The organism is Limnochorda sp., from assembly GCF_047459355.1.
GTDB lineage: Bacteria > Bacillota > Limnochordia > Limnochordales > Limnochordaceae > Limnochorda.
Genome location: NZ_VSCV01000002.1, coordinates 1 through 56,542, shown reverse-complemented (window position 1 = coordinate 56,542; position 56,542 = coordinate 1). Strand labels below are relative to the sequence as shown.

Genomic DNA, 56,542 nt, shown 5'->3' with positions numbered 1-56,542 from the left:
AACAGCTGGCGGCCTTTTTCGCGGTGACCGCTGCAGGGGGGGCCGGCGGGCTCCTCTTTGATCTCTACCGCTTCCTCCGCCGGGAGGTTCCCCGGTGGGGCGGGCTGGTGGACGGTCTCTTCTGGCTGGTTGCGGGGCCCACCATGCTCTTGCTCATCACCCTGGCCAACTGGGCCAGCCTCCGATTCTACCTGGTGGTGGCCCTCGGCTTGGGCTTCTTTCTCTATGCCCAGCTCCTCAGCCCCCTGGTCACCTGGGTGCTCCTGGAGGGTTCCCGCCTGTTCGGCCTAGGCGTTCGGGGGCTTACCTCCGTCGGGCTGGCCGCGGCCCGCTGGCCGGCCACCCGCCTCGCCCGACGGGCCACCGTCCGGCCGGCCCGGGGATGGCGGCGGGCCCCCCTGCTGTGGCAGACGGGCTGGGTGGGCCGGGGACGCCGCTGATCCCGGGAGGATCCCCCCGCCCGGCCGCCGAACAGCCGGACCGAGGTGGTCCTGTGGCGACGCGCCGGCGGTTCCGGGTAACACCACGGTTTTACGCGCTCCTTCTCGTTCTCGTCCTGGTCATGCTGGGTGCCCGCCTGGTCCAGGGCTGGGTGGCCGAACACCGCCTGACGCGGGAGCTGGAGGTGCTCCAGGAGCAGATCGAAGCCCGCCGGGCCGAGATCCAGCGGCTGGAGGCAGAGGTGGCCGAGATGCAGACGGAGGCCTACGTGGAGCGCCGGGCCCGGGAGGCTCTGGGGCTCGTTCTGCCCGGGGAGGAGCGTTACCAGGTGATTCCGGCCGATTAGCGCGGGCTTCGGGGCCCAATCGCGTTGACACTCCTTTCGGGCCCGGGGTATAATGCGTAAGCCGAGCAGGGCTCGGACTACGCACAGGGAGGACCCTGGTTCCTGTATGTCGATTGAAGTCGGAAGTATCGTGGAGGGCCGGGTGACGGGGATCACCAACTTTGGTGCCTTCGTTGACCTGGGCAACGGCCAGACCGGTCTGGTGCACATCTCCGAAGTGGCCGATCAGTACGTCGAAGATATCCACCAGTTCGTCAAGATGAACGAGGTCATCAAGGTTCGGGTGATCAACGTCAGCGACGGCAAGATCGGCCTCTCCATTCGCCGCGTCACCAATGACCGGCCGCGTCGGTTTGGCGGTGGTCGGGGGAACAAGTCTTTTGAGTCCAAGCTGAAGCGCTTCCTGCGGGACAGCGAGGAGCGCCAGGCCTCCCTCAGACGCAGCCTCGACTCCAAGCGCGGCGGACGTGGCTCCCGGCACGCTTTCTGATCAGGCTTCCGGACACCCCCACCCAGCCTTGCCTCGCGGGGCGTCCCGCCGGACCCTGGGGAGGGTGTTTCTTTGATTTGGTTCGGGTCGTGGGCGCAGGACCCCGTTTGTGAGGAGGACCGCGCTTTCGTCGAGCGCGTCCTCCAGCGCCGCCCTAGCCCCATGGCCGGGGTGGCGGCCCGGTGCCGGTTCGGCTTCCCGCAAGTGGTGGTCAACAGGCCCCTGGGGGACGACGGCACGCCGATGCCCACCCTCTTCTGGCTCGTTTGTCCCCTGCTGATCCAAGAAGTGTCCCGTCTCGAAGCCCAGGGCTGGATCCGAGCCCTGGGCCAGGAAGTCGCCTCCCAGCCCGAGGCGGCCGCGGCGGAGGCCCGGGCCGACAGGATCCACGCGCTCCTGCGGCGCCGCCTCCTGCCCGTGGCCGAGCGCCGGCGCCTGCGTGCGGAAGCGCCCCGCCTCTGGGAGCGGCTGGCGCGCAGCGGCATTGGCGGGCGGCAGCAGCGGGGCGTCAAGTGCCTCCATGCCCACCTGGCCAACTACTTGGCCCTGGGTGAGGGGTATGTGGGCCGGCGGGTGGTGGAACTCCTCCGCCAGGAGGCGGTCCCCCTGGCCGGGAGCCGGGTCTGCGGGTGCCTTGGCCCATCCCGCCCACCCTCGGCCGGCCGGGCGGCGGTGGTGGAGCTGGGGAGCCACTCCATCCGAGCGCTGGTGGCCGATCGAGCCCCCCAAGGATTGGAGCTGGTGGAGGAGCACCTCCAGGTGACCCGCCTGGGCGAAGGGTTCCAGGACGGCCGCCTCCAGGGGCCGGCCCTGGAGCGGGCGCTGGCCATGGCGGGCCGCCTGGCCGCCCGGGCCCGGCGGGTGGGGGCGGATCACCTGCTGGTGGTGGGAACCAGCGCCGTCCGGGAGGCGGCCAACCGGGAGGAGCTGGCCCGGCGGGTTCAGGAGGCGACGGGCGGGGCCCTCCGGGTGCTGACCGGGGAAGAGGAGGCCCAAGCCACCTTCCGGGGCGCCCGGGTGGGGCTGAAGGTGACGGGCCCGGCCCTGGTGGTGGACCTGGGGGGCGGGAGTGTGGAGCTGGCTCAAGGGGCGGGAGCCACCCCCCGCCGGCTCCTCAGCCTGCCTTGGGGAGCCCTCCGCCTGGCCCAGCGCTTCGGGACCGGGAGGGATCCCGCCCAGGTGGTGCGTCTCCAGGCTTGGCTCAAGGAGCAGGCCCCCCTGGTCCTGGCCGGCTGGCGGGGGGCGGCCCGGGAGGCGGCGTGGATCGGCGTCGGCGGAACGGCCACCTCGCTGGCGGCGATGGACCAGGAACTCTGCCGGTACCAGCCTGACCGGGTGCACGGCTACCGGCTCCCGCGGGAGGCGCTGAACCGTTGGGTGGCCAAGCTGGCCGCGCTCCCCCCCGAGGCCCTGGGCCGCCTGCCCGGTCTCGACCCGGAGCGGGCGCCGGTGATCCTGGCCGGCGCGGCGATCCTCGCCTTTCTCACCGAGTGGGTGGGCGCCCAGGCGCTGCTGGTGAGCACCTGGGATCTGATGGCGGGGCTCTTGGTGGCGGACGGGGCGGCGGGGGCGTAATCGGGACGGCTGGAGCGGTTGAGCCTCAGCGCGAGGGAGGCCGGGGCGAACCCCGGCCTCCGTTGGTCTTTTAGGCCAACTCCGCGAGGAGGGCCTCCCGCTCGGCCTCGGTCAGTAGCCGGGGCGGGGTTTGGGCGGGGCCTCCCCCCTGCAAGACGGAGACCTGCTCCTCGTAGGTGGGCACGCCGGTCTCCCGGTAGATGACGCCGATGGGGATCCGCTCGCCCCACTCGTGGGCCCGCTCCCACGCCTGCTCGGGGTTGGTGGGATCGTGGTCCGTCTCCTCCAGCTTGTAGACCCGCTGCTCGTAGAACTCGTAGGTGTTCACCCGGTTGTAGATGACGCAGGGCTGGAGAACGTCCACCAGCGCGTACCCCGGGTGCTGGATGGCCTGGGCGATAATCTCCGCCAGGTGCTTGGGATCCCCGGAGAAGCCCCGGGCAACGAAGGTGCCCCCGTTGGCCAGGGCCAGGGCCAGGGGGTTGACCGCCCGTTCGATGGCTCCCTCGGGGGTGGTGCTGGAGATGAAGCCCTTGGCCGACGTGGGCGAGTACTGGCCCTTGGTCAGCCCGTAGACCATGTTGTTCTCCACGATGTGGGTGATGTTGATGTTCCGGCGGATGGCGTGGAGGAAGTGGTTCCCCCCGATGCCGTAGCCATCGCCGTCGCCCGTCACCGCGATGACGTGGAGGCCCGGGTTGGCCAGCTTGGCCCCCTGGGCGATGGGAAGGGCCCGGCCGTGCAGGGTGGTGAAGCCGTTGGCGTTGATGTAGTCGGGCAGCTTGCTCCCGCACCCGATCCCCGACACGAAGAGCACCTCGTGGGGCCAGATCTCCAGTTGGGCCAAGGCCTGCTTGATGGCGTTCAGGATGCCGAAGTCCCCGCACCCGGGGCACCAGGTGGGTCGGTTCTCGCTCTTATACAGCTTGAGATCCAGCATGGACGGCCGCCTCCTTCAGGTTCTGCAGGACGTAATCCGGGGTGATGGCGCGCCCGTCGAAGCGGGTGATGAGGTGATCGGCCTTCCGCCCCGTCTCGCTGGCGAGCAGCCGGGCGAACTGGCCGGTGTAGTTCTCCTCCACCACCACCAGACGGCGGGTGCGGGCCAAGGCTTCCTCCGCGGCCGGCGGGAAGGGCCAGAGGTCCGTAAAGTGGAGCAGGTTGGCCGTCCCGGGCCGCTCCTCGTTGAGGATCTCGACGGCCTCGAAGAGCGCGCCCAGGGTGGAGCCCCACCCCACCAGGGTGATCTCCGCGTCGGCAGGCCCGTAGAGGGTGGGGCCTTGCATCTCGGCCCGGGCCGTCTCCAGCTTCCGCATCCGCTTGGGATGCTGCTGGAGGCGGTTGGCCGCATCCTCGCTCTCGAAGGCGCCGTACTCGGTGTGCTCGTCGCTCGGCGTGGTGTAGACCGCCTTGGGATGACCGGGCAGCGCCCGGGGCGAGATGCCGCTCTCAGTCACCCGGAAGCGGGCGTACCGCTCCTCCAGCTGGTCCAGGGCCGCCCCATCCAAAAGCTCGCCCCGATCAATGGTCACCTCGTCGAAGGGGAGGTCCTCCAGGTCGACGGTCTCCAGGCTGCTGGCCAGGAAGCCGTCGGTCAGGATGATCACCGGCGTCTGGTACTTGTCCGCCAGGTTGAAGGCCCGGTAGCCCGCCTCGAAGCACTGGCGGACGTTGCCCGGCGCCAGGATCAGCCGGGGGAACTCGCCGTGGGCCAGGTGGGTGACGAAGAGCAGGTCCCCCTGGTCCGTCCGGGTAGGCATCCCCGTCGATGGTCCGGGCCGCATGGCGTTGACCACCACCAGCGGCACCTCGGCCATGCCCGCGAGCCCCAAGGCCTCCACCATCAAGGAGAGGCCGCCCCCGGAGGTGGCGGTCATGGCCCGGGCCCCGACGTAGGAGGCGCCGATGGCCATGGTGATGGCCGCGATCTCGTCTTCCATCTGCTTGCTGACCACGCCGTACTTGGGCCCCTGGGCCGTCAGCCACTCGAAGATGGACGACGCGGGGGTCATGGGGTAGGCCGAGATGAACCGGCACCCCCCGGCGAGGGCTCCCATGGCGATGGCCTGGTTGCCGTTGAGCAGGTACCGGCGCGGCGCGTTGGCGACCTTGGGCAGCTTCCAGGGGAAGCGGTCGGCGTACCGCTCGCCGGCCGTCTCATAGGCGGCCCGGGCCACCTTCAGGTTGGCCTCGGCCACGGCCGCCCCCTTCTTGCTGCCGAAGTTGTCCAAGATCACGCTTTCCACGTGGCTCAGATCCAGCCCCATGACCGCGGTGGCCGCCCCGAGGGCGGCGGTGTTGACCATGATCCGGCTGCCGCCCACCTTCTCCGCCAGCTCCCGCAAGGGGAGGGGGAAGAGCTGGACCCCTGCCGCCGCCACCTGGGCCTCGGGCACCTTCATCCCTTCGTCGTAGATGATGGCGCCTTCGGGAACCAGCTCACCCAAGTGGGTGGTGACCGCCTGCGGGTTGAAGGCCAGGAGCAGGTGAAGGTGGTCCCGATGGACGCGCACCTTCTCCGCGCTGGCACGGATGAGATACGAGTTGTGCCCGCCGCGGATCCGGGACATGTAATCGCTGGCCGTGTAGACGTACAGGCCGGCGCGGGTCAGGGCCCTGGCAAAACCGGCGCCGTTGGACTCCACGCCCTGACCGGCCTCACCGGCGAGCTTCAGACTCAGGTCTTGGACCGGCATCGGTCGATCCTCCTAGCTAGCGGCAGAGAGGACAGCCCCCGGGGCCCGGCCCCGGCAGGCGTCGGGACCGCGTCTCTGATACGAACCGTAACCATTATAGCGTGAAACGCGGGAAAGAAGAGGCCGGGGAAGGCCTTGGGAGCGCCCTTCCCCGCTGGTGGGACAAGAATCCAGTATACTCGCCAGAGCTGAAGCCGGGTGCGCCCCTATTCGGAAAGGGAAGCCGGTCCGGCAGGCCTTCCGGGTGACTGGGGCCGGACGGGCCCAGAGGAACCTTGGGCGGCCTGTCTGGCCTTCCGGCAGGTGCCAACAAGAGCATGGCCGGCCCTAGGGCCGGCCCGACGATTTCAGGCGCCACGGAGGCACCCGGGGGCTTGGTGCCGGGAGCGGGATTCGAACCCGCACGCCTTGCGGCAGAGGATTTTAAGTCCCCGGCGTCTACCTGTTCCGCCATCCCGGCTCAGGGCGTGCCGACCGGATGCTCGACGCCTCACCCGTCATCCTACCCCAGAAGGCTTCTGCCGTGCAAGAGGTTCGGTGGCTCCAGGTCCGGCCGCGAGGGAGCAGGGATCGGCCCCCGGACCGGGAACCAGAGAGGGGATCTCTTGTCAACACCATGTACACACCTTGTCCACATGTTGTCCACAGTTTGTGGATAAGTTTGGCGAAGGGTTCAAGGCCTGGGACGGGCCCGGGGCCGGGCCCAGGGATGAGCGGCGTGGCGGGGAGGCACGGCGGTGCAGATCGAGATCCGGGGGGCTGAACGCCTCAGTTTCCGAGAACGGCAGGTGGTGGCCCTCAAGGAGATGGGGCTGACCAACCAGGAGGTGGCCCGACGGCTGGGCCTCAGCCCCTCCAGCGTCGCGACCCTCTACCACCGGGCGAAGACCAAGGGGTACCAAGTCGTCATTGTCCTGTCGGGGGATCCGCTCAACCTCTTTGCCCCCGATGAGGGCCCGGGCCATGGGGACGGCGGAGACGGGGACGAAGGTTCGGACGACGAGGTGGTGGAGGACAGCTAGGACGGAGGAGGTTTCGGGGGGCTTCGCGGCTCCTGATCGGGAACGCCAACGCGAAAAGGGGAGGGCTCAGCCCTCCCCTCGTCGCGTCTGGTAGCGGCGGCTGGACTCGAACCAGCGACCCTGCGGGTATGAACCGCATGCTCTAACCAACTGAGCTACGCCGCCGTGCGCTTGCCATTATACCGGCTTGGGGCCCCGGGGTCAAGAGCTTGACAGGTTCGAAGCGGCTCTTCAGGGTTCCCCGAAGGTTCGGGTGGCCCCGGCGGGGCTGGGGCCGCGGGGTGGTCCGGGTGAAGGAGGTGGGGGTGACAAAGCACCCGGGTGGTCGTCCGGTCGGATCGGGCAATCTGCCCTATCCAAGTTGGGACATTCGGCCATTTCCTCTCGGGTGTGCACCGGATCACAATGAGGGTGCGATCCCACCCGTGATCGGTGCAGGCGCCGGTCCGGAGTAAGGAGGTCCCACGATGCAGGCGATCGGGCGCCTTCTCCTCACCCTGTTGCGGGTCTATGTCGGGTACATCTGGCTCCAGTCGGGTCTCCACAAGCTGACCAATCCGGCCTGGTTCGGCGAGGGGGCCGGGACGGCCATCAGCGGTTTCTTCAACGGTGTTCTCGCCAAGGCCAGCGGCGAGAATCCTGTGGTCCAGGGCTGGTATGCGTCCTTCATCGAGAACGTGGCGATGCCCAACGCCACCCTCTTCAGCTACCTGATTGTCTTGGGCGAGGTGCTGGTGGGTCTCGCCCTGATCGTGGGGGTCTTCACCACCTTTGCCGCCCTCATGGGAGCCTTCATGAACCTGAACTTCCTCCTGGCGGGGACCTTGAGCAGCAATCCCATGATGCTGGCCATGCAGGCGGTCATTGTCTGGGCCGGGATGGCTGCCGGGTACTACGGGCTTGACTACTTTGTCCGTCCCTGGCTTCAGGCCACATGGCAGCGGCTCAAGGCACGGGTCGCGGCCCAAGCGGCCTGAACCCGGGGAGGGCTGGGTATCCTGGCCAGCTCGACGCGCCTGGATCGGGATCCCGTGAGGGGAGCGGGAGTGCGGGCCGGTGTCTCTGAGGCGCCGGCCCGCGAGGTTTGACGGCTGAACCGCTTGACGAGAGGCCGCCGGCTGGGTATACTCATAGCTGCGGTTTGGAGATCGCCGCAGGACGTGGGCCGTTAGCTCAATTGGTAGAGCAGGAGACTCTTAATCTCAAGGTTCTGGGTTCGAGTCCCAGGCGGCCCACCAAGGAAACAGGGAGAGCGGGGCATGCCCCGCTCTTTTTCGTTGTCCCGGCAGGCAAGCGCCGCCGCGCGAGGGTTGCCGGGTCCGCCTGCCCCCGGGCGGGAGCCTGAGGCCGCCTGGCCCCAGGCTCAGTCCATGAGCGTCCCACCGTTGATGTCCAAGGTGGCGCCGGTAATGAAGCCCGCCTCGTCGGAGGCGAGGAACGCGACCGCCGCCGCCACCTCCTCGGGCTTGCCCAGGCGCCCCATGGGCACTCCGGCGATGACCCGCTGCCGCATCTCGTCGCTCCATTGGGCGCTCATCTCCGTCTCGATGGCATGGGGCGCGACCGCGTTGACGGTGATGCCCTTGGGGGCCAGCTCCCGGGCCAAGGTCTTGGTGAGGGCGACCTGGCCGGCCTTGGAGGGGCCGTACCCGGGGGCGGAGGTGATGTCGCCCAGCTTGGCCGCGATGGAGGCGACGTTGATGATGCGGCCCCAGCCCCGCTCCAGCATGATGGGGACCACGTGCTTGCAGCAGTTGAAGGTTCCCTTCAGGTTGACGGTGATGACCGCATCCCAATCCTCTTCGGTCACCGTCTCCAGGGTGCCCCGCCGGATGATGCCGGCGTTGTTCACCAGGATATCGATCCGTCCGTACCGCTCCCGAATCTGCTGGACCGCCTGGGCCACCTCGTCATAGTTGGAGACATCCATCTTGATGCCCATCGAATCCCCGCTGGGATCGATGGAGGCCGCCGCCTGTTGGGCCTGCTCCTGATCCAGGTCGGCGATGACCACGGCACACCCCTCGGCCACCAGGCGCCGGGCGATGGCCAGGCCGATCCCCCGGGAAGCGCCGGTGACCACAGCTACCCGCTTCTCCGACACCTGCCTACCCCCCCGTTTCGGCAAAGGTCCACGCTGCCTATGGTTCCACTTGGCGAGACAGCGTCTCTTCCTGCGAATCCCACCGTTCGCCCCGGGCGTGCCCGGATCCTGCCCGCTGCCAGGGGCTGCCACGCCTTCCTGGAAGTGTTCCCCGCGGGTCACGTTGGGAGGGAAACAAGCCGCGGCGACGAAGCCAATCAACAGAAGCGGAACGGCGTCTCGTAAAACGAGACACCACGCCCCTGGAGGGGGATCGGCGGATGGCGCACTCCGGCCCGGCCGGTGGGCTGGCAAGCAAGGAGGCACCACAGCCGTTGGAACCTGCCCGGGAGCAGGCTCCCCAGGCGACCGGCCTGCGGAGCGGCGGGGATCGGGTCCAGGCCGTGGAGCGGGCGTTTCTCCTCTTGGATGTCCTCAGCCACCGGGAGGCCGGTGTCTCCCAGCTGGCCCGGGCTACGGGCCTCCACAAGGCGACGGTGCACCGCCTGCTCCAGACCCTCCTCCACGTGGGGGCGGTGGAGGTCGGCGCCGAGAAAGGCCGCTACCGCCTGGGGCTTCGGCTCCTAGAGCTGGGCGGCCGGGTGCTGGCCCGCTTCGAGTTGCGCGAGGTGGCCGGGCCTTATCTGGCCCGCTTCCGCGACGAGACCTTGCTGACCGTCCACATGGCGGTTCTCGACGGCACTGACATCGTCTACATCGAAAAGCTGGACGCACCCACGAGCATCCACATGGCCTCGACGGTCGGAAGCCGCTTTCCGGCGTACTGCACCGCTTTGGGGAAGGCGATCCTCGCCCATCTCCCCGAAGCCGAGCTGGAGGCGGTCCTGAGCCAGACGGAGTTCGAGGCGCGCACGCCCCGGACCATCACCAGCGCGGACGCGCTTCGGGAGCATCTGGCCATGGTCCGATCCCGAGGCTACGCCGTCGATGACAGCGAGAACGAGGAGGGCATCCGCTGCGTGGGCGCCCCTATCTTCGGCTACACCGGCCGGGTGATGGCGGCTCTCAGCGCGTCGGGTCCCATCTTCTCGGTCACCCCTGAGCGGGTGCCCGGATTGGGCCGGATGGTGGCCCGAGTCGCCCGGGAGATCTCACGGGCCATGGGCTACCCCCTGGGCTCGTAAGCGCGACGGACGGGAGGTCCCGCCGCAGGCTGGCTTGACACCCCCTCGGGGCGTGTGGGCTGGCCGCCTGAAAGCGGGTCGGGGGAGATCCCCTGGCAGGGCCTGGCATCAGCGCTGACCCATGTTCGGGGGAGAAGTCCAATGCCTACCTTTCGTACGGGGAGGTTTGCAGAGATGGCCAAGAGAGCGATCACCGCGCTCCTCGCAGTCGTGATGGTTGCCGCGTTCACAATCTCGGCGTCGGCGGCTCCCACCTACACGCTGCGCTTCAACCACGTCTTGGGGCCCAACCACCCCTACCATAAGTGGTTGCAAGTCTGGGCCGACCGGGTCTACGAGCGGACCAACGGCGACCTGCAGATTCTGGTCTTCCACAGCTCCCAGCTGGGCGTTGAGGAGGACATCATCGAGCAGATCCGGATGGGTGTGCCCGTCGGCCAGAACACCGACTCGGCCCGTATGGGGAACTACGTGCCCGAGATTGCGGTGATGAACGGCCCCTACTTCGTTGAGAGCCTGGAGGAGGTCTGGGCCCTCAACGACCTGCCCATGGTTCAGGAATGGATCGACAAGCTGGCCAACGAGTACGGCATCCGGGTCCTTTCCTTCAACTGGGTGCAGGGCTTCCGGCACTTCATGACCAACAAGCCCATCAGCAAGCCCGCTGATCTGGCTGGGCTGAAGATCCGGACGCCTCCCGCGCCCATCTGGCAGGAGTCGGTCCGGGCCCTGGGTGCGGTGCCCACCGCCATGAACTTCGGCGAGATGTACACGGGCATCCAGCAGGGCGTGGTGGACGGCGCTGAGCTGGTCTACGACAACATCGAAGACCACGCCCTCCATGAGGTCCTCGACTACGTCAACGAGACCAAGCACTTCCTGCTGATCAACTTTGAGGTGATCAGCGAGCGCTGGTTCCAGAGCCTGCCCAAGGAGTACCAGGAGATCCTGGTCGAGGAGTGCAACAAGGCCGGCATGGAGGCCTCCTACGAGATCGAGCGGGACACCGCCGCCAAGCGGGCCCGGGCTCAGGAGCTGGGCATGACCATCCACACCGACATCGACTATGACGCCTTCCGGAAGGCTGGTCTGGCTGCCTACGAGCGCCTCGGCCTGACCAAGGTCCGGGAGGAGATCTACCGGCAGCTCGGCAAGATCTGAGCCCGCCGTAACGGCTGGATGGGGTTGGGGTCTCGCCCCGGCGCGTCTTGCGCCGGGGCGAGACCGGCCCTTGCATGAGGGGGGAAACCCACGATCATGTTGCGCAGAGTCTACGCCGTCATCTGCGAGTGGGAGGAGCGGCTGGCCCGGTTCCTGCTGACCGCGACCCTGGCCGTCATCCTCTTCGCCGCCTTCACCCGGTACATCGGGCACCCCATCGCGTGGGGGATGGAGTTCGCCACCTTCCTCTTCGCTTGGGCTGTCTTCCTGGCGGCTGACGCCGCCTTCCGCCACGACCGGCACCCGTCGGTGGACTTGTTCGTGAACCTCCTGCCGGAGAAGGTCCGGCTGGGCGTCAAGCTTTTCAACTATGCTCTGATCCTGATCTTCCTGGCGGTTCTTGCTTACCACGGCTCCACCCTGACCTGGACCACCCGGTTCCGGACCTACTCGGGGATTCCAGGCTTCAGCTATGCGTGGCCCACCTTGAGCGTGCCCGTGGGGTGCGTCCTCTTGAGCATCACCACCATCCTCAAGGCGCGGGAGACCTGGCAGGCATTCCGGGGGGCTGGCAACGGCGAGGCCCAAGGTGAGGGGGTTGACCAGGCATGACCCTCGTTCTGGTGGCCTTCTTGGTCCTCCTGCTCTTGGGGATGCCCGTTGCCTTCGCCATCGGCATCGCCGGCTTCCTCTTCTTCCTCCAGCAGCCCCACCTGCCGCTCACCATGCCGGTGCAGCTGGTCCTCTCCGAGACCCAAAGCTTCAGCCTGCTGGCGATCCCCATGTTCGTCTTCGCCGGCAACCTGATGAACGCCACCGGCGTCACCAAGAGGCTCGTTGAGTTTGCGCGGGTTGTGGCCGGCCACATGTGGGGTTGGCTGGGGCAGGTGAGCGTCATCTTGAGCACCCTGATGGGCGGGGTGACGGGTTCGGCCATCGCGGACTCGGCGATGCAGGCCCGCATCATGGGTCCGGAGATGATTCGTCGCGGCTACAGCCGGGGTTGGGCGGCGGCCAACTTTGCCTTCACCGCCTTGATCACCATCGCCATCCCGCCGGGCATTGGGCTGGTCCTGTACGGGAGCATCGGCCAGGTCTCCATCGGCCGCCTCTTCGCCGGCGGACTGGTGCCTGGTCTCCTCATGGCCCTGGCCTATGGCATCGTCGTCTCCATCACGGCCCGGCGGCGGGGGTACCGCCCCGAGCGGGAGCGGCCGGCGCCGGTCCGAGATATCGCCCGGACGGGCGTGGCCACCATCTGGGCCATCATGTTCCCCATCCTGCTCATCGTCACCCTGCGGAGCGGGCTCCTGGTTCCCTCAGAAGCGGGGGCGGCGGCCTGCCTCTACGCCGTCCTGGTGGGGCTCCTCGCCTACCGGGAGCTGGATTGGGAACGCTTTAAGCAGGCCGCCCAAAGCAGCATCCTGGACACGGGCATGATCATGCTCCTCATCGCCATGTCGGGGCTGGTCAGCTACGCCATGAAGTGGGAGATGATCCCCCAGACCCTGACCCAGACCCTCATCGGCCTGAGCTCCAACCCGCTGGTGATCCTGTTCATCATCCTCGTCTTCCTCCTGCTTCTGGGGACGGTGCTCGATTCGACGGTGATCATCCTGTTGCTCTCGGCCATCCTGGTCCCGGTCATGAAGGGGATCGGCGTCGACCTGGTCCACTTCGGGGTGCTCTTCGTCATCACCTGCGCGGTGGGTTTGAACACGCCGCCCGTGGGATTGTCCATGTACGGGGTCTGCTCCATCCTGGACTGCTCGGTGGGGGACTTTGTCCGGGAAGGCTGGCCCTTCTTCGTGGCGGCGCTGTGCGTCATCGCGCTCATGTTCCTCTTCCCGCAGGTCGTCCTCTGGCTGCCGAACCTCATCTTCGGCTAGCTCCGGGAAAGGCATGAGGCAGGGGAGGGATGCCCGGCCCCGGATGAGGCCGGGCCCTTCCTTTCAGACTGAGGATGGAGGAGGTTGGTGCATGTCCAAGGAGCTTCTCAAGATGTTTGACCTCACGGGACGGGTGGCGGTGGTGACGGGTGGGGGTGGCGCTCTGGGCGGCTCCATGGCCCAGGCCCTCGCGGAGGCCGGGGCGAGTGTGGTCATCTTGGATTACATGGCCGAGGCGGCCCAGCGGGCGGCGGAGAGCCTGCCGGGTGACGCGCTGGCTCTGCAGGTCGACGTGACCAACGCCGAGCAGGTCCGCCAGGTGATGCGCCAGGCGGCGGAGTGGAAGGGGCGCCTGGACATCCTGGTCAACGCGGCGGGCACCCACAAGATCATCGAGACGGACAAGCTCGCCCCCGAGGACTGGAACCGGGTGATCGGGGTCAACCTGACGGGGAGCTTCTTCTGCGCCCAGGCGGCCGCGCCCATCATGCGGGACCAGGGGGGCGGCAAGATCATCAACATCGGCTCGGTTATGAGCCGGGTTGGCATGCCCAAGCGGGTCGCCTACGCCTCGAGCAAGGGCGGTGTCGTCCTGTTGACCCGCTCCCTGGCTCAGGATTGGGGCCCCTGGAAGATCAACGTCAACGCCATCGCGCCCGGCTTCTTCCGCACCGCCATGAACGAGCAGCTCTTCCAGGACCAGGCCTGGGTCGACCACCTGGTGGGGCGGATCGCGCTGGGTCGGGTGGGCCAGCCCCAGGACCTCCACGGCGCTCTGATCTTCCTGGCCTCCCCGGCCTCCGACTACGTCACCGGACACGTGCTCTTCGTCGACGGCGGCTTCACCTCCGGTGAGCCGTTCTAAGGGAAGGCGTGAGCCCCCGCCCCGGGGGCTCTCGTCTGGAAAGGGAGTGGAAGGGCGATGGCAGTGAAGCAAGGTGTGGGACCCATTCCAGAAGCGGAGCTGCGGAACCGCTGCATCACCATTCTCGAGACGGTGGGCATGCCCCGGGAGGCGGCGGAGCATGTGGCGGCCTGCCTGGTCTTGGCCGATCTGCGGGGCGTCTCCTCCCACGGTGTGACCCGTCTCCCCATCTACGTGGAGCGGATCCAGCGGGGTTCCATTGATCCCAAGGCGACGCCTGCCGTTCTCCGGGAGGCGCCGGCCGCGGCCGCCCTCGACGGCCGGAAGGGCCATGGCATCCCCACGGGGGTGTTCGCCATGGACCTGGCCATCGAGAAGGCCCGGACAGCCGGTGTGGGCGTGGTCACCGTCCGCAACTCCAACCACTTCGGGATGGCCTGGTACTTCGTCAAGCGCGCGGTGGAGCAGGACATGATCGGGGTGGCTCTCTCCAACGCCGACTCCTTCGTCGCCCCCTGGGGGGCGGGCCGGCGGTACCTGGGCACCAACCCCTTGGCCATCGGGCTGCCCGCGGGTGAGGAGGTGCCCGTTGGCCTCGACATGGCCACCAGCGTGGTCGCCCACGGGAAGATCAAGCTGGCCCACGATGCCGGCCAGAGCATCCCCCTGGGGTGGGCGCTGGACAAGGACGGCAACCCCACCACCGACCCGGCGGCCGCCCTGGAAGGGGCGCTCCTCCCCTTTGGCGAGGCGAAGGGTTCGGCCATCTCCCTCATCATCGACCTGCTCTGCGGCCCGCTGGCCGGCGCCTTGACCGGGCCCTTCATCGCGCCGCTCTTCAGCGAGACGGACCGGCCCCAGGGTCTGGGCCATGTCTTCATGGCCATCAACGTGGCCGCCTTCACCGATCTGGAGACCTACAAGCGGGAGATGGATGAGGCCATCCGGCGGGTCCACGCGCTGCCGCCCGCGGCCGGTTTCGACCGGGTGCTGGTGCCGGGCGAGCTGGAGCTGGAGCGGGAGCGGGAGGCCCGGGAGAAGGGCGTCTACCTCCCGGAGCCCACGGCCCGGGAGCTGGAGGAGCTGGAGAAGCGCCTCAACCTGGCCTGACCCGACCAGGAGCCAGCCCGGTCAGGGGGCGTACTCCACCACCTCCGGCCGGGGATGGTAGAGGGTGATGCCCAGATCGGTCTGGTGCCGCCGGCCGTCGGGCTCGACCGCGGTCAGCCAGGAGCGGATGCGGAGGCCGTCCAGACCCTGGATGGCGACCCGCTCCTGGCCTGTGGCCAGGTTGGCTTGGGGCCGACGGATGCGGCCGTGGGGCACCCGTTCCAAGATCTGGTGATGCCACTCCACCAGAGGGGGTTCGTAGCCGCCGTAGAGGGCGACCGTCAACGTTCGGTCCTGGACCTCCGCCCAGAGGATGACCGGGCTTTCCCGGTCGTTCCGCAGGCGGAGGTCTTTGCTTGGGTAGGCGATGGCCGCATCCTGCCCCGGTGGCACGTAGGGGACCTGCATGCTGTGGGGGTGCCGTTCCTCGATGGTGAGCCCGGCCAGGACCGCGGCGTTGAAGAGGGCGGAGGCGACCTTGCAGATGCCTCCGCCAGGGGCGGCCACCACCTGGCCGCCCCGGTACTCGGGCCCGTCCCGGAAGCCCCGCTCGTAGGTGTAGGGACCCACCCGCTCGTTGAAGGAGAAGCGTTCCCCAGGCCGGAGGATCTGGCCTTGGAGGAGGGCCGCCCCCAGGCGGACGTTGGCCGCCTCCTCAAAGAGGAGCTCCCGCAGGTGGATCTGGTAGGCGCCCACCACCACCGGTGCCGCCAGCTCAGCCTGGAGCTGGAGCAAAGCCGGCGGAGGGGCCACCGACCAGGCCAGCCCGTCGGCCGTAGGCACGGAGTACAGGGTGGGATCGGGGAGCCCGGGGAGGCCGCAGGCCGCGGGGCCGTGGGTGAGGGATGCGGAGGGCTCGCCCCGCCAGGCCCGCACCGCCGCGAGGAGGCCGAGGGTGGCCACCAGGAGCAGCGCGGCCAGGATCCCCAGGAGCGTCCGGCGCCGGATCACCCAGACGGCCCGCACAGCCCCGCCTCCTCCGCCTCTCGGCCCGAGGGTTCGCTCCATCCTATGCGGGGGCGAGCTTGGCCACGCTGGGCTTGAGGCCGGGCGCGGGCTCTGTCAGAATGGAGCTGCAAGCCGTCGGGGCTGCCATCCGCCGGAGGCGGAAGGCGCCAAGGAGGGGTCTGCTATGGATGCCGCTAAGGTGTGTACCCAGCTGATCCGCTGGCTGGAGGCCCAGCTCCAGCAGAGTGGGGCCCGGGGCTTTGTGGTGGGGCTTTCGGGCGGGCTCGACTCGGCCGTCACCGCCGCCCTGGCCCAGAGGGCCGCGCCCGGCCATGTGTTGGGGCTGGTGATGCCCTGCCACAGCGACCCAGCCGACCAGGCCCATGCGGTCCAGGTGGCCCACCAGTTGGGAATCGAGTACCAGGTAATCGACCTGGGCCCTGTCTACGACGCCCTGGTGGAGCGCTTCCAGGCGACCCTTCCCCCTGGGGTGGATCCTGACCGGCTGCGGGTGGTCCAGGCCAACATCAAGCCCCGGCTCCGCATGCTCACCCTCTACCATGCGGCGGGGCTCCGGGGGTACTTGGTCTTGGGGACGGACAACCGGGCCGAGGTCTACACCGGCTACTTCACCAAGTACGGGGACGGCGGGGCGGACCTGTTGCCTCTGGCTGACCTGGTGAAGGGCGAGGTGCGGGCCCTGGGCCGCTACCTGGGGCTGCCGGAGGCGATCCTCCAGCGGACGCCCTCCGCAGGCCTCTGGGCTGACCAGAGCGACGAGGCGGAGATGGGGCTCAGCTACGAGGCGCTGGACCGGTACCTCCTCACCGGCGAAGGGGACCCCGAGGTGGTGGCCCGCATCGAGGCCCTCCACCGGGCGACGGAGCACAAGCGCCGCCTGCCCCCCTGGCCTGTCGTCGCCCGCTGAGGGGCTGGCGCCCGCCTCGCGCCGTCCCACCCCATCGGCTCCAAGGCGCCCAGGAGGGCGCCTTCTCTTCTTTCGGAGGCAACTCCCCATGATGTATGATGAAGACGGATCCTTCTTTTATGACAGGCCGCCGTTCTTCCACAGAAGCTGCGGTTGGACAGGGGGCATCGTGGCGTGCAACCGATCGATCTCGTCTTCCGGTTCGGCGGCGAATCGGGTGAGGGTGTCATCAGCTGCGGTGAGATCTTCGCCCAGGCCGCGGCTCGGGCCGGGCGGGAGATCTACACCGTTCGCACCTTTCCGGCAGAGATTCGGGGAGGCCATGCCGTCTACCAGGTCCGGGTCGGCGACGACCTCCTTCTCTCCCAGGGCGATCGGGTGGATGTGCTGGTCGCCTTCAACGGGGAAGGGTACGAGAAGGGCCTGCCCGACCTCCGACCCGGGGGGATCCTGGTCTGCGACGGGGACCAGGTGACCCCCGATCCGTCCTTCGACGGGACGGCCTATCCCATCCCCTTCACCACCCTGGCCCGGGATCAGGTGGGCTCCTTGCGGGCGAAGAACATGGTGGTCCTCGGGGCGGTGGCCGAACTCTTCGACCTGCCCCGGGAGGTGCTCTTCAGCCTGGTGGCCCAGCGCTTCGCCCGGAAGGGGGAAGAGGCCCAAGAGGCCAACCGGCGGGCGCTGGAGGCGGGCGCTGCCTACGTCCGGGACCACGTAACCAAGCAGGATCCCTACCGGATCGGGACGGGCCCTCACACGGGGCGGGTGGTTCTCTCGGGCAATGAGGCGGTGGCGCTGGGGGCTCTGGCGGCAGGGCTCACCTTCTTCGCCGGCTACCCCATCACGCCCGCCTCGGACATCATGGAGAACCTGGTGCGCTGGCTCCCCCAGGTGGGCGGGCGGCTGGTCCAGGCGGAAGATGAGATCGCCGCCCTGGCCATGGTTTTGGGCGCCTCCTTCGGCGGGGCGCGGGCCATGACGGCCACCTCGGGCCCCGGCCTCTCCCTCATGGTGGAACTCCTCGGGCTGGCCTCCGCGGCGGAGTTGCCGGCGGTGGTGGTGGATGTCCAACGGGCGGGACCCAGCACGGGCATGCCCACCAAGGAGGAGCAGGGTGATCTCAACCTGGCCGTCTGGGGCGCCCACGGCGAAGGCCCCCGGATCGTCTTGGGCGCCACCAGTGTGGCCGACGCTTTCCAGACGACGGTGCAGGCCTTCGACCTCGCGGAGCGGTACCAGTGCCCGGTGATCGTCCTTTCGGACCAGTTCCTGGGCTTCCGGAAGGCGAGCGTGGCGCCGCCGCCGGTGGACGAGATCCGGCCCAGCTACCGGATCCTGGCCCGGCGAAACGGTGCGTACCGGCGCTTCCAGCTCACCGAGTCGGGCATCTCCCCCGCGGCGGTGCCCGGCATGGTGGGTCTCCAGCACGTGATCACCGGCCTGGAACACGACGAGTTCGGCCGGCCGGCCTACGATCCGGCTCGTCGGACCCAGATGATGGCCAAGCGGGCCCGGAAGATGGCCCTGGCCGCCCAGGAACCGGGGATGACCCGGCGGTGGGGCCACCCCGAGCCCGTCTTGGGGGTTCTGGGCTGGGGCTCCCAGGAAGGGGTGATCCGGGAGGCGGTCGCTCGGGCCAACCGGGAGGGGTACCGGGTCGCCGCGCTCCACACCCGGATGCTCTGGCCGCTCCCCCACGGTGAGATCCGCGCCTTCCTCCGCCAGGTGAAAGCCGTTCTGGTGCCGGAGGTCAACTTCAGCGGCCAGTTCGCCAACCTGCTCAGGACCCAGTTCACCATCGAACCCCACCGGTTGACCAAGTCGGATGGGCTTCCCTTCCGGCCCGTGGACATCTACGAGAAGATCAAAGAGGTGTATCCTGATGGCCGCTAGCCTCGTTCCCAAGATCTATCGGAGTGCCAACAAGCCCACCTGGTGCCCGGGCTGTGGGGACTATGGGGTGCTGGAGGCGACCACCCGGGCCCTGGCCACGCTCCAGGTGGAACCCCACCGGGTGGCGGTCGTCTCGGGGATCGGCTGTTCTTCCCGGTTCCCCATCTTCCTCAACGCGTACGGCTTCCACAGCGTCCACGGCCGGGTGCTCCCCATCGCGACGGGGCTCAAGGTGGCCAACCCGGAGCTGACGGTGCTGGCCGTGGGCGGGGACGGGGACGGTCTGGCCATCGGCGCCGGGCACTTTCCCCACGCGGCCCGGAGGAATCCGGACATCACCTACATAATGATGGACAACTCCATTTACGGTCTGACCAAGGGCCAGATTTCGCCCACCAGCCGTCTCCAGCAGCGTTCCTCCACCACCCCCTGGGGGAACGTGGACCGGCCCCTCAACCCTGTGGCCATGGCGGTCGCGGCCGGCGCCTCCTTCGTCGCCCGGGGGGTCTCCTGGGCGGTGGCGGAGCTGGCCGATCTGATCCGGCAGGGGATCGAGCACCGGGGCTTCGCCTTCATCCACGCGGTCAGCCCCTGCCCCACCTTCAACAACACCTTGGCCCAGATCAAGCCCCGGGTCGCGCCCCTTCCCCAGGGGTACGATCCCACCGACCCGGTCCGAGCCTTCGAACTCGCGCTCCACACCGAGGCCCTCCACACGGGCGTCCTCTACCGGGAGCCGGAGACCATCCCCTACGAGGAGCGCCTGGCCGCGCTGGAGCCGCCCACGGTTCAGGATCGGCAGACCTTCCTGCAGAGCCTTATCGACGCGTATCGTTGACGGTGTCGGAGGATGGGGAGCGTTGACTCCCCACCCTGGAATCTTTCGAGCCCCAGCCCAAGTCTTTCGACAGACGGGCTGGGGCCTCCGTGCTATCCTGAGGCCGCATCGCTCCCCTCAACGCTTGGCGACCGGCGGGGCAGCCTGTGGGTACGGCTGCCCCTCCTTCGTCCAACGTTGAGCCACCCCACCGTCCCAGGGGAGGCGGGCCTATGGCCTCAGAGGCCTCTTCCGATCACCTGGCCTCACGGATGTTCACGCCTCGAGCCCGGAGCCAGCCCGTAGGGGACCGGGCCTTCCGCCTGCGCCGCCTGGCATCCGTAGCCGCCTTCGGTGTCGCGGCCTGGCTCCTGGCGGGCTTCACCTTTCCCGGCCTTCCCGGAAGCCTGTGGGCGGCCGCCCTCGGGGCGGCCGCCTTGGCCCAAGGGAGCCGGGCAGCCGGGGGAGCCGTGGTGTTGGGCTTGGTGCTCGCGGGGTTCGCGGGCAGCCCGGCGGCTGGGCGGGAGGTGGTGGTGCTCCTTGCCTTCGCCCTGGTGGAGCTGGCCCGGCATCGCCCGAGTCCCAACGGCCCGGGAGCCTCTCTCGGGCAGGCGGCCCTTCTTCTCGTCCTCCAAGGGGCGGTGGGGTTGCCGACGGCCTTGGCGGCCGGGGATGGCCTGGAGGCGTTCAAGACCGCGGTGGGCCCCGCCCTGGCCATTGCAGCCGCCTTCCTCCTCTGGGTGCCCCTGACCGGCCCAGCGTGGGCGGGCCGCCCGGCCCGGCTGCTCGGCCTGGGGCTGCTCCTCGCGCTCGGGGCCGGCGCCCTCTGGCGTTGGACGGGAACGCCCCTCCACCCGGCGTGGCTGGGCGCCTCCCTTTTGGTCCAGGGGGCGGCCTGGGCGGGCGGCGCGGGCGCGGGGGCGGGCATGGGTCTGGCCATCGGCGCGGTCTGGGTTTGGAGCCACGGCTCCCCGGCGGCTTGGGCCAGCCTCCTGGGTTTGGCGGGTCTGGTGGGCGGCATGGCCCGCCCCTTGGGCCGGGCGGGGGTCCTGGTCGGCTTTTGGTTCGGCCTGCTCATGACCACGCCCCAGGTCGCCGATCCATGGATCCTCGACCAACTTCTGGTCTCCGCGGGCGCCGCCACCCTTCTGGCGGCTCTGGTGCCCAAGAGGCTCCTCCGGCGGTGGCAGGCGGCCTGGCTGGGGGAAGAGGAAGCCCCCACCGCCACCCAAGTGCGGGCCCGGGTTGGGGCCGAACTGCGGAAGGTGAGCCGGCTCTACGAGCGGATGGCCCGGGAGCTGGAACCGGACGGCCCCGCCCGGCCCGATGAAGCGGTGGGCCAGTTCATCCAGGCCCTGCACGGTGCCGCCTGCCAGGGCTGCCCTGCCCTCGAGCGATGCTGGGGCCGGGAGATGTATACCACCTACTGGGGGATGGTGGAGCTGGTGGGCGCGCTGGAGCACCTCCAGCCTCCCCTCACCCCAGAGCGCCTGCCCCAGCGCCTGGCCCTCCGCTGCACCCGCCATGACCGGCTCGTCCGGGGCCTGAACCAGACTCTTCCCTCCTTCCAGGCCGGCCGCCGGACCCTGCGCGACGAGGGGGCCCCGGCTCTCCTCCCCCAGCAGTTGCGGGCCCTAGCCGGCCTGGTGGAGGCGGCGGCCGCCCGGGTAGAGGAGGAGGGCCTGGAGGCGGAGGAGGTGGAGGAGGCCCTCCGGCAGAGCCTGGCCCAGGTGGCCCCGGTCCAAACGGTGCGGTGCACCCGGGTGGGCCCGAACCGGTACCGGGTGAGGGTGCGCCTCCGGACGGGCTGCCCCCATCCAGGTTTCTGCCAGGTGGGGCTCGCCCCGGTGGTCTCCCGGCGCCTGGGCCGCCCCTACGCGGTCTGGCAGGCCACCTGCACCGGGGGTGAAGGAAAGGGCTGCCGTTTTGAGCTCCTGCCCCAGCGGCGTTTTCGCCTGGAGGTGGCCGACGCGGCCCTCCAGCGGGCGGGAGAGCTCCACTCGGGGGATACGGTGGCCCGGATGGAGTTGGCCGACGGGCGGGTGGCGGTGCTCCTCAGCGACGGCATGGGCTCGGGTTTGAGCGCCTGGCAGGCCAGCCGGACCGCGGTCCATCTCTTGCGCTCCTTCCTGGAGGCAGGTCTGGCCGTCGAGCCCTCGGTCCAGATGGTGAACCGCCTCCTGCGGGCCCGGACCCACCAGGTTCGCTTCGCCACCCTCGATCTGCTGGTGGTCGATCTGTATACGGGCCAGGCCCAGTTCCTCAAGCTGGGGGCCGCCCCCTCCCTGGTCATCCGGCGGGGGGAGGTGGAGGTGGTGGAGGCGGAGAACCCTCCCGCGGGGGCGGTGGACGGGTTCCAAACGGAGGTTCAGACCCTCACCCTCGGCCCCGACGATCGGGTGATCCTGGCCAGCGACGGGCTCTGGGAGCTGGGGGAGGGCCACCGGTCCGAGTGGCTGGCGGAGACCGTGGCCCACTTCCGGGCCGAGGAGCCCGCGGTCCTGGCCGAGCTTCTGGCCGCCCGGGCCCGGGAGCTCTGTCCCCGCGGCGTTCCCGACGACGCCACGGTGGTGGTCGCCCGGCTCCGGCCGGATCCCGACGCGCGCCGCTGAACCCGCCAGCCCCGCTCCTCCTGGCCCCCGGCTCCTGGGCTCCCCTGCAAGGTAGCCCTTCCCCGCGGCCGGAACCCTCTTTCCCCCGGTGACCACCCCGTCCGGCTGAGCCTGACGGCGCCGCGCGGGGAAGGTTCGTTGTTGGGTAGGAACCACTATGGTATAATACTGACGAATGGACCGGCCGGCTGGGACAGGCAGATTCCGCCGGCTCGCCGTCTCTCATGCCGGACGTACGGGGCAAGCGCATGCTTTTCGTGGTCAGCGGGCGGACCAGGCCGAACGATGAAGCGTCACTGGCCCGCCCCTTTTCTTCGTAGGTGAGGGGAGGGCACGCTTTGAACCGTTTCCTCAGGGGCCTGAGCCTCTATCTCCTGATCGCGATCCTCGCGGTCATGATCGTGAGTACCTTCTACACGCCCACGGAAAGTGCCCGCAGCCTGGATTACACCGAGTTCATCCGCGCCGTCAACGCGGGTCGGGTCGCCCAGGTGACCATCGTGGGCGAGCAGGAAGTCCAAGGCCGGATGGTGGACGGCACCGAGTTCACCACCTACATTCCGCCCAACCTCACCAACCTGGCTGATGACCTGATCGCCAAAGGGGTCCGGGTGTCGGCGGCGCCCGAACCCCCAGCTCCCTGGTGGATCTCCATCCTGCCCAACATCCTGACCCTGGTCATCTTCGTGGGCCTTTGGATCTTCATCTTGAATCAGATGCAGGGCGGGAACAATCGGGCCATGTCCTTCGGCAAAGCCCGGGCCAAGCTCTACACCGAGGAAAAGAGCAAGGTCCGCTTCGATGACGTGGCGGGCCTGGACGAAGCCAAGGTGGAGCTCCAGGAGATTGTCGAGTTCCTCAAGCACCCCAAGAAGTTTGTGGAGTTGGGGGCGAAGATCCCCAAGGGCGTCCTTCTCGTCGGCCCGCCGGGGACGGGGAAGACCCTTCTGGGCCGGGCGGTGGCCGGGGAGGCGGGGGTGCCCTTCTTCAGCATCTCGGGGTCGGACTTCGTCGAGATGTTCGTGGGCGTGGGGGCCTCCCGGGTGCGGGACCTCTTCGACACCGCGAAGAAGAACGCCCCCTGCATCATCTTCATCGACGAGCTGGACGCGGTGGGCCGCCACCGGGGCGCCGGGCTGGGCGGCGGCCATGACGAGCGGGAGCAGACCCTCAACCAGCTCTTGGTGGAGATGGACGGCTTCGAACCCAACCAGGGGATCATCGTCATGGCGGCCACCAACCGGCCGGACGTGCTCGACCCAGCCCTGCTCCGGCCAGGCCGCTTCGACCGGAAGATCGTCGTCGACCGGGCGGACCTGCGGGGCCGGATCGAGATCCTCAAGATCCACTCCCGGAACAAGCCCCTGGCGGACGACGTCTCCCTCGAGGTCCTGGCCCGCCGGACGCCCGGCTTCTCCGGGGCAGACCTGGAGAACCTGATGAACGAGGCGGCCATCCTCGCGGCCCGCCGGGGTGCGAAGCGGATCACCATGGCCGACTGTGAGGAGGCCATCGACCGGATCCTCCTCGGGCCCGAGAAGAAGAACCGGATTCTCACCGAGCGGGACAAGGAGGTTTTCGCCTACCACGAGGCGGGCCACGCGGTGGTGGCCCACTACCTCCCCCACGGGGATCCCGTCCACAAGGTGACCATCATCGGCCGGGGCATGGCGGGCGGCTACACCATGACCCTGCCGGCGGAGGAGCGGTACGTGGCCACCCGCTCGGAGCTCTTTGACCGCCTGGCCCACATGCTGGGGGGCCGGGCGGCGGAGGAGCTGGCCTTCAACGAGATCAGCACCGGGGCCCAGGACGACCTGGAGAAGACCACCAACCTGGCCCGCCGGATGGTGATGGAGTGGGGCATGAGCGACGAGTTGGGCCCCCTCACCTTCGGCAACCGGCAGGGGGAGATCTTCCTGGGCCGGGATCTGGCCCGGGAGCGGAACTACTCGGAAGAGGTGGCGGCGGCCATCGACCGGGAGGTCCGGCGCCTGGTGGACGAGGCGTACGATCGGGCCCGGACCATCCTCAAGGAGCACTGGGACCGGGTCCAGGTGCTGGTGGAAGTCCTCAAGGATCGGGAGACCGTCGACGAGAAGCTCTTCCATCAGCTCATGGAGACGGGCCAGGTGCCCGAGGAGGAGCCGGCCCAGCCCGAGTCCGAGGCGGCTTCCGAGGCCGTGGCCGCGGCCACGGCCGAGGCCCCCGAGCCGCGGGCCGAGAACCGGCCGGCCCCCGAGGGGCTGGGCAAGCAGCGGCCCAAGCCGGCCATTGGCCTCGAGTAGGGATGTCCTAGGGAGGGCGGTTGGACAGGCGGCCATGGACCGGATCCTGCTGCAGGGGATGCGCTTCTGGGGCCACCACGGCCTCTTACCCCACGAGCGGGAGCAAGGCCAGCCCTTCGAGGTGGACCTGGAGGTGGAGCTGGACCTCTCCCGGGCCCGGGAGAGCGACCGCCTGGAGGAGACGGTGGACTACCGGCTCCTTTTCCGGGCGGTCCAAGAGGTGGTGGAGGGGGAGCCGGTCCACTTGCTGGAGCACCTGGCCGAGCGGATCCGCCGCCAGGTGGAGCGCACCCTCGAGGCGCTGCCGGTCCAGCGGGGGCGCATTCGGGTCCGGGTTCGGAAGCCCCAGGCGCCCCTGGGCGGGATGCTGGACGGGGTGCAGGTGGAGGTGGAGGGGTAACCAAGAAACAGGGCCGGGGGTGCCCCGGCCCTGAACGCGTGCGCCGCGCCCCGGGAGCTTCAGCGGAACTCGGGGGGCCGCTCGCCCACGGTGACGGTGAGGACCACCGCCCGGCCGTTCCGGATCACCTTCAAAACCGCCGTGTCGCCGGGCTTCAGTTCCTGGACCATCTTCTGGAAGGTCTCGCCGTCGGGGACAGGCTTCCGGTTCAGTTCCACGATCACGTCGTACGCCTGAAGACCCGCCTTCTCGGCCGGCTGGCCCGCCAGGACCTCAGCCACCAGGATCCCCTCGTCATGGTCCAGCCCCAGGATGCGCGCGATCTCAGGGGTCACGTCCTGGTAGGTGATGCCGATCCAGGGCCCGCCAGGGGTCATCCCCCGCTCGATCAGGTCCTGGAGGACCTCCTTGGCGGTGTTGATGGGGATGGCGAAGCCGATCCCTTGCCCCTGGGTGTTGACGGCGGTGTTGATCCCGATGACTTCACCGTAGATGTTGATCAAGGGACCGCCGCTGTTCCCCCGATTGATGGCCGCGTCGGTCTGCATCAGGTCCCGGTAGGTGCGGGGCGACCGGCGGGACTCGTCCCAGACCGAGATCTGGCGGCCCTGCGCGCTCACCACCCCGACGGTCACCGTGTGCTCCAGACCCAGCTGGGCTCCGAAGGGATTGCCGATGGCGATCACCCAGTCGCCAGGGCGCATCGTGTCCGAATCACCCAGCGGGGCCACAGGCAGCTCCTTGAGCTCCCGGGGCTTCTCAATCTTGAGGACGGCCAGGTCCAGCTGGTAGTCGGCGCCGATCAGCTCTGCATCCACCCAGTCGGTGAACTCCGGCGTCTGCAGGTAGACCCGGATGCTCTGCCCGGCGTTGAGGCTGCCCACCACGTGCTGGTTGGTGAGGATGTGGCCCTCCTGGTCGATGATGAAGCCGGTGCCCGCCTGGACCGTCTCACCGCTGCGGGGCGGGAACTGGGGGCCGAAGAAGGGCCACCAGAACGGATCGGGGTAGGACGGCCGCTGGGTGGCCCGGGGCATCCGCACCTCGATGTAGACGACCGCCGGGCTGAGGCGCTCGGCCACATCGGCGATGGCTGACGGGCTCCCGCCGGGGAAGGCGATGGACGCCGGTTCGCTTACCCGCTGCGTCCCAGGCGCTGAGGGCTGGGCTTGAAGGGTGCCCGGATGGCTGAGCACCGCGCCGAGCAGCACGCCGGCAAGCACCAACGCGAGGCCACCGACGAGGTATGCCACCAACCGTCGACCGCGTTGCAAGGTCATCCACTCCTCTAGCCAGGCGTCCCGCGGGAGCCTGGTCTCCTTCCAAGGGTTAAGGTGCCGGCTTCATTATAACGCGGGCCTTTCCGCCCCTTCAAAGCCGCCCCGGACGGGCCTCGTTCCGGTGCGGTTGGGCCGCCATCCAAGGGGCCGGGGAGGGGGTCAAACCTTGGCGCGGGCGCGGAGGCGGGCGCAGGCCCGCTCCAGGGCCTGGACGCCCCGCTGCCGGGCGGCGGGGCTGAGCTGGGAGGCCGTCTGCAGGGTGCGGAGGGCCTGTTGAAGCACCTCCAGGGAGAGGCCGTCCTCCGGGGATGGGGGCGCGCCGGGGAAGGCGCCTGACCGCCTCCCGGGCCCAAGAGCTCGCGATCCAGCCATCGGACTCCCTCCTCGCGTGTTGGGCGTAGGGATCTCCCTCAGGGAGTATGGTCCGGTGGCTGGAAAAGTATGCCTCCGGACGGCCGAGAAGGAAGGGGGCCGAGGCGCTCCTCGAAGGCGGTTTTCTCTACAAGGGCCGGAGCGGGCGTTGGATCAGGGCGGGGGTGAGGTCCCGGCGGAGCAGGGTTTCCAGGGGGATGAGGTGGACCCCCGTCTCGTCCGGTGGCCACTGGAACTGCCCCTGGCCGGCGACGGTCCCCCAGGAGTCACTGGTGCTGGCGGGAAGCTCCAAGCCTGTCGCCAGAACCCGCCGGGCGCCCAGCCCTTCGGCCCGGCGGGCCAGGGCCGGGAGGTCGGAGGGACGCACCACGGGCTGGACGACCACCAGGGTCCAGTCCTTTCCTGGCGCGGGCGTCCCCTCCGCGGGGAGAAGGGGTGGGGCTTCGTCGTCCAAGATCTGGTCTCGGAAGGGTAAGGCCCCCTCCACCCGGACCGCCGCCCGGCCCGCTCCCAAGCGACGAGCGCCCAAAGGCCGGGCATGGAGCAGGGAGAGGGCCCACCAGCCGAACTGGACCGGATCTTCTTGGGCCAGGTCCTTGGCCGCCCTGAGGTCGCCCGGCTCGCCCCTGACGGGGAACCGGCTCCGGTCCAGGCCGAAGCGCCAGAGCATCCGGTACCGGACCATGGCGGTGCTCAAGTGGCTCGTGTCAATGCCCAGCCACCGCCGGCCCAGAGTCTCCGCGGCCACCAGGGTGCTCCCGCCGCCGGCGAAGGGGTCGAGGACTCGCATTCCCGGCCGGGTGGAGACCCGGAGGATCCGCTCCAGAAGGGCCACGGGTTTCTGGGTGGGGTACCCCAGCTTCTCCCGGCTGAAGCTCATGATCCACGGGGAGTAGATGTCGGTCCAGACGTCGTCCAGGGCCACCCCCGAAGGGTTGGCCCCGCCGCCCCGGCGCCGGTAGCCCGGGGGATGGGGCCGGTAGGCCGCTTCCTTGTTGAAAACGTACTGCCGGCTCCGGGTGTAGTAGAGGAGGATGTCATGGTTGCGGACCCAGTTGCGGGTGCGGCTCTTGAAGCCGCTGACCCACCCGCTCCGCCAGACGATCTCCCGCCGGAAGCGCCGGGGTCCGAAGATGGCGTCGAGGAAGACCTTCAGGTAGTGGCTCGCCTGGGGATCACAGTGGACGTAGAGGGAGCCGGTGGGGGCGAGCACCCGGTGGATCTCCACCAGCCGGGGGACCATCATGGTCAGGTAAGCCAGGAGGTGGCCGGGACCGAGGACCTGTCGCAGGGTGCGGAGGAGCTCCCGGGGCGCCGGGGGCAGCTCCTCCAGGGCCTGGTGGTAGAGGAGCTCCGTCGCCTCGGTCCAGGGCCAGGCATCGTCGAAGGCGAGGGCCACCTCGCCGGGGGCGCGGCCGCCTCCAGTCACCGGCCGGCCCCGCGCCAGGCCGTACCGGCGGTTGGTGTTGAAGGGAGGGTCCAGGTAGATCAGGTCGAAGGCGCCGTCGGGCAACGCCCGGAGCACCGGCAAGTTGTCGCCTCGGATCAAGCCGCGGTCCGTCAGGCGCATGGGAGGCCACCACCAAGAGGTTACCTGCTGGCGGGACAAATCCTCTCCGGGGAGGCCTCCGCCTGGCGACGGGCCTCCAACCGGCCGCGGCCCGCCTGCCTCAGGCCGGGCTGGATGGGTCGTCCGCCGGCGGGGGTGGGCAGCCCCCGTTCCCGCCCGGCAACGGTTCCAAGGTAGCCCGACCGCGGTCCCAGCGGGTCAAAGCGGGAACTCCGGCCTCCCGGGCCCAGGCCAAGGCCTGGTCGAAGCCGGCCCCCACCTCCTCGGGGCGGTGGGCGTCGGAGCCCAGCTGGATGGGGAGGCCCCGGGTCACCGCGGCCCGCAGGAGGTCCAGGGCGGGGTAGAGCTCCCCCACCGGCTTCCGCAGCCCGGCCGTGTTGATCTCAAAGCCTGTGCCCGTCGCCGCCGCCCCGTCCAAGACCTGCTGGAAGGCCTCCCAGGGGAAGGCGGCGGGCCGGAAGCCGTACTTCTTGGGCAGGTCGGGGTGGGCGAGGCAGGAGAACAGCCCGCTTTGGGCCGCTTGGGCCAGGTGGTGGAAGTACCGCTCCCAGAGCCGGTCCACGTCGGCCTCAGGCCAGGTGATCTCCGGCCGGACATCGATCGCCTGGCCGTCCACAAAGTGGACCGATCCCAGCACGTAATCCCAGGGGATCCCTTCCAGCGCCCGGTCCAGGGCTTCTTCGCAGCCGGGCAGGTAGTCCACCTCGATGCCCAAGCGGACGGGGAGTCCCTGCCGCCGGGCCTCCAGGACAACGGAGGCGTACGCCTCCAGGTCCTGGCGGAAGTCGGAGGTGAGCCAGCGGACCACCAGGGGGTGCTGGTGGGGCCGCTCCTCGAAGAGGGAGCGCATGACAGGGCGGAACTGGACGAAGCGGTGGGCGTGCTCGGTGATCCCGATCTCGTCCACCCCTGCGGCCCGAGCCGCCTCCACGTAGACGGCAATCCGGTCGACGGTGTAGGGCAGGTTCTCGTACTGCTCGTCGGCCGCCAGGTGCATGTGATAATCGGCAGGTATGGCCCTTCCCTCCCTAGGTGACCAGGTACCAGAGGAGCTTCATCAGTTCTAAGAGGCCATACTCCCGGCCCAAGGGTTCCTGCCACCATCCATCGGGGTGGAAGCCTGGATCGGGGGCCCCGTGGACCGCCACCTGAAGCCCAGCCGGCTCGTAGAGGCGCCGGAAGGCCAGGCGGGCCCGCCGCACGTGGTAGTTGGAGGTGACCACCACCACCTGCCGGGCGCCCTGGGCCTCCATCAGGGGCAGGGTGTAGGCCGCGTTCTCCCAGGTGCTGGTGGCCCGCCCCTCCACCAGGATGGCCTCGCCAGGCACGCCCAGGGCCTCCAGGTGACGGGCCATGACCTCGGCGGCCACCGTCTGCCAGGCGATGGGTCCCCCCGTCACCACCACCAGCGGCGCGAGGCCCTGGTGCCAGAGCCGGGCGGCCTCTGCCTCCCGCAGGCCGTAGGGATCACCCGAGAGGACCACGAGGGCATCGGCGGAGGCAGGCAGGGGATCGGGGCGGGCCAGCCAGTGGCCCACGCCCACCAACAGGGGCTCGGCCAGCACCCCCAGGAGGATCAGGGCCGCGGCCAGGGCCAGGAGCAGAGCGCGGGCCAGGCGCCGGGGCCTGGACCTGCCGCCATCGGGGGTGGGGGCTGGACGCGCGCCTCCCGCTCGGCCCGTCGGGTCCACCGCGATCCCTCCTCGGGGGCTCCTATTCGTTCCCCGCACGCCGTCTCCTGGGGCAAGGCTTCACAGGCTGGGCATCCTGTGTTACCGTAAACTCCTGGAGACCAACAGAACGAAGTTCTCCTGGGTAAGGAGGTTTCAGCCTATTCACACCACAACCCATCGCCCAACCCGCGGCTCACGGGGCGGGACCTCGGGCCGCCGGCGGCGGCGACGCCCGGTGCCCGCACCGGCCGCCACCCCCACCACGCCCCAGCCTGCATCGCAAGCTGCCGGCCCCTTGGCCGAGCCTGCCCGCCAGGGCTTCGCCGCCTTCAACCTTGCTCCGCCTGTGCTGCGGGCCTTGAAGGTCCTGGGTTTCGAGGAGCCCACACCCATTCAGGCCCGTAGTCTGGCCCCCATCCTGCAAGGGCGCGACCTCATCGGCCAGGCCCACACGGGGAGCGGCAAGACCGCGGCCTACGGCATTCCGCTGGTCCAGCGCCTCCGTCACCGGGGAGCGGTCCAGGCCCTGGTCATCGTCCCGACCCGGGAGCTGGCCATCCAAGTCACCCAGTCGATCCAGGCGCTGGCCCAGTTCACCGACCTGAAACTGCTCGCGGTCTACGGCGGCTACGACATGAGCCTCCAGACCGCGGCCCTGCGGGCTGGGGTCGATTTGGTGGTGAGCACGCCAGGGCGGCTCATTGACCATGTCTGGCAGGGGACCATAGAGCTGGACCAGGTGCACGTGGTGGTCCTGGATGAGGCCGACGAGATGCTGAGCATGGGCTTCATCGACGATGTGGAGAGGATCCTCTCCTGGCTCCCTCCGGGGACGCAGAAGCTTCTCTTTTCGGCCACTCTGCCCGAGCGGGTCCGCCGCCTGGCCAGCCAGTTCTTGGACAAGCCCGTCTCCATCCGGGTGGCCGACACGGAGGAGACCATCCCCGACATCGCCCAGGCGTACAGCACGGCCCGCGGCGAGGCGAAACTGGATCTGGTCTGCCGCCTCCTGAAGGATGAGGCGGTGGAGCAGGCCTTGATCTTCTGCCGGACGAAACAGCGGGTGGACCGCTTGACCCGGCGGCTGCGGGAGCGGGGCATTGAGGCGGAAGCCATTCACAGCGACCTGACCCAGGCGCGCCGGACCGCGGTGATGAAGCGGTTCCGCCGGGGAGCGGTCCGGGTCTTGGTCGCCACCGACGTGGCCTCCCGGGGGATCGATGTCCGGCGGGTGACCCATGTGATCAACTTCGACTGTCCGGCCAACCCCGACGAGTACATCCACCGCATTGGGCGGACGGGCCGGGCCGGAAGGAGCGGCTCCGCCCTGACCTTCATCGGACCGAAGGAACACGGCCTGCTGAAGGCCATCGAGAAGCGGGTTGGGCGGAAGTTGGAGCGCTGGCCGGAGGATGAGGACCAGCCCAGCCCCCCGCCGAGGCCCCGCCGGCGGAGGCGGCGCTAAGAGGCGCGGCCTGGCCCCGGGCCAGGGGCACCGGAGGGTCGTCCGGGGGGCCGGGCCTAGGCGGCCCGGGCCTCCTTCTGAGCGGGCGCGGCACGCAGGTTCTGGACGAGCCGGGCGCCCGTCGCTCCCAGCCCACCGGCCAGGAGCCAGAGGCCCAGGCGCCGGGTCCTCCACCCGAAGACCGCGTGGAGGAGCAGGAGCCAGAGGCCCGCCACCACCAGGGCCAGTTGAAGCCGGGCGGCCAGGGTTGGCCGGGGCGCCTCCTCCCGTCCTTCCGAGCGACCCGCCAGCAGGGCCCGCCGGGACGGGTCCGAAATCCAGACGGCCGCGTGGCCCACGGCCAGGCTCCCCAGGAGCATCTCGGGGATGTGGGTCTCCAGGAGACAGAGGAGGAGCAGCCAGGCGGTCAGGAGGGAGTCGGCCCGCTGGTCCAGGCGGGCGCCCTCGTCCGAATGGAGCCCCCGCCGGCGGGCCAGGGGCCCGTCGAGCAGGTCGGTGAGGGCCGCCAGGAGCAGGAGGACCACCTGCCAGATGAGGGCCATGCGGCGCACGTAGAGCACGATGGCCAGCACCACCAGACCCATGCGGAGCCGGGTCAGGTGGTTGGGCGTGACGCCCTCCGGGAAGCGGTCAATCAGGGCGCCCAAAGCCCGGTCGCGGAAGGCCTGCTCCCGAAGGGTGCGGTCCCCCGGCCTGAGTTGGGTTGGGCTGTGGGTGCTCATGGGAGTGCCCCCTCTCTCACGAAAGCGGACCTTTCACGCTACCAGGCGGTGCGGAGGCCCCGGAACGGCTCGGTCCATGAGGACAGCTGGGCCCCTCACCCCCATCGTACTCGGATCAGACCCAAAAAGCAAAAACAGGCTCCCGACGAGGTGAAGAAGCAGGCTTCTCAACGAGGAGGCGATGGCCATGCAGGCTGCGGCCCGGTGGCTGCGGACCATCTTTCTGGCGGGGCTGGCCGTGGTGGTCCCCGTTGTCTTGACGGCGTACCTGGTCTGGTTTGTCTTCAGCCGGCTGGATGCGTTGATGGCGGGGGTGGTGGCCGCGGTGGTGGGCCGTCCTGTGCCGGGAGGCGGGGTGGTGGCCAGCCTGGCCCTCGTCCTGGCCGTCGGTGTTGTCGCCACCAACTTCCTGGGCCGCCGGGTGATCCGGGCGGCTGAGCAGTTCGTCGAGCGGATCCCCGGGATCAGGACCGTCTACGGGGCAATCAAGGAGATCATGCACTCGGTGGTCCGGCCTCAGCGGGGCCAGTTCCGGAGGGCGGTTCTGGTGGAGTTTCCACCGGGGCTGTACATGCTGGGCTTTGTCACCCAGGAGGCCATCCCCTCCCGCTACCGCGGGGCAGAGCCTCTGGCGGCGGTCTACGTCCCCACCGCACCCAACCCGGCCTCGGGCTTTCTCTTCTTCGCTCCCCGGGAACACTTGATCGACCTGGAGGTCCCGGTGACTGAGGCCTTCCAGGCGGTCATCTCCGCGGGGCTGATCATGCCCGCCAAAGGCGGAGCCGGCTCGCCGGCGGGCCAGGAGGGGGCCATGCCGCAGCCCGACGCCGACGGGTGAGGCCCAGCCCCCGGTTGGGGCTCCATGCCTCCCCCGGGGCATCCTCCGCTCCCGCCGTTGCCCGGGGAAGCCGACGCAGCCTCAAAACAGGCTACTCGCGCGCGGTGGCGACCTCTTGGGTGGCGGCGACGGTGACCAGCCCCAGTTCCGTCAGGGGCCAGAACCGGAAGACGGCCCGCCCTTCCAAGGCCTCCCGGGAGACAACGCCGAAGCGACGACTGTCCTGGGAGCCGAGGGGGTGCCGGTTATCGCCCATGACAAAGTAGGTCCCCTCGGGGATGCGCAGGGGCGCCATGAACCCGCTGACGGCCACGTCGGTGTACGGTTCATCGAGAGGCTTGCCGTTGATCCAGACCCGCCCCATGGCGATGGAGATCTGCTCGCCCGGGAGGCCGATGATCCGCTTGATCAGCCGCCGGCCCGGCTCCAGGGGACTCTGCAGGACGACGATGTCCCCCCGTTGGGGCTCGCCGAAGCGGTACGAGAGCTTCTCCACGATGAGCCGGTCCCGGTCGTGCAGGGTCGGCTCCATCGACCGTCCCTCGACCACATAGGGCCTGGCGATGAAGGTGACGATGAAGAGCGCGACGGCCCCTGCCACGACGAAACTGCGAATCCACTCCAACAGGCCTTCCCGATCCACGGGCGTGACTCCCTTCCCCTGCTCCTTTGAGCCGGTCGACTCCTGGCTGGATCCGACGGAACGCCTGGAGCCGTCAACGGTTCACCCACCAGTCTAGCACGGAATCAGAAAAGAGTTCAATTGGTGTGGCCAGACCAGACCATCAGGGTCTGGACGGCCAGAGGTGCGGACCCGTCTCCTTCGGCGGCCGCCAAGGGGAGGGGCCTGCCTGGCAGGCTGCCCACCCTGGGGTGAGAGGCAGCCTTGCCCGCGGGAGGTGTGGGCCGCGGGGCGGGTGGCCGGCCCGGGAAGGGGTACCGCTGAAGGATGCCCCGCAGCCGCCTCGCCACCACCATCCGGTACCGGCGGGGGGCCAGATCGCCCTCCCGGTAGAGCTTCCGGGTGGCGTCGGCCAAGTCGGGAAGGATCTCGGCCAGCCGTTCCAAGTAGACCTCCCGGGCCCCCGGGCAGAGCCGGAGAACCTGGTGGCCCACCGCGACGGCGCCTGCCTGGTGGGCGGCTCCGACCACTGCGGCCAGGCTGGCGACACCGTCGGTGAGGCCGGGAAGGATGGGCGCCACCAGGATTCCGGTGGGGACGCCCAGCTCGTTCAGCCGGCGCAACGCCCGCAGCCGGGCCGCAGGCGGCGGCGCGCCCGGCTCGATGGCCCGGGCCAGGCCTCGGTCGACGGTGGTCAGGCTGATGGTCACCTGGACCCCGGCCCGGCGGTGCAGTTCCAGGAGCAGGTCCGCATCCCGGAGGATGAGGGGTGAGCGGGTGACGATGTGGGCGGGGGTCCGGTACCGGACCAGGAGCTCCAGGATCCGGCGGGTGATCCGGTAGTGCCCTTCGGCCGGCTGGTAGATGTCGGTGGCGGTGCCCAAGGCGACGGTCTCGCGCGCCCAGGAGGGACGGGCCAGCTCCCGTTCCAGCACTTCGGGGAGGTTCGTCTTGACGAGGATGACCCGGGAGAACTGATCCCCCGCGGAGAGGTCCAGGAAGGTGTGGGTCCGGCGGGCGTAGCAGTAGGTGCACCCGTGGGCGCAGCCTCGGTAGGGGTTGAGGGACCAGCGGAAGGGGAGGCCGGGAGCCCGGACCCGGTTGAGGGCGCTGGCCGCCCGGATCTCCACGTACTCCACCCGCCGTCGAGCCATGGGGCTCTCACCTCCTGGTGACGAACAGATATTCGCTGCCAGCATAGACGAACGGGTGATCGGTGTCAAGGGGTTGGGACTGGCGTTGACCTTTTGGGAAGCCGACGACAAAAGAGGAAAGACCACTACTGGGCCGTGAGCACCGGGACGGCTCGAACCACTGGAGGCATCCATCATGTTCCCGACACGAAGCGCGGTCCTTGAGGCCCTCGCCGTCGCTGTCCCCGTTTGGCCCCGACGCTGCCTCGTCGTCCTTGCCGCTGTCCTCGTCCTTGGTCTCGCCCTGCCCCCGGCACCGATCGCAGCCAGCCTCTCCCCCTTGGAGCGTGGGATCCCGGTGGAAGGCGTGCTGACCGATGAGGATCCCGTCCTGGACGACGGGACCTTCTTCCACCTCTACGCGCTGGAGGGCCGGGAGGGCGAACAGCTCCGGCTCCGGCTGTCGTCACCCGATGTGGACGCGTTTCTCGTGCTCTTCAGTCTCTTGGGGGACTGGCTCGTCAGCGACGATGACTCGGGCGGCGGAACAGATGCCCTCCTGGAAGCCACCCTGCCCGAGGACGGCACCTACCTGGTGGCCGTGAACACCGTCTGGGCTGGGGAGACAGGCCGGTACACCCTCCTCTGGGAGCTTGGGGCGACGGACCCAGCCCCACCGCTGGATGGGGAGGGGGACGCCTTGACAGCAGCCGAGGATACATCGGGCCTGGGGGTCGATGGCTTCTTGGTGCCCGGCCAGCCCGTCACGGGGGTGGTGGGTGCCTTCCCTGATCATTACCGGACCTACGTGGTCGAGGTGCCCCCTGAAGCCGACTCCCTCGTGGTGAGCCTGCAGGCCAAGGTGGATCTGGACCTCTTCGTTCGTTTCCGGCACCAGATGGAGGATTGGACCGAGGATCCCGACCACGCCGCGGTGACCCCGGCTGGCTTGGAAGAGCTGGTCATCGACGGGGCCGCCTTGCGGGCGGGGCCCTACTACATCGACGTGGCCAACCTCCTCTCCAGCTCGTCCGGCGGCCCCTTCGTCCTCCTGGCCACTCTGGGCGTCTCCGGGGACGAGCCGCGGGCCCTGGTGGCCCGCCCCGTCGAAGAGCAGGTGGCTGGGACCCTGGACCCGGGTGGCGGGGCGGACGGGGTGATGGGCGCCGGGGATCTGGTCCAGTTCTGGGCCGTTGACGTCCCGCCTGGAGCCCAGACCTTGGAGGTAGGGCTCTTCGACGCGAGCGGCCCCCTCGATTTGGTGGCCGCCCCCGAAGGTGCCTTGCCCTTCGATTTGGAAGCCTTCCCCCACGGGGCCATGACCGCTCTGGCGAACGAGCGCCTCTCTCTTCCGGTAGGTGCGGTCCAAGCCTCCCGGTGGTGGATCGGGGTGGTCAACTGGGAGCACGCCCCCGCCACCTACCGGCTGGAAGTCCGGGTGGACGAACCCCTGCCGCCCCATCCCACCGTGCGGCCAGCGGTCCCCCCGACGGCCTCGCCCTTGCAGAGGGCCCTCGCCGCGGCGGTCCAAATTGCCAGCTCCCTGGGCCTGGGCTCAGGGACCCTGGTCTCCCCCGACGGGCTCATCCTCACCAATTACCACGTGGTGGCCCACTGCGCCATCACCGAGCCGGCCTTTGCCTGTGCCGGCGAGCCCCTGCGGGCGGCCGACGGGAGCTTGGAGCGGCTGGTGGTGGGGGTGGCCGACGTGGAGCAAGGGGTGGCGGTGCAGGCGTACTACGCCGTCTTGGAGCAGGCGCTCCCGGAGTACGACCTGGCCCTGCTGCGGATCGAGACCGATCTTAACGGGTGCCCGCCCCCGGGCGCTTTTCCCTGGGTGCCCATTGATCTGGCGCCCGTTGCCCTGGGGGAAGAGGTCCTGGTCATCGGGTACCCCACCATCGCCCGGGCCGGGGACCGGAATCCCCTCTCCCTGACCCGGGGGATTGTTTCGGGCTTCACCACCCACCAGGGCCGGCGGGTCCTCATCCAGACCGATGCCACCATCAACTCCGGCAACTCCGGGGGCCTGATGGTGCGGGCCCGGGACGGGGTCCTGATTGGCGTGCCTTCCGACGTCCGGTACGACGCCGAGCTCTTCGAGAAGCAGGATTATGCCCGCCCGGTCCAGCTTCTGCCCGCAGCTTGGGTGGAGCTGATCGAGGCCGGTGGGGGGCGGGTTCTGCGGGGGGAGGCGGCCCCATGAGGGCCGCCCCTGCCGGGACCCGAAAGGGAGGTTATACTGTGGGCGGACCATGGCGGCCGCCCGTGGCCGCCCGGAGGGGGCCGTCTCATGGAACTGGGGATCTACTCCTTTGGCGAGCGCACGCCGGACCCGGAGACGGGCCAGGTGATCAGCCCTGAAGAGCGCGTGCGGCGGCTCTTGGAGGAGATTGAGCTGGCCGATCAGGTGGGGCTCGACGTCTTCGGCGTGGGCGAGCACCACCGGCCGGAGTACACCGTCTCCTCCCCCGCGGTGGTGCTGGCGGCGGCGGCCGCCCGAACCCGGCGGATCCGCCTCACCAGCGCGGTGACGGTCCTCAGCTCCGACGACCCTGTCCGGGTCTTCCAAGACTTCGCCACCCTGGACCTGATCTCCGGGGGCCGGGCGGAGATCATGGTGGGCCGGGGCTCCTTCATCGAGTCCTTCCCCCTCTTCGGGTATGATCTGGCCGATTACGACGAGCTCTTCGAGGAGAAGCTGGACCTTCTCCTCCGGCTGCGCGAAGAGGAGCGGGTCTGGTGGTCGGGGCGCTTCCGGCCGGCCCTGGACGGGCAGGGGGTCTATCCCCGTCCGGTGCAGGATCCCATCCCCGTCTGGGTGGCGGTGGGCGGCACGCCCCAGTCGGCGGCCAGGGCCGGGGCCTTGGGACTGCCCATGGCCCTGGCCATCATCGGCGGCATGCCGGCTCGCTTCCGGCCCCTGGCGGAGCTTCACCGCCGGGCCGCGGAGCGGGCGGGCCATCCCGCGCCCCGGTTGAGCATCAACTCCCACGGCTTCATCGCCCGGCGGAGCCAGGAGGCCGCCGACCTCGCCTTCCGTCCCTTCAAGATGGTCATGGACCAGCTGGGTCGGGAGCGGGGCTGGCCGCCGATGAGCCGGGAGGATTTCGAAGCCTCCCGCAGCCTCCACGGGGCCAACTTCGTGGGGAGCCCCGAGGAGATCGCCGAGAAGATCCTCTACCAGCACAAGCTCTTCGGGCACGATCGCTTCCTGCTCCAGCTGACCGTCGGCACCATCCCCCACAAGAAGGTGCTGGAGGCCATCGAGCTCTTCGGCACCGAGGTGGCCCCCCTGGTCCGGCGGGAGCTGGCTTCCCGTACCCCCCAACCGTCCCCCCGTCCCTGATCAGCCTGGCGTGATCTCGCTGACAGAGGGCTGTCAGCGAGGCGGGAGTATCCTGGCGCGGCGGGCCCGGCGACCCGCCCATGGGTTCTCCTTCCCGATCCGTGAAGATTCGTCTTGACGGACTGGCCAGGTCTGTGCTAACTTTCTAGCACACGGTTGCGGCGCTGCCCCTTTCCCGGGCGGCTGCCAGCCCGGCACGGAGGAGGTGGAACCCATGCTCATGACTGGCACCGGTAGGCTCGGTCCGGCTCAGCCTCGCCCGTCGTTGGTCTGCCCGGAAGTGCGGGCGATTGGGCACGCGCGGCGTCATGGCAGCATGGGGTGTCCGCCTCAAGGCGTGCGCTGGTCCTAAGAGCGACCGGTTCACCTTTCGAGGCCGTGACACCCGGGACGGGGCCACGGCCTCACCTTTTGCGCGGGACCCGGAGGGTCGATGCGCGGGAGGCCGCGGCGCCACGAGGGCGGCGGCCTCCCTTCGCGCCTGGAGGTCGGGGCCGCTGCTGGCACGAGGAAAGGAGCACTCGTGATGTTGAGGGATGACCACACGGCCCTGATCCTCGCCCGCTTGCACCATGAGCGGCTCTTCGCCGAGGCGGAGCGGGAGCGCCAAGCCCAGGAGGTGTTGGAGGAGAAGTCGTCCAAGCCGGCCCACCCGCTGCCCCTCCTCGACCGAGTGCGCCGCTGGCGACGTCGACCTGCCCTCTGAGCGACGGGGCCGCGCCCGGGCTTCCCGCCCGGGGCGCCCCTCTCGACTCCGCTCCGGAACGACCCGGTTTGACCACCATCCCGCGCGCCGATCCCCCGGGCCGCGGGCCAGGGGAGGGATCACGGGGAGACCATGACCAAAGGCGATCGACTGGCGGCCATCCTGATCACCCTCCAGTCGCGGGAGCTGGTCCGGGCCCAGGAACTGGCCGAGCGGTTCGAGGTGTCGGTCCGGACCATCTACCGCGACATGCAGGCCCTCAGTGAGGCGGGGGTGCCCGTGATGGCCATCCCCGGGACGGGGGGCGGCTACCGGTTGATGGATGGTTACCGGCTCCCCCCGCTCACCTTCACCACCGAGGAGGCCCTCGCCCTGCTCCTGGCCCAGATCGCTCTGGCCCAGATGGAACAGGGGCCCTTTGCCGAGGCGGGCCGGCGGGCTATGGACCGGATCTTGGCCGTCTTGCCCGAGCATGTGCGGGCGGGCGTGCTCTCCATGGAGCGGTTGATGGCTGTCCGGGGCTCGGGAGCCATGCAGCCCAGGGAACGGACGTGGCTGGGGACGTTGCTCGCCGCCCTCTGGACCCGACGGCGGGTCCGGCTGCTCTACCGGAAGCCCCTGGCCGAGGAGGCCGAGTGGCGGCTGGTGGATCCCTACGGGATCGGGTTCGGTTTTGGGCGCTGGTACGTGCCGGGGTGGTGCCACCTCCGGCAGGCGCCCCGGACCTTCCGCCTGGACCGCATCGAGGTGGTCGAGCTGCAGAACGAATCCTACGAGCTGCCCAAGGGGTTTACCATGGAGGTGTGGGCCGAGGCGTTCTTCTCCCAGCCCGACGCGGCCCGGGTCTGCGCGACGGTCCGCTTTCTCGACGAGCGGACGGCGGAGAGGGCGGCCAACGACCGCCTCTTCCAGGGCCCGCCCGCCCGGCGGGGAAACGAGTGGGTGGCCACCATCACCTACCCGAGCTACGACACCGACTGGGTGGCCGAACGGCTCCTGAGGTACGGTGGCGCCGCGGTGGTGGAGCACCCGCCCGAGCTGCGGGAGATGGTGGTCACCTTAGCCCGGAAGGTGCTCCGAGCCTACGGGGACCCGGTCCAGGAGACCGCGACGGGCGGAACCCTCACCCGATGATCCCGCACGCCAGGCGGGGGCCCGAGTTCCCCGCGGGCTGGCTCCGGTAGTCGTCAGGGTGCTGGTGGATGATGACGGCCAGGCCGGCCACGTCCTGGGGGCGGAAACGGCTGGTGAAGAAGGCCATCTCAGCCCGCCCGTCGTTGGAGAACAGGACGGGAAAGTCGCCTGCGTGGTTACCGTGGGGCTGGCCGTCCGGGTTGTAGTGCCCTCCCGCCGCGGTGAAGGGCTCGTTGGGGTCGCCCACCTCGCAGCTCCCCTTCTCGTGGAGGTGGAAGCCCAGCGGGCCCGTGGGTGGGGGCCCTGGAGTGTAACCCGGCAGGCCCTCGACCCGGACTGAGACCCAGGTGCCTTCGTCCACCGCCCGGAAGGTGATGGTCCCCCGGATCTGGGGGGCCAAGGGGCCACCGCGCAGCTCGGCCGTCAGGTGAACGCCATCCCGCATCCGCCCGCCGACCAGCCCCGCCGTGACCGCCAGCAGGATAAGGGCACCGCCCCCGACCAGAGCCCAGCGGGGGATCCGTTTGACCAGGATGGGCCGCACCGCCATCGACTCCTCCCAGAAGGATGGGGGGGCAGGCTCCCTGGTCGGTCGTCCTGGGCCCCCGCTCCTTCCATGGGTATGGCGACCCGGTACAAAGATACCGCCCCAGCCAGTCCTCTGTCCTGAGCAGCGCCCGGAGGCTCGTGATCAGCTTTACTTCGTCTTCTCCCCGGTGATAGACTAAGGTTGGGATACGTGATAGTACTCACAACCACTTAGTGTGACCGACTGCGACTGATTGTGACCTGTACGGCGCCTGCCGTACCCTTGGAGGGCTAGGCCAATGCGACGACGGAGGATGCCGGGTGGTGTACGGACCGGGGAGCCCCCAGGTCCGCTGGGGCCCATTCTGTCCTTGGCGGATCCGAAGCGGCTCATCCTGGCCTGCGCCCAGCCTGGCCATCAACTCAACCCGCTGGTGAAGAAGCGGGAACGGGTCGTGGGCGGCCAGCGATTGGCCGAACCCAACGGGGAAGGTTTCCCCATCTACGCGCCTTGCGCGGGCACGGTGACCGATGTGGCGCCGGCCTTGAGTTCGACGGGGGATTTCGTCCTCGCCATCTTCCTGGAGAATGATGGGAGCGGCGAGACCGCGCCGGCGTTGCCGGGCTGGGACGATCCGACGGATCCGACGCCCGAAGCGATCCGCCTGCGGGCCCTGGAGGCGGGGATTCCCGACGTGGCCCGGGGTGGGATCGCGTTGGCTCGGAGCCTGGCCCCGACCACGCCCATCCAAACGGTGGTCCTCAACGGGTGCACCACGGAACCCTTGGTCCAGGCGGAGCGGGTCCTACTCCACCACGAGTGGGAGACGGTGCTCTTCGGCTTCCGGGCTGCCATCCGAGCCATCGGCGCCCCCGAGGCGATCGTTGCCCTGTCGGTGGCCGACCGGCCCCTGGTGGGCACCCTCAGCCAGAGCTTGACCGAGCGGGATGCCATCACCATCGAGATCCTGCCCGACCGCTACCCGCAGGGGCTGGAACGGTACCTCTTGGCCGCCTTGCGAGGCGTCGACCTGCCGGTGGGGGAGGATCCGGCCACCGTCGGCTTCGCGGTTTTCGACGTGACCACCATGCATGCGCTGGGGCGGGCCCTCAGGGACGGGCAGCCCTTCACCCACCGGGTGGTCACTGTGGCCGGCGACGGGGTGGCCCGACCGGGGAACTACCGGGTTCCCCTGGGGATGCCCCTGGGCGCGCTGATGGAGGCGGCGGGCCGGCAGGGGACGATCCGGCAGCTGGTCTGGGGCGGGCCCCTCTCGGGGACGGCCGTCGCCTCGGAGGAGATCGGCGTCTGCGCCAACACCCGGGCGGTCCTGGCCTACCAGCAGCCCGTCTCCTTCGAGGTCCCGACGACGGACTGCATCCGGTGCGGCCGGTGCATCGACGTCTGCCCGGAACGCCTCTCACCCATCTACCTGGCCCGGTATGCGGAGCACAAGCGGTGGGATGAGGCCGAGGCCGAGGGGGCGTTGCTCTGCAGCAGCTGCGGGGCGTGCTCCTATGTCTGCCCCACGGGTCGGCCCCTCGTCCAGTCGATCCAGCTGGCCCGGTATGAGATCCTCCGCCAGCGGGAGGCGGAGCGGGCCAGCCAGCCCAAGGAGGTGGCGGTCCCGTGAGCACCCAAACGACGACGGCGGCCCAGGATGGGGTCACCACCCAAGGGCCAACCCTCATCATCGGCCCGGCGCCGTATGTGCATGCGCCGTTGACCCGCCAGGCCATTCTCGCCGTCTTCATCACCGCCGTGGTGCCCGTTCTGGGCGTGGCCACGTACTTTTTCGGCTGGCGGGCGCTGGGGGTCGCCGTCGCCGCAGTGGCTGGCGCATACGGAGCCGAGGTGGTCGCCCACTGGGCTCGACAGCGGAGCCTCTTCGGCTCGCCGGGGCCGGCGCTGGTGACGGGCCTGGTCCTGGCCCTCGCCTTGCCGCCGGCGGTCCCCCTGTGGATTCCCTTCATTGGCGCCTTCTTCGGGGTGCTGGTGGCCCAGGAGCTCTTCGGCGGGTACGGCTACCAGATCTTCCACCCGGCCATGGTGGGGTGGGTCTTCCTGGTGATCAGCTTTCCTTCCTTTATGGAAGGCTGGCTGGAACCCTTTGAGCTGGTGACGGCCGCCACGCCTTTGAGCCAGATCCGGGCCGGCGCCGGTCCCGACCTGTGGACGCTCTTCGCCGGCACCACCGCCGGTGCCCTGGGCGAGACCTCGGTCCCGGCCATTCTCTTGGGGGGGCTGCTCCTGCTGGTGACCCGGGTCGCCGACTGGCGCCCGGTGGTGGGGATGCTGGGCACCGTCGCGCTGATGGGTTGGGCTTTCACCGGCAACCCGCTGGCCGAGCTGATGGCCGGTGCGGCGCTCTTCGGCGCCTTCTTCGTGGCCACCGATCCGGTGACCACCCCCCTCACCCGCTGGGGCCGGTTCCTCTTTGGTGTGGGTGTGGGGCTTGTCATGATGGTGATCCGTCTCTGGGCCAGCCGCCCGGAGGGGGTTGCCTTTGCCATTCTCTTCATGAATTCGTTGGTGCCGCTGGTCAATCTCTTGACCCGCCCGCGGCCCAAGAAGGGGGCGACAGCCGGTGCGTAACGCCTGGCGGATGATTCTCGTCCTTGGTCTGGTCTCTGTAGCCTCAGGGATGATCCTCGCCGGATTTTATGGCTGGATGGGCCCGCGCATCGAGGCCCAGCAGCTGCGGGAGCAGTTCGAGGTCGGGTTTAAGCAGATCTTCCCCGAGGCCGCCGACTTCAAGGCGGTGACCCCGGTGGAGCCGCTGCCGGAACGGGTGGAGGAGCCGGTCTACCAAGCCCTGGATTCTTCGGGGAACGTGCTGGGGCTGGTCTACAACGCCATCGGTGACGGATACGGTGGACCCGTGAAGGTGGCCGTTGGCGTGGATCCCGATCAGGGCCAGATCGTGGGGTTGGCCGTCCTTTCCCACACCGAGACGGCCGGCCTGGGCTCCCGGATCGAAGAGCCCTCCTTCCGGGACCAGTTTGCGGGCAAGCCGGTGACCGATCCCTTCGAAGTGGGCCGGGACGTGGACGGGATTACTGCCGCCACCGTCTCGAGCCAGGCGGTGAGCCGGGCGGTGGGCGAGACGGCCCGCGGGGTGCTGGAGGCCTTGGGATACTCGGTGCCCGACGGGGCGACCCATGCGACGCCCGACGCGGAGACCCACGCCACCACCTCGGCCACGCCTGACGCGACGAGCCACGCCACCCCGGCGGAGAAGGCCGGCGGGGCAGCCGGTCCGTCGGTGGAGGCGGTCCAGGCCCTCTTCGGCGCCGGCGTGGATTTGGGCCTTCCCCTCTGGCCGGTCTGGGATGAGGCGGGCGCCTTCCAGGGCGTGGTGGTCGAGTCGAGCGCTGACGGCTTCAAGGGCCCCATCCGGGTGCTGGTGGCCATCGATCCGGTGGCCGGCCGGGTTCAGGGCATCCAGGTGGTGGAGCAGAACGAGACCAAGGGCCTGGGCGACAAGGTGACCCTGCCTGAGTTCACCGACCAGTTCGTCGGCATGCCGCTGGATGCCGCCTTCCAGGTGGGCGTCGACGTCGACGCGGTCACCCGGGCCACCGTCTCCTCCAAGGCTGTGACCGAGGCCGTGGCGCAGGCCGTCGAGCACGTGAAGGCCATCGTCGGCCAGGGACGCTAAGGGGGTGGCAGGGGTGGCACAGTATTCCTTCTGGCGGGAGAAGTGGCGGCTCATCTCGGAAGGCCTCTTCCGGGACACGCCCCCCTTCTTCCTGGTGATCGGGCTCTGCCCGGCCCTGGCGGTGACCACCGCCGCGATCAACGGGGTCGTCATGGGTATAGCGGTCACCTTCGTCTTGATGGGAGCTGAGGTGATCATCTCCCTCCTGCGGAAGTGGATCCCCAGGACCATCCGGATCCCCGTCTACGTCATCATCATTGCGGTGCTGGTGACGGTGATCGATCTGGTGCTGGCCGGGACGGTGCCGGCCATCCACCGGGTGCTGGGCATCTTCGTGCCCCTCATCGTGGTCAACTGCACCATTCTAGGTCGGGTGGAGGCCTTCGCGGCCCACAACACCCCGGCCAACGCAGCGGCCGACGCGCTGGGGTATGGCCTGGGCTACATGTGGGCCCTGGTGGCCATCGGCTCCGTCCGGGAGATTCTGGGCAACGGCACCTGGTTCGGGCTCCAGATCTTCCCTGAGGGCCTGCCGACGGTGGACCTCTTCAAGCTGGCTCCCGGCGCCTTCGTCACCATGGCGGCGGTGCTGGCTGCCCTCAACGTGATCCGCCGGCGCCAGGCCCCGACGAGTGAGAAGAACGCGGCCATTCCGGTGGTCAGCCGGAACGCTGCCGCCTAAGGGGGGACGGATCGGTGGGCGAACTGATCATGCTCTTTGTGGGCGCCGCCCTGGTCAACAACTTCCTGCTCAGCCGCTTCCTGGGGATCTGTCCCTTCCTGGGCGTTACCCGGGAGCTGAAGTCGGCCTTGAGCATGGGCGGGGCCGTCACCTTCGTCATGTTGGTGACGGGGCTGGTGGTCTGGCCCTTGCAGCACTACGTCCTGGACCCTCTGGGGCTGGGCTTCCTCCAGACGGTGGCGTTTATCCTGATCATCGCGGTGCTGGTCCAGCTCCTGGAGATGTTCATCCGGAAGATGAGCCCCGCGCTCTACGAAGCCTTCGGGATCTACCTGCCCCTGATCACCACCAACTGCGCCATCCTGGGGCTGGCCCTGCTGGTGGTGGGCGAAGGCTTTACCTTGGCGCAGACCCTGATCTTCGCCTTGGGGAGCGCGGCGGGCTACACCCTGGCCATGCTGATGATGGCGGGGATTCGCCAGGAGATGGAGTTCGCCGACGTGCCCCAGGCCTTCCAGGGGACGGCCATCTCCTTGCTCATCGCCGGTCTGATGGCCCTGGCCTTCCTGGGGTTCGGGGGCCTGAACGTCGCCTGACGCCAGACGGTTGGGCTGGCGGCCGGGGGCGGGAAGTTTAAGGAAGGAGGCCGGGGGATGGTCTCGTCGATGGTCACCGCCGGCGCGGTGATGGGAGTCATTGGCGTCCTCTTCTCCATCGGGCTCTTCTACGCGGCCCGGGCCTTCCACGTGGAAGAGGACGAACGGGTGGAACTCTTGACCAACATGTTGCCGGGGGCCAACTGTGGGGCCTGTGGCTTCTCCGGCTGCAGCGGCCTGGCCCAGGCTCTGGCCGCGGGACGAGCCCAGCCCACCCAGTGTTCCGTGGCCAACAGTGAGCAGCTGGCCAAGATCGCGGAGTTCCTGGGGGTGGAGGCGGGGCCGGTGGAGCGGCAGGTGGCTCGGGTGATGTGCGGCGGCACCTCCGCCAAAGCCACCCAGCTGGCGGGCTACGTGGGCCTGGAGGACTGCCGGGCGGCCCACCTCATCGCCAGCGGGCCCAAGGGCTGCACCTACGGCTGCCTGGGCCTGGGCACCTGCGTGCAGGAGTGCCCCTTCGACGCCATGGTCCTGGGGCCCGACGGGCTGCCCGTGGTGGATGAGAGCGTCTGCACGGGCTGCGGCATCTGCGTCCAGGTCTGCCCCCGGGGGATCATGCAGCTGGTCAGCCCCGAGGCACCCCTGACGGTCCGGTGTGTGTCGCCCATGGCGGGCAAGCAGGTGCGGGCCGTCTGCCAGGCGGGTTGCATCGCCTGCAAGATCTGCGAGCGGGTCTGCGACCAGGATGCGATCCACGTCATCGACAACCTGGCCCGGGTCAATGAGGAGCTGTGCAATGGGTGCGGCGCCTGCGTGGAGAAGTGCCCCACCCACTGCCTGGAACTGACGGACGGTCAGGTCCGGGTGCTGGAGGCCGTCTGAGATGGGCCGCCGGGCCTGGCTCCTGGGCGTCATCGCCGTCGCGGCCCTGGCCCTGGTGGGGGTCATCGCCCTCCGCCCCAACGCACCCGGGGAGCCCGTGGAAGTGACGGGCTTTGCCATGGGGACCTTCGTCCGGGTGGTGGCCGACGGTCCCCGGGCGGCCCAGGCGGCGGAGCAGGTGATGCCCCTTCTTCAGGCCATGACCCAGGCCCTGGACCGGTTCGAGCCCGACTCGGACGTAAGCCGGATCAACGCCCGGGCGGGCCGGGGGCCCGTCCGGGTGCAGGCCGAGACGGTGGCGGTGGTGCAGGACGCCCTCCGGCTGGCCCACCTGACAGAGGGCGCCTTCGATCCGACCGTGGGTCCTCTGGTGGACCTCTGGGGGTTTGTCCAGACAGAAGAGGCCCCGGCTGACGGGGAGGGGACGGTGCGAGGCCGCCGGCCCCCGGCCCCGGAGGCCATCGCCCAGGTGCTGGAACGGGTGGGCTACCAGCACCTGCGGGTGGATGAGGAGGCCTCCACGGTGGAACTGGTCCAGCCCGGCATGGGCTTGGACCTGGGTGGCATCGCCAAGGGCGCCGCGGTCGACCGGGTGGCCCAGCTCTTCCGGGATGTTGGGGTGGAGCGGGCCCTCATCGACTTGGGCGGCAACCTCTACGCCCTGGGCCGGAAGGCCGATGGTTCCCCCTGGAGGGTAGGCATCCGCCACCCCCGGAATCCGGGGGCCGTTCTGGCCATCGTGGAGGCGAGGGACGTGGCCATCGCCACCTCAGGCGACTACGAGCGCTACTTCATCCACGAAGGGGTTCGCTACTCCCACCTCCTCGATCCCCGCACCGGCTCCCCGGCCCGGGAGCTGGCGAGCGTCACCATCCTGGCGCCGAAGGGCGTCGATGCCGACGGTTTGTCCACCGCGGTCTTCGTCCTGGGGCCGGAGGCCGGGGCCCAGCTGGTGGAGAGCCTGCCCGGGGTGGAGGCCATCTTTGTCGACCCAGCCATGAACGTCACCTACACATCGGGCCTGGAGGGCCGGATCGAGGTGCTCACCCGGTGACGGGCGCGGCCGCAGCCGGCGCCCCGCCCAGGGCGCGGGCCCACCGGAGTGCCCAGGATGTGGCCCGTTTGGGGGTCTTTCTCGCCCTGGGGGTGGCCCTCCACGTCTTGGAAGCCCAGCTTCCCGCCCTGCCCCTCCCTGGGGCCAAGGTGGGCTTGGCCAACCTGGTCTCCCTGGTGGCCCTGCATCTGTGGGGCGCGAGGGAAGCTTTCCTGCTGGTGGTCCTCCGGCAGGTCCTCGGCTCCCTGGTCATCGGAACCTTTCTGGCGGCCCCCTTCTGGTTTGGGCTGGTGGGCGGGGTGGTCAGCGTGGCGGTGATGGCGGCCATCCTCCGATGGGCCGGGGGCTGGTGCTCCCCCGTCGGGCTGAGCCTGGCGGGGGCGGCCGCCCACAACCTGGGCCAGCTCCTGGTCGCCTGGGGCGTGACGGGCCAGCGGGCCGTGCTGGCCTACCTGCCGTTTCTCCTCCTCTTTTCCCTCCCGGCGGGCGCCCTGGTGGGCTGGGGAGCCCACCGGATCCTGGCGGCTTTGATGCCCCTGGTGGCCCCCCTCCAGGGCCGCGGGGAGCCCGAACCCCTCGCCACGACGAAGGTCCTCCGTCCCGGCGACTGGGCGGTGGGCCTGGGCGTGACGGTGCTGGCCGGAGTCCTTCTCTGGAACACCTGGGTTCTTCCCGGCGCGGCCGACAGCGGGGCGGTCTCGGCGGTGGTCACCGTGGGGGACCAGGTGGTGGCCCAACTCCCTCTGGACCGGGAGGCGGTCCATCCCGTGGACGCCGGACGGATCCACCTGGTGGTGGAGACCGCGCCCGGACGGGTCCGGGTCCGGACCGCCACCTGCCCCGACCAGGTCTGCGTCCTCACCGGCTGGATCTCCCGGGCGGGACAGAGCATCGTCTGCCTGCCCGGCCGGGTGGTGGTCCAGGTGGAAGGCGGCCAGGCAGCCCCCTACGACGCCATCACCCGCTAGTCCCTTCCCACAGCCTTCCTGACCAGCCACCTACCTGCACAGCCAGAGCACCAGGCCATAGAGGGCCGGAAGGCCCACCACCAGCCAGTCGGTGGGGCGCCACCGCAGGGGATGGAGGCTCCCTCGTGGGGCGCCGCCCCGGTATCCCCGAGCTTCCATCGCCTCCGCCAGGCGGTCGGCCCGCCGCAGGGCTCCCACGAAGAGCGGGGGGAGGATGGCCACCGCCGCCCCCAGCCGGGCGCGCCAGCCTTCCCGTGCCCCCTGGCCCCGGGCCCGCCTGGCCAGGCTGAGGCGCTGGGCCTCGTCGGCCAGGAGAGGGATGAAGGCCAAGGCGATGGCGAGGATGAGGGAGAGGTCGGGGACCCGGAGGCCGACCCGCCCCAAGGGAGCCAGGAGCCGCTCCAAGCCCCGGCTCAGGGCGAGGGGCGGTGTGGTGGCGGTGAGCAGCCCGCCGGCCAGGGCGAGGAGCCCCAGGCGGGCGGCCAGCACCAGCCCCCGTTCCAGGCCGGCGCGGCTGGCCCGGAGGGGGCCGAGGGTGAACCACGGCTCTCCCGGTGTGAGAAAGAGGTTGAAGAGGAGGGTGACCAGAAGGAGGATGGCTACCAGGCGGAGGGCCCGGCCGAAGACCCGCCACGGCACCCGGCCGGCGGCGGCTCCGAGGGCGAGCAGCAACGCGCCCGCGGCCAGGCTGGCGGCGGTGCGCGCCTGGCTGAGGGCGACCAGGAAGAGGAGCAGGGCCAGCAGCTTGGCCCGGGGATCGGCGCGGTGCAGGAATGAGGCTTGGGCGGCAGAGGGGGTCAGCAGCACGCCTCCTCTCCCCAGAGAACTTTTCCCGCCCAGTCTACCATGTTCCCGGGCGGCGAGGGCAGGACCTGGAGAGAGGAGGCGGCCTTCAGCGGATGGCGACCTCGGCCAAGAGGGGCTCCAGGTCTACCACCGGCCGGCCGTGGCCGTCGGCCACCGCCTTCTTGGCCGGGGGCTCGCTCAGGTAGTTGGGGAGGCGCTGGACCAGCCGCTCGCCCAAGCTGGGGACGGCCCGGTTTTCCCAGAAGACGCCGGTCCGGATGGGCTCCTCCGAGCGGGTCGCTTCGGCGATGAAGGCGGCCATTCGGGCCTGGAGGGTGGCCTCGTCCGTCCCTGGGAGGATCACCGGATCGTAGCTGGGTTCCAGGGGGGCGTAGCGGGGGAGACCACCCCGATCCTTCCCGGCGAACCAGGCCTTGGTGTGGAGGTTGTTGTAGGTGGGGCAAGGCTGGAGGACCTCCAAGAAGGCCAAGCCCGGGTGGCGGATGGCCTGTTGGATCAAACGGACCAGCCCCCGGATGTCAAAGGCGTACCCACGGCCGATCCAGGTGTAGCCCGAGGCCATGGCCAGCATCAGCGGGTTGATGCCGCTTTGGATGGTGGGCTCGGGCAGGCTCTTGGTCTGGGCGCCCAAGGGGAGCGTGGGCGAGGCCTGCCCCTTGGTCAGCCCATAGACCTCGTTGTTGAAGAGGATGTAGGTCAGGTCCAGGTTGCCCCGGCCGGCGTTGACGAAGTGGCCGGCCCCGATGGCCATGCCGTCGCCGTCGCCGCCCACCGCGATCACCGTCAGCGCCGGGTTGGCCAACTTGGCCCCGATGGCGTACGGGAGGACCCGCCCGTGGAGGGTGTGGATATCGTAGGCGTTGACGTAGTACTGGGTCTTGCCCGAGCAGCCGATCCCACCGAAGACCGCCACCTCATGGGGCCTGAGGCCCAAGCCGGCCAGAGCCTGCTGAAGGGCGTTGAGGATCCCAAAGTCCCCGCAGCCCGGGCACCAGTCGTTGGGGTAGTCAACCTGGAAATCCTTGACGGTCACTGTCGCCACCGACATCTCCAAACCACCTTTCTGGGCAGCGCCCGCTGCCGGTCACTCGAAGGGGTTGCGGATGACGTACCGCGGCCCCGCCTTGCCAGCCAGAATCGCCCGCATGGCCTCGAGCAGCTCGTTGACGGCGATGGGGCGGCCATTGTACTTGACCACCAGATGGTCGGGCTTGGTGCCCGTCTCCTGGGTCAGGAGCCGGGCCATCTGGCCTGAGTAGTTGGTCTCCACCACCACCAGCGGTTGGGCCGTCGCCAGGAACGGCGCCAGCTCTTGGGCGGGGAAAGGCCAGAGCATGCGGATCTGGAGGTGCCGGACCTGCACACCTTCTGCGGCCAGCCGCTGGGTCGCCTCCAGGATGGCCCCCTTGGTGGAACCCCAGCTCAGGACGGTGAAGGCTGCATCAGGATCGCCGTAGACCTGGAGCTTCTCCTCGGCCGGGATCTCCCGGGCGGCCACCTCCAGCTTCCGCATCCGCTTCTCCATCTGCTGTTCCCGGGTGGTCGGGTCTTCGGTGACCCGTCCCACCTCCGAGTGCTCGGCCCCCGTCAGCCAGTGCATGCCGCCGGGCTGGCCCAGGAGGGGCCGGGGCGAGATGCCCGACTCGGTGGGCCGGAAGCGGGGGAAGCCCCCGGGCCAGGCTCCGTTCTCGGCCGGCTCGGCCACCAGCCCCCGGTCGATGGAGAGCTGGCTGGTGTCGAAGGGGTCCACCGTCTGGAGGGTGCTGGCCAGGGTCTTGTCCAGCAGGTGGATCACCACCGTCTGGTACCGCTCAGCGTAGTTGAAGGCCTGGGCCGCGTCCACGAAGGCCTCGGCCACATCGCCCGAGGCCAGGACAAAGCGGGGGAACTCCCCGTGACCGGCGTGGGCCGCGAAGAGGAGATCGCCCTGCTCGCTCCGGGTGGGAAGCCCCGTGGCCGGGCCGCCCCGCTGGTAGATGGTGACCACCAAGGGGACCTCGTTGATGCCCGCCCAGCCCAAACCTTCGGTCATGAGGGAGAGGCCCGGGCCGGAGGTGGCCGTGGCGCTCCGGGCGCCGGTCAGGGCGGCCCCGCTGGCGGTAGCCACCGCGGCCAACTCGTCCTCTGTTTGCCAGACCAGGACCGAGCTGGTGCCGCCGTCCACGGTGGGGACGGTGGCGTGGCGCTCCAGGTAGACGCTCTCATCGGTGGCCGGGCTGATGGGGTAGTAGCTTTGGAAGGCGATGCCGGCCGCCAGCTTCCCCATGGCCACCGCCTGGGTGCCGGAGAGGAAGAGCCGGACGGGGCGCTCTGCCCGGGGGGCGAGCCGGAGGGGCAGGGCCTCCAGATCCCAGGTCTCCCGCGCGTAGGCGTAGGCCAAGTCGACGGCCTGCTGGTTCAGCTCGGTCATGGGGCTCGAGCCGAAGGTGAGGGCCACGCCCTTCTTGATCAGCTCCGGATCGTACTGGAGCAAGGCGCCCGAGAGGGCGACGGCCACCGTGTTGATCATCCGCTCGGCCCGGGCCCGGGAGGCGCCCAGGGTGCTGGTGAGGTGCTCGGCCAACTCGCCGTAGGGGACGGAGAGGACCGTCACCCCCCGTCGGCGAGCCGCCTCCAAGAGCCCGGCGGTGGTGGGGGGGAGCCCCGCCTCTTCCAGGTGGGAGACCAAAGCCTCCTGGAGCGGGGGATCCAGGAAGACCATCCGGTCAATGGGGACGTCGGCCGCCCCGGCGTCGTGCAACAGGAGCCCCCCGGCGGCCACGGCCAGCGCGTGCCGGACCAGGGTCTCCGTCTCGAAAGTGACCAGGATGTCCACCGGGTTCCGGTGAACCGCCACCGGGTGGGTGGCCACCCGGATGTCGAAGTAGCTGTGCCGGCCCATGATGTTGGAGTAGTACTCCCGACGTCCGAAGACGAAGAAGCCTCCCGCGGCCGCGGCGCGCCCAAAGACGCCGGCGGCCGTGTCCACACCCTTGCCCTGGGGCCCGCCGACCCGCCAGGCGATATCGACCACGTTTGCGCTCACCGTCGCTCCTCCCTGGGCTTCCACTGGTTCTGTGTACACTGTATGAAGAAACCTACTCATAGCTATTCTCGATTGGCCAGAGATCTCCTGCGCCTCGCCACCGGCCCGCCGCCCATCACCCCGGACCCACCGGTCCAGCCCTCAGACTTCTCTGCCACTTTGCCAGGGAGTTGACGGCACGCCAAGGAACGGCTAGACTGGCACCAAGTGACGGTCTCCGGCCGTCTCGCCACAACTGCATAGTGCTTTTGAGGTGCTTTCATCCAGAGTGGCGGAGGGACAGGCCCGATGAAGCCCGGCAACCGGCACCCCTGGCGGGGGTGTGCGGTGCCAATTCCTGCCGGATTTCCCGGAGAGATGAGAGCCGACGGAGCGGCCTCTTCACTCGGGAAGAGGCCTTTTTCTTCCTCAAGCTCACGGCCCGTCGCCCGAGGCGGGCGCTCCCGGGGCCGGCAGCCGCTTCTGGCACGGGAGCGCCGGAGCACGGCGACGGGAGGGAAGACCCCTGGCCTACGTAACACCGGACGGGTCCCTGGGAACGGTTCCCGCCACGCCCCAGGTGGCAGCCCCGCGGGCCGGACGGGTCGTCGTTCGACTCCAGGGTGTCCACAAGGGATTTGAGACGGAAAACGGGCGGATCGAGGCCCTGCGGGGCATCGATCTGGAGGTGCGCGCCGGCGAGATCTACGGCGTCATCGGGGTGAGCGGCGCCGGCAAGAGCACCCTGGTCCGCTGTGTCAACCGCCTGGAACGGCCTGATGCCGGCCGGGTGGAGGTGGACGGGGTGGACCTCACCTCGCTGGAAGGGGCCGAACTGCGCCGCATGCGCCAACGCATCGGCATGGTCTTCCAGCACTTCAACCTCCTCCGTTCCCGGACCGTGGCGGGGAATGTGGCCCTCCCCCTGGAGATCGCCGGGCGACCCCGGGCGGAGATCCGCCAGCGGGTGCAGGAGCTCCTGGAGTGGGTGGGGCTGGCCGACCGGTGGGCCAGCTACCCCTCGGAGCTGTCGGGCGGCCAGAAGCAGCGGGTGGGCATCGCTCGGGCTTTGGCCAACCGGCCCCGGTTGCTTCTCTGCGACGAGCCCACCTCCGCGCTGGATCCCGAGACCACCGCCTCGGTCTTGGACCTGCTCAAGCGGGTGCGGGACGAGATGGGGGTGACCATCCTCATCATCACCCACCAGATGTCGGTGGTCCGGGCCATCTGTGACCGGGTGGCGGTGGTGGAGGCGGGCCGGGTGGTGGAGGAAGGGCCCACCAGCGAGGTGCTCGTCCGGCCCCAGTCGGAGGCGGCCCGCCGCCTGCTGGGCCGGTCCGGCCCCCGGCGCCAGCCCCTGCCCGACCGGACGCCGCCCCCACCGGGCCAGGAAGCCCGGCTGGTGGAGCTCCACTTCGTCGGCGAGACGGCCAAGGAGCCGGTCATCACCCACCTGGTCCGGCGGTTCCCCGTCATGGCCAACATCCTGAGCGGTCAGATCGACCGGTTGGGCGGGACGCCCTTCGGGGTGCTCTTGGTGGAGTTGACGGGCAAGCCCGGCGACCTGGAGCGGGCCCTCACCTACCTCCGGGAGGTCGGGGTGATCATCCAGGAGTGGCATGAGGAGGTGGAGGAGCGATGATCATCTCGCCCGTGGTCCTCAAGCTGACCTGGGAAGCCCTCCAGGAGACCCTGCTCATGGTCGGCGTTGCCACGGTCTTGGCTGAGCTGGGCGGGCTGCCACTGGGGGTTCTCTTGGTGACGACCGCCCCCGGGCGGATCCTCGCCTCGCCCCGCCTCCACCACGTGCTGGGCCTGATCGTCAACGTGGGCCGATCCATTCCGTTCATTATTTTGATGGTGGCCATCATCCCCTTCACCCGCTGGTTGGTGGGAACCTCCATCGGGACCACGGCGGCCATGGTCCCGCTGACCGTCGCCGCCATCCCCTACGTGGCCCGGCTGGTGGAAAGCTCCCTCAACGAGGTGGATCCGGGCGTGGTGGAGGCGGCGGTCGCCATGGGGGCCACCCCCTGGCAGGTGATCTGGAAGGTCTACCTGCCCGAAGCGGTCCCGTCCCTCATTCTCGGAGGGACCATCACGGCCATCACCCTGGTGGGCTACTCGGCCATGGCCGGGGCCGTGGGGGGCGGCGGGCTGGGCGACCTGGCCATCCGGTACGGGTACCAGCGGTTCCGGACGGACGTGATGCTGGTCACCGTGGCGGTGTTGGTGGTGCTGGTCCAGGGGATCCAGTACCTGGGCAGCTACTGGGCCCGGCGGCTGGACCGGCGGTGAAGGTTTGGGGTTGGGGGAACCCCACGCGGGAGTGACGCGCCCAAAGCGCAACGAAGGAGGCGACGTACGTACGATGGGAAGCCGTGCCATCTTCCGGGGAGCCGGGCTCTTGGGGGTGCTCTTGATCCTGGCCATGGCCCTTGTGGCCGGGACCGCCGCGGCCCAGACGGTGCTCCGGGTCGGGGCGACGCCGGTGCCCCACGCTGAGGTGCTCCAGGTGATCCAGCCCCAGCTGGCCGCGGAAGGGATCCAGTTGGAGATCGTGGAGTTTACCGATTATGTCCAGCCCAACCTGGCGCTGGCCGCGGGCGATCTGGACGCCAACTACTTCCAGCACATCCCCTACCTGGAGCAGTTCTCCCAGGACCACCGCCTGGACCTCACCTACATCGCCGCGGTCCACATCGAGCCCATGGGCGTCTACTCGGGCCGGTGGACCCGGCTGGAGGACCTGCCCCAGGGGGCTTCCATCGCCATCCCCAACGACCCGACCAACGGGGGCCGGGCCCTGCTCCTCCTCCAGTCGGCGGGTCTGATCCGCCTGGACCCGGCCGCCGGCATCACGGCGACCATCCTCGATGTGGTGGAGAACCCCCTGGGCCTCCGCTTCCGGGAGCTGGAGGCGGCCCAGCTGCCTCGGGTCCTCCCCGATGTGGACGCGGCCGTCATCAACACCAACTACGCGCTGGAGGCGGGCCTCAACCCCGTGGCCGACGCCCTCACCATCGAGGGGAGCGACTCGCCCTACGCCAACGTGCTGGCCGTCCGCACCGACCGGCAGGACGATCCGGCCCTCCAGGCCCTGGCCCGGGCCCTCACCTCCAGCCAGGTCCGGGACTTCCTCCTGGAGCGGTACGGAGGCGCGGTGGTGCCCGCCTTCTGAGCCTGAACCGTCATCCCCTCGGGGCCCCGGCTTCGCCGGGGCCTCTCCCTTTTCAAAGGCCTCCCGACCCCTGATGCGGAACTGGATACCAAGCGGCCTGTCCCGCTTTGCAGTTGGGAGTGGTATGCTAAGCCGCGAACGGCTCATTTCGTGAGGGAGGGTCCTTGTTGTCAAGTCAGTCAGCGCAGCGTCCCCAGGAGCGTGGCCAGGGCGGGATCGCTGACCACCTTCGCTGGGCGACGGCCGAGGTCGAGGCTGTAACCCAGGAGCTGAAGGTTGATGCCCATCAAGGTCTCCCGTCCGACGAGGCGGCTCGCCGGCTGGAGACGCATGGTCCCAATCGTTTGGCCGAAGCCCCGGGCCGGAGCTTCTTCCAGATGGTTTGGGATCAGATCACCGAGCCGCTGGTCCTAATCCTCATCGGCGCCGCGCTCCTCTCCGCCGTCTTAGGCGAGTGGGCGGACGTCGTCGTTATCCTCGCCATCGTCATCCTCAACGCCCTCCTCGGTGCCTCGCAGGAGCAGCGGGCCGAGGCGTCCCTGGCGGCCTTGAAGAAGATGGGCGCGCCCACGGCCCGGGTCCTCCGGGACGGCCGGGTGCGGGAGGTGCCCGCGGAGGAACTGGTCCCGGGGGACGTGATCCTCTTGGAAGCGGGGGACAGCGTGCCCGCCGACGCCCGGATTCTGGAGTCCGCCTCCCTCCGAACCGATGAGGCGGCCTTGACGGGGGAGTCGGAACCCGTGGAGAAGGGGCACCGACCCCTCGACCCCGAGAAGGTCCACGGTCTGGGCGACCTGGGGAACCTGGTCTTCAACGGCACCACCGTGGCCTACGGGCGGGGGCGGGCGGTGGTCTATGCCACCGGGATGGAGACGGCCCTGGGCCAGATCGCCGGCCTCCTGGCCGATGAACCCCAGGAGCAGACCCCCCTGCAGCGTCGGATGGGCGAAGTGGGGCGGACCCTGGGGCTGGCCGCCGGTGTCCTGGTCCTCCTCGTCTTCGGTATGGGCCTCATCCGGGGCGAGGAGCTCATCACCATGCTCCTTACAGCCGTCAGCTTGGCGGTGGCCGCCATTCCCGAAGGGCTGCCGGCCATTGTGACCATCGTTCTGGCCCTGGGTGTGCAACGGATGGCCGCCCGGCGGGCCATCATCCGCCGCTTGCCGGCGGTGGAGACCTTGGGCACGGCCACCGTGATCGCTTCCGACAAGACGGGCACCCTGACCCTGAACCGGATGACCGTCACCCACCTGGTGACGGCCGAAGGCGAGCTGGATCTCTCCGATGGGAGCAGCGAGGCCGCCGCGGCTCAGGGCGCCCCGGCGGTGGCCGCCGTCCCCGAGGCGACGGGCCCCGACGGGGTGCTGGCCCCCACCGTCGCCTGGCTGGTGGCGGGGGGCGCCTTGGCCAACGACAGCCGGTTGGAGGAAGAGGACGGCACCGTGCGGGCCATCGGCGATCCGACCGAGACCGCCCTCCTGGCCGTCGCCCGGCGCCTGGGCGTCAGCCTCAGCCGGCTTGACCGGGCCTTCCCCCGGGTGGCCGAACTCCCCTTCGACTCGGACCGGAAGCGGATGACCACCTTCCACCGCCCGGAGGCCG

The 56,542-nt window shown here is 69.7% G+C and carries 53 protein-coding genes, 3 tRNA genes and 1 riboswitch (1 of these 57 cut by a window edge); of the genes, 37 read left to right on the top strand and 19 right to left on the bottom strand.

Features of this window, described 5'->3' with window-relative positions; genetic code table 11:
* The 4 genes from yabQ to FWJ67_RS01450 all read left to right on the top strand — a co-directional run.
* Nucleotides 1-440 carry the 3' portion of a spore cortex biosynthesis protein YabQ gene (gene yabQ / locus FWJ67_RS01465; RefSeq protein ID WP_304174725.1) on the top strand. 16 nt of this gene lie to the left of the window's left edge, so only the last 440 of its 456 coding nucleotides appear in the window; its start codon lies beyond the left edge, outside the window; the stop codon is at nt 438-440.
* Between the two features lie 53 nt (nt 441-493).
* Complete coding sequence (locus FWJ67_RS01460; protein WP_414482541.1) at nt 494-787, top strand: FtsB family cell division protein; 294 nt, start codon at nt 494-496, stop codon at nt 785-787.
* Nucleotides 788-893: 106 nt separating this feature from the next.
* On the top strand, nt 894-1,277 hold the full coding sequence (locus tag FWJ67_RS01455) for a S1 RNA-binding domain-containing protein (RefSeq protein WP_304174721.1): 384 nt from the start codon (nt 894-896) through the stop codon (nt 1,275-1,277).
* Nucleotides 1,278-1,349: 72 nt separating this feature from the next.
* Entirely contained in the window at nt 1,350-2,852 is a 1,503-nt protein-coding gene (locus FWJ67_RS01450; RefSeq protein WP_414482540.1) for a DUF501 domain-containing protein, read from the top strand.
* Nucleotides 2,853-2,922: 70 nt separating this feature from the next.
* Here FWJ67_RS01450 and FWJ67_RS01445 read toward each other — a convergent pair whose 3' ends face one another.
* The 3 genes from FWJ67_RS01445 to FWJ67_RS01435 form a co-directional block, all read right to left on the bottom strand.
* Nucleotides 2,923-3,792, bottom strand: a complete 870-nt coding sequence (locus FWJ67_RS01445) for a 2-oxoacid:ferredoxin oxidoreductase subunit beta (RefSeq protein ID WP_414481732.1) — start codon at nt 3,790-3,792, stop codon at nt 2,923-2,925.
* Nucleotides 3,770-5,548, bottom strand: coding sequence for a 2-oxoacid:acceptor oxidoreductase subunit alpha (locus FWJ67_RS01440; RefSeq protein ID WP_414481731.1), 1,779 nt, complete (start codon nt 5,546-5,548; stop codon nt 3,770-3,772). Before FWJ67_RS01440 ends, FWJ67_RS01445 begins: the two co-directional genes overlap by 23 nt.
* A gap of 375 nt (nt 5,549-5,923) precedes the next feature.
* Nucleotides 5,924-6,008 (bottom strand) — tRNA-Leu (locus FWJ67_RS01435).
* Between the two features lie 277 nt (nt 6,009-6,285).
* On the opposite strand from FWJ67_RS01435, the gene FWJ67_RS01430 reads away from it, so the two are divergent.
* Nucleotides 6,286-6,570, top strand: coding sequence for an RNA polymerase sigma factor (locus tag FWJ67_RS01430; RefSeq protein ID WP_304174713.1), 285 nt, complete (start codon nt 6,286-6,288; stop codon nt 6,568-6,570).
* An 88-nt stretch (nt 6,571-6,658) separates the two neighbouring features.
* Here FWJ67_RS01430 and FWJ67_RS01425 read toward each other — a convergent pair.
* Nucleotides 6,659-6,735 (bottom strand) — tRNA-Met (locus FWJ67_RS01425).
* Nucleotides 6,736-7,037: 302 nt separating this feature from the next.
* On the opposite strand from FWJ67_RS01425, the gene FWJ67_RS01420 reads away from it, so the two are divergent.
* A complete protein-coding gene (locus FWJ67_RS01420) occupies nt 7,038-7,547 on the top strand; it encodes a DoxX family membrane protein (RefSeq protein WP_304174711.1) in 510 nt (169 codons plus the stop codon).
* Between the two features lie 185 nt (nt 7,548-7,732).
* A tRNA-Lys gene (locus FWJ67_RS01415) sits at nt 7,733-7,808 on the top strand.
* A gap of 125 nt (nt 7,809-7,933) precedes the next feature.
* Here FWJ67_RS01415 and FWJ67_RS01410 read toward each other — a convergent pair.
* A complete protein-coding gene (locus FWJ67_RS01410; protein ID WP_304174709.1) occupies nt 7,934-8,674 on the bottom strand; it encodes an SDR family NAD(P)-dependent oxidoreductase in 741 nt (246 codons plus the stop codon).
* A gap of 260 nt (nt 8,675-8,934) precedes the next feature.
* Between FWJ67_RS01410 and FWJ67_RS01405 the strand changes: the two genes are divergently transcribed.
* From FWJ67_RS01405 to FWJ67_RS01380, 6 genes are all read left to right on the top strand, one after another.
* A complete protein-coding gene (locus FWJ67_RS01405) occupies nt 8,935-9,798 on the top strand; it encodes an IclR family transcriptional regulator (RefSeq protein ID WP_414482539.1) in 864 nt (287 codons plus the stop codon).
* Nucleotides 9,799-9,972: 174 nt separating this feature from the next.
* On the top strand, nt 9,973-10,959 hold the full coding sequence (locus tag FWJ67_RS01400) for a C4-dicarboxylate TRAP transporter substrate-binding protein (protein WP_304174120.1): 987 nt from the start codon (nt 9,973-9,975) through the stop codon (nt 10,957-10,959).
* Nucleotides 10,960-11,055: 96 nt separating this feature from the next.
* A complete protein-coding gene (locus FWJ67_RS01395; RefSeq protein ID WP_414481730.1) occupies nt 11,056-11,571 on the top strand; it encodes a TRAP transporter small permease in 516 nt (171 codons plus the stop codon).
* A complete protein-coding gene (locus FWJ67_RS01390; RefSeq protein ID WP_414482538.1) occupies nt 11,568-12,848 on the top strand; it encodes a TRAP transporter large permease in 1,281 nt (426 codons plus the stop codon). Before FWJ67_RS01395 ends, FWJ67_RS01390 begins: the two co-directional genes overlap by 4 nt.
* A 91-nt stretch (nt 12,849-12,939) precedes the next feature.
* The gene (locus FWJ67_RS01385; RefSeq protein ID WP_304174126.1) at nt 12,940-13,713 is read left to right on the top strand and encodes an SDR family NAD(P)-dependent oxidoreductase; all 774 of its coding nucleotides are present in this window, start codon (nt 12,940-12,942) and stop codon (nt 13,711-13,713) included.
* Nucleotides 13,714-13,770: 57 nt separating this feature from the next.
* Nucleotides 13,771-14,823, top strand: coding sequence for an Ldh family oxidoreductase (locus FWJ67_RS01380; RefSeq protein ID WP_304174128.1), 1,053 nt, complete (start codon nt 13,771-13,773; stop codon nt 14,821-14,823).
* Nucleotides 14,824-14,844: 21 nt separating this feature from the next.
* Here the strand turns inward: FWJ67_RS01380 and FWJ67_RS01375 are convergent, their stop codons facing one another.
* Nucleotides 14,845-15,789 (bottom strand): VanW family protein, encoded by a 945-nt coding sequence (locus FWJ67_RS01375; RefSeq protein ID WP_414481728.1) that lies wholly within the window; start codon nt 15,787-15,789, stop codon nt 14,845-14,847.
* Between the two features lie 166 nt (nt 15,790-15,955).
* On the opposite strand from FWJ67_RS01375, the gene nadE reads away from it, so the two are divergent.
* From nadE to folB, 6 genes are all read left to right on the top strand, one after another.
* Entirely contained in the window at nt 15,956-16,699 is a 744-nt protein-coding gene (gene nadE, locus FWJ67_RS01370) for an NAD(+) synthase (RefSeq protein ID WP_304174133.1), read from the top strand.
* 174 nt (nt 16,700-16,873) lie between these two features.
* The gene (locus FWJ67_RS01365) at nt 16,874-18,595 is read left to right on the top strand and encodes a 2-oxoacid:acceptor oxidoreductase subunit alpha (RefSeq protein WP_414481727.1); all 1,722 of its coding nucleotides are present in this window, start codon (nt 16,874-16,876) and stop codon (nt 18,593-18,595) included.
* Complete coding sequence (locus tag FWJ67_RS01360; RefSeq protein WP_304174137.1) at nt 18,585-19,433, top strand: 2-oxoacid:ferredoxin oxidoreductase subunit beta; 849 nt, start codon at nt 18,585-18,587, stop codon at nt 19,431-19,433. The genes FWJ67_RS01365 and FWJ67_RS01360 overlap by 11 nt, the downstream gene beginning before the upstream one ends.
* A 212-nt stretch (nt 19,434-19,645) precedes the next feature.
* A complete protein-coding gene (locus FWJ67_RS01355) occupies nt 19,646-22,024 on the top strand; it encodes a SpoIIE family protein phosphatase (protein ID WP_414482537.1) in 2,379 nt (792 codons plus the stop codon).
* A gap of 338 nt (nt 22,025-22,362) precedes the next feature.
* Nucleotides 22,363-24,312 (top strand): ATP-dependent zinc metalloprotease FtsH, encoded by a 1,950-nt coding sequence (gene ftsH, locus FWJ67_RS01350; protein ID WP_304174143.1) that lies wholly within the window; start codon nt 22,363-22,365, stop codon nt 24,310-24,312.
* Nucleotides 24,313-24,346: 34 nt separating this feature from the next.
* Nucleotides 24,347-24,712, top strand: coding sequence for a dihydroneopterin aldolase (folB, locus tag FWJ67_RS01345; protein WP_304174145.1), 366 nt, complete (start codon nt 24,347-24,349; stop codon nt 24,710-24,712).
* 59 nt (nt 24,713-24,771) lie between these two features.
* Here the strand turns inward: folB and FWJ67_RS01340 are convergent, their stop codons facing one another.
* From FWJ67_RS01340 to FWJ67_RS01320, 5 genes are all read right to left on the bottom strand, one after another.
* A complete protein-coding gene (locus tag FWJ67_RS01340; protein ID WP_414482536.1) occupies nt 24,772-25,986 on the bottom strand; it encodes a S1C family serine protease in 1,215 nt (404 codons plus the stop codon).
* Nucleotides 25,987-26,151: 165 nt separating this feature from the next.
* A complete protein-coding gene (locus FWJ67_RS01335; RefSeq protein WP_304174149.1) occupies nt 26,152-26,364 on the bottom strand; it encodes a hypothetical protein in 213 nt (70 codons plus the stop codon).
* 127 nt (nt 26,365-26,491) lie between these two features.
* Nucleotides 26,492-27,934 (bottom strand): DNA-methyltransferase, encoded by a 1,443-nt coding sequence (locus tag FWJ67_RS01330; protein WP_304174151.1) that lies wholly within the window; start codon nt 27,932-27,934, stop codon nt 26,492-26,494.
* A 100-nt stretch (nt 27,935-28,034) separates the two neighbouring features.
* On the bottom strand, nt 28,035-28,931 hold the full coding sequence (locus FWJ67_RS01325) for a histidinol-phosphatase (protein WP_304174153.1): 897 nt from the start codon (nt 28,929-28,931) through the stop codon (nt 28,035-28,037).
* A gap of 31 nt (nt 28,932-28,962) precedes the next feature.
* A complete protein-coding gene (locus tag FWJ67_RS01320) occupies nt 28,963-29,625 on the bottom strand; it encodes a YdcF family protein (RefSeq protein WP_414482535.1) in 663 nt (220 codons plus the stop codon).
* A 217-nt stretch (nt 29,626-29,842) separates the two neighbouring features.
* On the opposite strand from FWJ67_RS01320, the gene FWJ67_RS01315 reads away from it, so the two are divergent.
* Nucleotides 29,843-31,072 (top strand): DEAD/DEAH box helicase, encoded by a 1,230-nt coding sequence (locus tag FWJ67_RS01315; RefSeq protein WP_414481723.1) that lies wholly within the window; start codon nt 29,843-29,845, stop codon nt 31,070-31,072.
* 56 nt (nt 31,073-31,128) lie between these two features.
* Here FWJ67_RS01315 and FWJ67_RS01310 read toward each other — a convergent pair whose 3' ends face one another.
* Complete coding sequence (locus tag FWJ67_RS01310; RefSeq protein ID WP_304174159.1) at nt 31,129-31,794, bottom strand: CDP-alcohol phosphatidyltransferase family protein; 666 nt, start codon at nt 31,792-31,794, stop codon at nt 31,129-31,131.
* A 187-nt stretch (nt 31,795-31,981) separates the two neighbouring features.
* Between FWJ67_RS01310 and FWJ67_RS01305 the strand changes: the two genes are divergently transcribed.
* Nucleotides 31,982-32,632 (top strand): DUF502 domain-containing protein, encoded by a 651-nt coding sequence (locus FWJ67_RS01305; protein ID WP_414482534.1) that lies wholly within the window; start codon nt 31,982-31,984, stop codon nt 32,630-32,632.
* Between the two features lie 91 nt (nt 32,633-32,723).
* Here FWJ67_RS01305 and lepB read toward each other — a convergent pair whose 3' ends face one another.
* Entirely contained in the window at nt 32,724-33,275 is a 552-nt protein-coding gene (gene lepB / locus FWJ67_RS01300) for a signal peptidase I (protein WP_304174163.1), read from the bottom strand.
* 116 nt (nt 33,276-33,391) lie between these two features.
* Nucleotides 33,392-34,408: a radical SAM protein gene (locus FWJ67_RS01295; RefSeq protein WP_304174165.1), complete on the bottom strand. Its 1,017-nt coding sequence runs from the start codon at nt 34,406-34,408 to the stop codon at nt 33,392-33,394.
* A gap of 337 nt (nt 34,409-34,745) precedes the next feature.
* Here FWJ67_RS01295 and FWJ67_RS01290 point away from each other — a divergent pair, with 337 nt between their 5' ends.
* From FWJ67_RS01290 to FWJ67_RS01275, 4 genes are all read left to right on the top strand, one after another.
* Complete coding sequence (locus FWJ67_RS01290) at nt 34,746-36,593, top strand: trypsin-like peptidase domain-containing protein (protein ID WP_304174167.1); 1,848 nt, start codon at nt 34,746-34,748, stop codon at nt 36,591-36,593.
* 87 nt (nt 36,594-36,680) lie between these two features.
* Nucleotides 36,681-37,736, top strand: coding sequence for an LLM class flavin-dependent oxidoreductase (locus FWJ67_RS01285; protein WP_304174169.1), 1,056 nt, complete (start codon nt 36,681-36,683; stop codon nt 37,734-37,736).
* Between the two features lie 526 nt (nt 37,737-38,262).
* Entirely contained in the window at nt 38,263-38,442 is a 180-nt protein-coding gene (locus tag FWJ67_RS01280) for a hypothetical protein (RefSeq protein WP_304174170.1), read from the top strand.
* Between the two features lie 132 nt (nt 38,443-38,574).
* Nucleotides 38,575-39,576 (top strand): helix-turn-helix transcriptional regulator, encoded by a 1,002-nt coding sequence (locus FWJ67_RS01275; protein ID WP_304174171.1) that lies wholly within the window; start codon nt 38,575-38,577, stop codon nt 39,574-39,576.
* Here FWJ67_RS01275 and FWJ67_RS01270 read toward each other — a convergent pair.
* Nucleotides 39,566-40,021 (bottom strand): superoxide dismutase family protein, encoded by a 456-nt coding sequence (locus tag FWJ67_RS01270; RefSeq protein ID WP_414481778.1) that lies wholly within the window; start codon nt 40,019-40,021, stop codon nt 39,566-39,568. The genes FWJ67_RS01275 and FWJ67_RS01270 overlap by 11 nt on opposite strands.
* 454 nt (nt 40,022-40,475) lie before the next feature.
* Here FWJ67_RS01270 and FWJ67_RS01265 point away from each other — a divergent pair, with 454 nt between their 5' ends.
* The 8 genes from FWJ67_RS01265 (at nt 40,476) to FWJ67_RS01230 (ending at nt 47,948) form a co-directional block, all read left to right on the top strand.
* Complete coding sequence (locus FWJ67_RS01265) at nt 40,476-41,738, top strand: RnfABCDGE type electron transport complex subunit C (RefSeq protein ID WP_414481721.1); 1,263 nt, start codon at nt 40,476-40,478, stop codon at nt 41,736-41,738.
* Nucleotides 41,735-42,700 carry an RnfABCDGE type electron transport complex subunit D gene (locus FWJ67_RS01260; protein ID WP_414481720.1) on the top strand — a complete coding sequence of 322 codons (966 nt, stop codon included), beginning with the start codon at nt 41,735-41,737 and terminating at the stop codon, nt 42,698-42,700. Before FWJ67_RS01265 ends, FWJ67_RS01260 begins: the two co-directional genes overlap by 4 nt.
* Complete coding sequence (locus FWJ67_RS01255; protein ID WP_414481719.1) at nt 42,693-43,766, top strand: FMN-binding protein; 1,074 nt, start codon at nt 42,693-42,695, stop codon at nt 43,764-43,766. Before FWJ67_RS01260 ends, FWJ67_RS01255 begins: the two co-directional genes overlap by 8 nt.
* Before the next feature lie 13 nt (nt 43,767-43,779).
* Nucleotides 43,780-44,448 (top strand): electron transport complex subunit RsxE, encoded by a 669-nt coding sequence (gene rsxE, locus FWJ67_RS01250; RefSeq protein WP_414482533.1) that lies wholly within the window; start codon nt 43,780-43,782, stop codon nt 44,446-44,448.
* A 14-nt stretch (nt 44,449-44,462) separates the two neighbouring features.
* Nucleotides 44,463-45,044: an electron transport complex protein RnfA gene (locus FWJ67_RS01245; protein WP_414481717.1), complete on the top strand. Its 582-nt coding sequence runs from the start codon at nt 44,463-44,465 to the stop codon at nt 45,042-45,044.
* A 57-nt stretch (nt 45,045-45,101) separates the two neighbouring features.
* A complete protein-coding gene (locus tag FWJ67_RS01240; protein WP_304174185.1) occupies nt 45,102-45,926 on the top strand; it encodes an RnfABCDGE type electron transport complex subunit B in 825 nt (274 codons plus the stop codon).
* A 1-nt stretch (nt 45,927) separates the two neighbouring features.
* On the top strand, nt 45,928-46,980 hold the full coding sequence (locus tag FWJ67_RS01235; protein ID WP_304174187.1) for an FAD:protein FMN transferase: 1,053 nt from the start codon (nt 45,928-45,930) through the stop codon (nt 46,978-46,980).
* 68 nt (nt 46,981-47,048) lie between these two features.
* On the top strand, nt 47,049-47,948 hold the full coding sequence (locus tag FWJ67_RS01230; protein WP_414481716.1) for a Gx transporter family protein: 900 nt from the start codon (nt 47,049-47,051) through the stop codon (nt 47,946-47,948).
* Between the two features lie 30 nt (nt 47,949-47,978).
* On the opposite strand, the gene FWJ67_RS01225 is transcribed toward FWJ67_RS01230, so the two are convergent.
* The 3 genes from FWJ67_RS01225 to FWJ67_RS01215 form a co-directional block, all read right to left on the bottom strand.
* Nucleotides 47,979-48,755 (bottom strand): energy-coupling factor transporter transmembrane component T family protein, encoded by a 777-nt coding sequence (locus FWJ67_RS01225; protein WP_414481715.1) that lies wholly within the window; start codon nt 48,753-48,755, stop codon nt 47,979-47,981.
* Nucleotides 48,756-48,840: 85 nt separating this feature from the next.
* Nucleotides 48,841-49,797 (bottom strand): thiamine pyrophosphate-dependent enzyme, encoded by a 957-nt coding sequence (locus FWJ67_RS01220; protein WP_414481777.1) that lies wholly within the window; start codon nt 49,795-49,797, stop codon nt 48,841-48,843.
* A 42-nt stretch (nt 49,798-49,839) separates the two neighbouring features.
* Nucleotides 49,840-51,780 carry a 2-oxoacid:acceptor oxidoreductase subunit alpha gene (locus FWJ67_RS01215; protein WP_414481714.1) on the bottom strand — a complete coding sequence of 647 codons (1,941 nt, stop codon included), beginning with the start codon at nt 51,778-51,780 and terminating at the stop codon, nt 49,840-49,842.
* A 256-nt stretch (nt 51,781-52,036) separates the two neighbouring features.
* Nucleotides 52,037-52,144, top strand: a riboswitch (SAM riboswitch).
* Nucleotides 52,145-52,339: 195 nt separating this feature from the next.
* Between FWJ67_RS01215 and FWJ67_RS01210 the strand changes: the two genes are divergently transcribed.
* The 3 genes from FWJ67_RS01210 (at nt 52,340) to FWJ67_RS01200 (ending at nt 54,940) form a co-directional block, all read left to right on the top strand.
* Complete coding sequence (locus tag FWJ67_RS01210; protein WP_414481713.1) at nt 52,340-53,401, top strand: methionine ABC transporter ATP-binding protein; 1,062 nt, start codon at nt 52,340-52,342, stop codon at nt 53,399-53,401.
* A 2-nt stretch (nt 53,402-53,403) separates the two neighbouring features.
* On the top strand, nt 53,404-54,057 hold the full coding sequence (locus tag FWJ67_RS01205; protein ID WP_414481776.1) for a methionine ABC transporter permease: 654 nt from the start codon (nt 53,404-53,406) through the stop codon (nt 54,055-54,057).
* Nucleotides 54,058-54,190: 133 nt separating this feature from the next.
* Entirely contained in the window at nt 54,191-54,940 is a 750-nt protein-coding gene (locus FWJ67_RS01200) for a MetQ/NlpA family ABC transporter substrate-binding protein (protein ID WP_414481775.1), read from the top strand.
* Between the two features lie 179 nt (nt 54,941-55,119).
* Here FWJ67_RS01200 and FWJ67_RS01195 read toward each other — a convergent pair whose 3' ends face one another.
* Nucleotides 55,120-55,272, bottom strand: a complete 153-nt coding sequence (locus FWJ67_RS01195) for a hypothetical protein (protein ID WP_304173747.1) — start codon at nt 55,270-55,272, stop codon at nt 55,120-55,122.
* Between FWJ67_RS01195 and FWJ67_RS01190 the strand changes: the two genes are divergently transcribed.
* Nucleotides 55,210-56,542 (top strand): cation-translocating P-type ATPase (locus FWJ67_RS01190; protein ID WP_414482549.1); only part of this gene is annotated, 1,333 nt, incomplete at its 3' end. The genes FWJ67_RS01195 and FWJ67_RS01190 overlap by 63 nt on opposite strands.

Coding starts and splice junctions, on each gene's coding strand:
- FWJ67_RS01455 (WP_304174721.1), top strand. CDS start 894: ATGTCGATTGAAGTCGGAAGTATCGTGGAGGGCCGGGTGACGGGGATC.
- FWJ67_RS01445 (WP_414481732.1), bottom strand. CDS start 3,792: ATGCTGGATCTCAAGCTGTATAAGAGCGAGAACCGACCCACCTGGTGC.
- FWJ67_RS01440 (WP_414481731.1), bottom strand. CDS start 5,548: ATGCCGGTCCAAGACCTGAGTCTGAAGCTCGCCGGTGAGGCCGGTCAG.
- FWJ67_RS01420 (WP_304174711.1), top strand. CDS start 7,038: ATGCAGGCGATCGGGCGCCTTCTCCTCACCCTGTTGCGGGTCTATGTC.
- FWJ67_RS01405 (WP_414482539.1), top strand. CDS start 8,935: ATGGCGCACTCCGGCCCGGCCGGTGGGCTGGCAAGCAAGGAGGCACCA.
- FWJ67_RS01400 (WP_304174120.1), top strand. CDS start 9,973: ATGGCCAAGAGAGCGATCACCGCGCTCCTCGCAGTCGTGATGGTTGCC.
- FWJ67_RS01395 (WP_414481730.1), top strand. CDS start 11,056: ATGTTGCGCAGAGTCTACGCCGTCATCTGCGAGTGGGAGGAGCGGCTG.
- FWJ67_RS01390 (WP_414482538.1), top strand. CDS start 11,568: ATGACCCTCGTTCTGGTGGCCTTCTTGGTCCTCCTGCTCTTGGGGATG.
- FWJ67_RS01385 (WP_304174126.1), top strand. CDS start 12,940: ATGTCCAAGGAGCTTCTCAAGATGTTTGACCTCACGGGACGGGTGGCG.
- FWJ67_RS01380 (WP_304174128.1), top strand. CDS start 13,771: ATGGCAGTGAAGCAAGGTGTGGGACCCATTCCAGAAGCGGAGCTGCGG.
- nadE (WP_304174133.1), top strand. CDS start 15,956: ATGGATGCCGCTAAGGTGTGTACCCAGCTGATCCGCTGGCTGGAGGCC.
- FWJ67_RS01360 (WP_304174137.1), top strand. CDS start 18,585: ATGGCCGCTAGCCTCGTTCCCAAGATCTATCGGAGTGCCAACAAGCCC.
- FWJ67_RS01355 (WP_414482537.1), top strand. CDS start 19,646: ATGGCCTCAGAGGCCTCTTCCGATCACCTGGCCTCACGGATGTTCACG.
- folB (WP_304174145.1), top strand. CDS start 24,347: ATGGACCGGATCCTGCTGCAGGGGATGCGCTTCTGGGGCCACCACGGC.
- FWJ67_RS01335 (WP_304174149.1), bottom strand. CDS start 26,364: ATGGCTGGATCGCGAGCTCTTGGGCCCGGGAGGCGGTCAGGCGCCTTC.
- FWJ67_RS01330 (WP_304174151.1), bottom strand. CDS start 27,934: ATGCGCCTGACGGACCGCGGCTTGATCCGAGGCGACAACTTGCCGGTG.
- FWJ67_RS01325 (WP_304174153.1), bottom strand. CDS start 28,931: ATGCACCTGGCGGCCGACGAGCAGTACGAGAACCTGCCCTACACCGTC.
- FWJ67_RS01310 (WP_304174159.1), bottom strand. CDS start 31,794: ATGAGCACCCACAGCCCAACCCAACTCAGGCCGGGGGACCGCACCCTT.
- FWJ67_RS01305 (WP_414482534.1), top strand. CDS start 31,982: ATGCAGGCTGCGGCCCGGTGGCTGCGGACCATCTTTCTGGCGGGGCTG.
- FWJ67_RS01295 (WP_304174165.1), bottom strand. CDS start 34,408: ATGGCTCGACGGCGGGTGGAGTACGTGGAGATCCGGGCGGCCAGCGCC.
- FWJ67_RS01285 (WP_304174169.1), top strand. CDS start 36,681: ATGGAACTGGGGATCTACTCCTTTGGCGAGCGCACGCCGGACCCGGAG.
- FWJ67_RS01280 (WP_304174170.1), top strand. CDS start 38,263: ATGTTGAGGGATGACCACACGGCCCTGATCCTCGCCCGCTTGCACCAT.
- FWJ67_RS01275 (WP_304174171.1), top strand. CDS start 38,575: ATGACCAAAGGCGATCGACTGGCGGCCATCCTGATCACCCTCCAGTCG.
- FWJ67_RS01270 (WP_414481778.1), bottom strand. CDS start 40,021: ATGCGGGATGGCGTTCACCTGACGGCCGAGCTGCGCGGTGGCCCCTTG.
- FWJ67_RS01240 (WP_304174185.1), top strand. CDS start 45,102: ATGGTCTCGTCGATGGTCACCGCCGGCGCGGTGATGGGAGTCATTGGC.
- FWJ67_RS01235 (WP_304174187.1), top strand. CDS start 45,928: ATGGGCCGCCGGGCCTGGCTCCTGGGCGTCATCGCCGTCGCGGCCCTG.
- FWJ67_RS01200 (WP_414481775.1), top strand. CDS start 54,191: ATGGCCCTTGTGGCCGGGACCGCCGCGGCCCAGACGGTGCTCCGGGTC.
- FWJ67_RS01195 (WP_304173747.1), bottom strand. CDS start 55,272: ATGCGTCTCCAGCCGGCGAGCCGCCTCGTCGGACGGGAGACCTTGATG.